This window comes from Rhodococcus sp. PSBB066 (genome assembly GCF_017068255.1).
GTDB classification, from domain to species: Bacteria; Actinomycetota; Actinomycetes; order Mycobacteriales; family Mycobacteriaceae; genus Rhodococcus; species Rhodococcus aetherivorans.
This window is the reverse complement of record NZ_CP070859.1, coordinates 509,906-567,576: the sequence shown is the minus strand read 5'-3', so window position 1 is coordinate 567,576 and position 57,671 is coordinate 509,906. Positions and strand designations below refer to the sequence as shown.

44 protein-coding genes, 4 tRNA genes and 3 rRNA genes (2 of these 51 running past the window's edge) are annotated in these 57,671 nt (G+C 69.2%); 26 read left to right on the top strand and 25 right to left on the bottom strand.

Annotated elements, in window-relative coordinates; genetic code table 11:
• The 3 genes in view from JYA75_RS02685 to rfbA are tightly spaced (at most 2 nt apart) and all read right to left on the bottom strand, a layout consistent with a single transcriptional unit that may run on beyond the window.
• Nucleotides 1–338: the 5' portion of a GtrA family protein gene (locus tag JYA75_RS02685; protein WP_006932750.1), read on the bottom strand. The gene continues 148 nt to the left of window position 1, outside the view; only the first 338 of its 486 coding nucleotides appear in the window; the start codon lies at nucleotides 336–338; its stop codon lies off the left edge, out of view.
• A complete protein-coding gene (gene rfbC / locus JYA75_RS02680) occupies nucleotides 335–922 on the bottom strand; it encodes a dTDP-4-dehydrorhamnose 3,5-epimerase (RefSeq protein ID WP_006932752.1) in 588 nt (195 codons plus the stop codon). Before rfbC ends, JYA75_RS02685 begins: the two co-directional genes overlap by 4 nt.
• 2 nt (nucleotides 923–924) lie before the next feature.
• Nucleotides 925–1,797, bottom strand: a complete 873-nt coding sequence (gene rfbA / locus JYA75_RS02675; protein WP_006932754.1) for a glucose-1-phosphate thymidylyltransferase RfbA — start codon at nucleotides 1,795–1,797, stop codon at nucleotides 925–927.
• A 64-nt stretch (nucleotides 1,798–1,861) separates the two neighbouring features.
• On the opposite strand from rfbA, the gene rfbB reads away from it, so the two are divergent.
• The gene (rfbB, locus tag JYA75_RS02670) at nucleotides 1,862–2,878 is read left to right on the top strand and encodes a dTDP-glucose 4,6-dehydratase (RefSeq protein WP_029547037.1); all 1,017 of its coding nucleotides are present in this window, start codon (nucleotides 1,862–1,864) and stop codon (nucleotides 2,876–2,878) included.
• Here the strand turns inward: rfbB and JYA75_RS02665 are convergent.
• On the bottom strand, nucleotides 2,836–3,804 hold the full coding sequence (locus JYA75_RS02665) for an NAD(P)-dependent oxidoreductase (protein WP_006932758.1): 969 nt from the start codon (nucleotides 3,802–3,804) through the stop codon (nucleotides 2,836–2,838). The two genes, rfbB and JYA75_RS02665, sit on opposite strands and share 43 nt — an antisense overlap.
• Before the next feature lie 2 nt (nucleotides 3,805–3,806).
• Entirely contained in the window at nucleotides 3,807–4,808 is a 1,002-nt protein-coding gene (locus JYA75_RS02660; protein WP_029547039.1) for a glycosyltransferase family 2 protein, read from the bottom strand.
• Between the two features lie 165 nt (nucleotides 4,809–4,973).
• Between JYA75_RS02660 and JYA75_RS02655 the strand changes: the two genes are divergently transcribed.
• On the top strand, nucleotides 4,974–5,813 hold the full coding sequence (locus tag JYA75_RS02655; RefSeq protein ID WP_065923189.1) for a glycosyltransferase family 2 protein: 840 nt from the start codon (nucleotides 4,974–4,976) through the stop codon (nucleotides 5,811–5,813).
• Here the strand turns inward: JYA75_RS02655 and JYA75_RS02650 are convergent.
• Entirely contained in the window at nucleotides 5,800–8,046 is a 2,247-nt protein-coding gene (locus JYA75_RS02650) for a hypothetical protein (RefSeq protein WP_080688413.1), read from the bottom strand. The genes JYA75_RS02655 and JYA75_RS02650 overlap by 14 nt on opposite strands.
• A 205-nt stretch (nucleotides 8,047–8,251) precedes the next feature.
• On the opposite strand from JYA75_RS02650, the gene JYA75_RS02645 reads away from it, so the two are divergent.
• The gene (locus tag JYA75_RS02645) at nucleotides 8,252–10,153 is read left to right on the top strand and encodes a glycosyltransferase (protein WP_185713457.1); all 1,902 of its coding nucleotides are present in this window, start codon (nucleotides 8,252–8,254) and stop codon (nucleotides 10,151–10,153) included.
• A 3-nt stretch (nucleotides 10,154–10,156) separates the two neighbouring features.
• Nucleotides 10,157–11,668: a glycosyltransferase family 39 protein gene (locus tag JYA75_RS02640; RefSeq protein WP_050034390.1), complete on the top strand. Its 1,512-nt coding sequence runs from the start codon at nucleotides 10,157–10,159 to the stop codon at nucleotides 11,666–11,668.
• Between the two features lie 4 nt (nucleotides 11,669–11,672).
• On the opposite strand, the gene JYA75_RS02635 is transcribed toward JYA75_RS02640, so the two are convergent.
• The 5 genes from JYA75_RS02635 to JYA75_RS02615 form a co-directional block, all read right to left on the bottom strand.
• On the bottom strand, nucleotides 11,673–12,527 hold the full coding sequence (locus JYA75_RS02635; protein WP_185713458.1) for a class I SAM-dependent methyltransferase: 855 nt from the start codon (nucleotides 12,525–12,527) through the stop codon (nucleotides 11,673–11,675).
• Nucleotides 12,528–12,671: 144 nt separating this feature from the next.
• Nucleotides 12,672–13,571 carry a glycosyltransferase family 2 protein gene (locus JYA75_RS02630; RefSeq protein WP_006932777.1) on the bottom strand — a complete coding sequence of 300 codons (900 nt, stop codon included), beginning with the start codon at nucleotides 13,569–13,571 and terminating at the stop codon, nucleotides 12,672–12,674.
• Nucleotides 13,568–14,392 (bottom strand): ABC transporter ATP-binding protein, encoded by an 825-nt coding sequence (locus JYA75_RS02625; RefSeq protein ID WP_029547044.1) that lies wholly within the window; start codon nucleotides 14,390–14,392, stop codon nucleotides 13,568–13,570. Before JYA75_RS02625 ends, JYA75_RS02630 begins: the two co-directional genes overlap by 4 nt.
• A 12-nt stretch (nucleotides 14,393–14,404) precedes the next feature.
• Nucleotides 14,405–15,280: an ABC transporter permease gene (locus JYA75_RS02620; RefSeq protein ID WP_006932781.1), complete on the bottom strand. Its 876-nt coding sequence runs from the start codon at nucleotides 15,278–15,280 to the stop codon at nucleotides 14,405–14,407.
• A gap of 38 nt (nucleotides 15,281–15,318) precedes the next feature.
• Nucleotides 15,319–15,906: a bacterial proteasome activator family protein gene (locus tag JYA75_RS02615; RefSeq protein WP_029547045.1), complete on the bottom strand. Its 588-nt coding sequence runs from the start codon at nucleotides 15,904–15,906 to the stop codon at nucleotides 15,319–15,321.
• A 155-nt stretch (nucleotides 15,907–16,061) separates the two neighbouring features.
• On the opposite strand from JYA75_RS02615, the gene JYA75_RS02610 reads away from it, so the two are divergent.
• Nucleotides 16,062–17,270, top strand: coding sequence for a cysteine desulfurase-like protein (locus JYA75_RS02610; RefSeq protein WP_185713459.1), 1,209 nt, complete (start codon nucleotides 16,062–16,064; stop codon nucleotides 17,268–17,270).
• Between the two features lie 14 nt (nucleotides 17,271–17,284).
• Here the strand turns inward: JYA75_RS02610 and JYA75_RS02605 are convergent, their stop codons facing one another.
• Nucleotides 17,285–18,271: an NAD(P)H-quinone oxidoreductase gene (locus tag JYA75_RS02605; RefSeq protein ID WP_006932790.1), complete on the bottom strand. Its 987-nt coding sequence runs from the start codon at nucleotides 18,269–18,271 to the stop codon at nucleotides 17,285–17,287.
• Between the two features lie 96 nt (nucleotides 18,272–18,367).
• Here JYA75_RS02605 and JYA75_RS02600 point away from each other — a divergent pair, with 96 nt between their 5' ends.
• From JYA75_RS02600 to JYA75_RS02585, 4 genes are all read left to right on the top strand, one after another.
• Nucleotides 18,368–18,856 carry a MarR family transcriptional regulator gene (locus JYA75_RS02600; protein WP_006932792.1) on the top strand — a complete coding sequence of 163 codons (489 nt, stop codon included), beginning with the start codon at nucleotides 18,368–18,370 and terminating at the stop codon, nucleotides 18,854–18,856.
• Between the two features lie 10 nt (nucleotides 18,857–18,866).
• Nucleotides 18,867–18,951: transfer RNA gene (locus tag JYA75_RS02595), tRNA-Ser, on the top strand.
• A gap of 140 nt (nucleotides 18,952–19,091) precedes the next feature.
• Nucleotides 19,092–20,441 (top strand): DUF1254 domain-containing protein, encoded by a 1,350-nt coding sequence (locus JYA75_RS02590; RefSeq protein WP_221776168.1) that lies wholly within the window; start codon nucleotides 19,092–19,094, stop codon nucleotides 20,439–20,441.
• A gap of 128 nt (nucleotides 20,442–20,569) precedes the next feature.
• Nucleotides 20,570–21,541, top strand: a complete 972-nt coding sequence (locus JYA75_RS02585; protein WP_185713460.1) for an alpha/beta hydrolase family protein — start codon at nucleotides 20,570–20,572, stop codon at nucleotides 21,539–21,541.
• Nucleotides 21,542–21,550: 9 nt separating this feature from the next.
• Here the strand turns inward: JYA75_RS02585 and JYA75_RS02580 are convergent, their stop codons facing one another.
• Nucleotides 21,551–23,236, bottom strand: a complete 1,686-nt coding sequence (locus JYA75_RS02580) for a bifunctional UDP-sugar hydrolase/5'-nucleotidase (RefSeq protein ID WP_185713461.1) — start codon at nucleotides 23,234–23,236, stop codon at nucleotides 21,551–21,553.
• Nucleotides 23,237–23,342: 106 nt separating this feature from the next.
• The gene (gene hisC / locus JYA75_RS02575) at nucleotides 23,343–24,428 is read right to left on the bottom strand and encodes a histidinol-phosphate transaminase (RefSeq protein ID WP_029547050.1); all 1,086 of its coding nucleotides are present in this window, start codon (nucleotides 24,426–24,428) and stop codon (nucleotides 23,343–23,345) included.
• A 63-nt stretch (nucleotides 24,429–24,491) separates the two neighbouring features.
• Here hisC and JYA75_RS02570 point away from each other — a divergent pair, with 63 nt between their 5' ends.
• The 3 genes from JYA75_RS02570 to JYA75_RS02560 all read left to right on the top strand — a co-directional run bounded on the left by JYA75_RS02570 (nucleotide 24,492) and on the right by JYA75_RS02560 (nucleotide 25,515).
• The gene (locus tag JYA75_RS02570) at nucleotides 24,492–25,199 is read left to right on the top strand and encodes a dienelactone hydrolase family protein (RefSeq protein ID WP_029547051.1); all 708 of its coding nucleotides are present in this window, start codon (nucleotides 24,492–24,494) and stop codon (nucleotides 25,197–25,199) included.
• A gap of 76 nt (nucleotides 25,200–25,275) precedes the next feature.
• Nucleotides 25,276–25,367 (top strand) — tRNA-Ser (locus tag JYA75_RS02565).
• A gap of 75 nt (nucleotides 25,368–25,442) precedes the next feature.
• Nucleotides 25,443–25,515, top strand: a tRNA-Arg gene (locus tag JYA75_RS02560).
• A gap of 79 nt (nucleotides 25,516–25,594) precedes the next feature.
• Here JYA75_RS02560 and JYA75_RS02555 read toward each other — a convergent pair.
• The 5 genes from JYA75_RS02555 to JYA75_RS02535 form a co-directional block, all read right to left on the bottom strand.
• Entirely contained in the window at nucleotides 25,595–26,947 is a 1,353-nt protein-coding gene (locus tag JYA75_RS02555) for an MBL fold metallo-hydrolase (RefSeq protein ID WP_044475696.1), read from the bottom strand.
• Nucleotides 26,948–27,034: 87 nt separating this feature from the next.
• Complete coding sequence (locus JYA75_RS02550; protein ID WP_050034394.1) at nucleotides 27,035–27,808, bottom strand: sulfite exporter TauE/SafE family protein; 774 nt, start codon at nucleotides 27,806–27,808, stop codon at nucleotides 27,035–27,037.
• An 18-nt stretch (nucleotides 27,809–27,826) separates the two neighbouring features.
• Nucleotides 27,827–28,252, bottom strand: a complete 426-nt coding sequence (locus tag JYA75_RS02545) for a very short patch repair endonuclease (protein ID WP_006932816.1) — start codon at nucleotides 28,250–28,252, stop codon at nucleotides 27,827–27,829.
• Nucleotides 28,253–28,269: 17 nt separating this feature from the next.
• Nucleotides 28,270–29,415 (bottom strand): DNA (cytosine-5-)-methyltransferase, encoded by a 1,146-nt coding sequence (dcm, locus tag JYA75_RS02540; RefSeq protein WP_043796739.1) that lies wholly within the window; start codon nucleotides 29,413–29,415, stop codon nucleotides 28,270–28,272.
• 97 nt (nucleotides 29,416–29,512) lie between these two features.
• Entirely contained in the window at nucleotides 29,513–29,788 is a 276-nt protein-coding gene (locus JYA75_RS02535) for a hypothetical protein (RefSeq protein ID WP_043796738.1), read from the bottom strand.
• A 700-nt stretch (nucleotides 29,789–30,488) separates the two neighbouring features.
• Between JYA75_RS02535 and JYA75_RS02530 the strand changes: the two genes are divergently transcribed.
• From JYA75_RS02530 to JYA75_RS02515, 4 genes are all read left to right on the top strand, one after another.
• Nucleotides 30,489–32,010: ribosomal RNA gene (locus tag JYA75_RS02530) — 16S ribosomal RNA — on the top strand.
• A gap of 296 nt (nucleotides 32,011–32,306) precedes the next feature.
• Nucleotides 32,307–35,444, top strand: a 23S ribosomal RNA gene (locus JYA75_RS02525).
• A gap of 149 nt (nucleotides 35,445–35,593) precedes the next feature.
• Nucleotides 35,594–35,710: ribosomal RNA gene (gene rrf / locus JYA75_RS02520) — 5S ribosomal RNA — on the top strand.
• The 16S, 23S and 5S rRNA genes sit together here, the layout of an rRNA operon.
• Before the next feature lie 217 nt (nucleotides 35,711–35,927).
• The gene (locus JYA75_RS02515; RefSeq protein ID WP_029547057.1) at nucleotides 35,928–36,536 is read left to right on the top strand and encodes a hypothetical protein; all 609 of its coding nucleotides are present in this window, start codon (nucleotides 35,928–35,930) and stop codon (nucleotides 36,534–36,536) included.
• An 81-nt stretch (nucleotides 36,537–36,617) separates the two neighbouring features.
• On the opposite strand, the gene JYA75_RS02510 is transcribed toward JYA75_RS02515, so the two are convergent.
• On the bottom strand, nucleotides 36,618–37,754 hold the full coding sequence (locus JYA75_RS02510) for a GIY-YIG nuclease family protein (protein WP_006944466.1): 1,137 nt from the start codon (nucleotides 37,752–37,754) through the stop codon (nucleotides 36,618–36,620).
• A gap of 217 nt (nucleotides 37,755–37,971) precedes the next feature.
• Here JYA75_RS02510 and JYA75_RS02505 point away from each other — a divergent pair, with 217 nt between their 5' ends.
• On the top strand, nucleotides 37,972–38,583 hold the full coding sequence (locus tag JYA75_RS02505) for a putative glycolipid-binding domain-containing protein (protein ID WP_072633992.1): 612 nt from the start codon (nucleotides 37,972–37,974) through the stop codon (nucleotides 38,581–38,583).
• 38 nt (nucleotides 38,584–38,621) lie between these two features.
• Here JYA75_RS02505 and JYA75_RS02500 read toward each other — a convergent pair whose 3' ends face one another.
• Nucleotides 38,622–39,971 (bottom strand): amidase, encoded by a 1,350-nt coding sequence (locus tag JYA75_RS02500; protein ID WP_203329670.1) that lies wholly within the window; start codon nucleotides 39,969–39,971, stop codon nucleotides 38,622–38,624.
• A complete protein-coding gene (locus JYA75_RS02495) occupies nucleotides 39,959–40,921 on the bottom strand; it encodes a prephenate dehydrogenase (RefSeq protein WP_044476377.1) in 963 nt (320 codons plus the stop codon). The genes JYA75_RS02500 and JYA75_RS02495 overlap by 13 nt, the downstream gene beginning before the upstream one ends.
• Before the next feature lie 48 nt (nucleotides 40,922–40,969).
• On the opposite strand from JYA75_RS02495, the gene JYA75_RS02490 reads away from it, so the two are divergent.
• The 3 genes from JYA75_RS02490 (at nucleotide 40,970) to JYA75_RS02480 (ending at nucleotide 42,119) form a co-directional block, all read left to right on the top strand.
• Nucleotides 40,970–41,509, top strand: coding sequence for a tRNA adenosine deaminase-associated protein (locus JYA75_RS02490; protein ID WP_029547061.1), 540 nt, complete (start codon nucleotides 40,970–40,972; stop codon nucleotides 41,507–41,509).
• Nucleotides 41,510–41,983: a nucleoside deaminase gene (locus JYA75_RS02485; protein ID WP_006944474.1), complete on the top strand. Its 474-nt coding sequence runs from the start codon at nucleotides 41,510–41,512 to the stop codon at nucleotides 41,981–41,983.
• 45 nt (nucleotides 41,984–42,028) lie between these two features.
• Nucleotides 42,029–42,119: transfer RNA gene (locus JYA75_RS02480), tRNA-Ser, on the top strand.
• 69 nt (nucleotides 42,120–42,188) lie between these two features.
• On the opposite strand, the gene JYA75_RS02475 is transcribed toward JYA75_RS02480, so the two are convergent.
• Nucleotides 42,189–43,139 carry a sterol desaturase family protein gene (locus tag JYA75_RS02475; RefSeq protein WP_029547063.1) on the bottom strand — a complete coding sequence of 317 codons (951 nt, stop codon included), beginning with the start codon at nucleotides 43,137–43,139 and terminating at the stop codon, nucleotides 42,189–42,191.
• Nucleotides 43,140–43,226: 87 nt separating this feature from the next.
• A complete protein-coding gene (locus JYA75_RS02470; protein WP_006944476.1) occupies nucleotides 43,227–43,802 on the bottom strand; it encodes a TetR/AcrR family transcriptional regulator in 576 nt (191 codons plus the stop codon).
• A gap of 95 nt (nucleotides 43,803–43,897) precedes the next feature.
• Between JYA75_RS02470 and JYA75_RS02465 the strand changes: the two genes are divergently transcribed.
• The 6 genes from JYA75_RS02465 (at nucleotide 43,898) to JYA75_RS02440 (ending at nucleotide 52,298) form a co-directional block, all read left to right on the top strand.
• Complete coding sequence (locus JYA75_RS02465) at nucleotides 43,898–44,884, top strand: ABC transporter permease (RefSeq protein ID WP_203329669.1); 987 nt, start codon at nucleotides 43,898–43,900, stop codon at nucleotides 44,882–44,884.
• Between the two features lie 141 nt (nucleotides 44,885–45,025).
• The gene (locus tag JYA75_RS02460) at nucleotides 45,026–45,487 is read left to right on the top strand and encodes an Rrf2 family transcriptional regulator (RefSeq protein WP_203329668.1); all 462 of its coding nucleotides are present in this window, start codon (nucleotides 45,026–45,028) and stop codon (nucleotides 45,485–45,487) included.
• A 78-nt stretch (nucleotides 45,488–45,565) separates the two neighbouring features.
• Complete coding sequence (locus JYA75_RS02455; protein ID WP_044476379.1) at nucleotides 45,566–46,180, top strand: TetR family transcriptional regulator; 615 nt, start codon at nucleotides 45,566–45,568, stop codon at nucleotides 46,178–46,180.
• Between the two features lie 37 nt (nucleotides 46,181–46,217).
• Nucleotides 46,218–48,560: an MMPL family transporter gene (locus JYA75_RS02450; RefSeq protein WP_203329667.1), complete on the top strand. Its 2,343-nt coding sequence runs from the start codon at nucleotides 46,218–46,220 to the stop codon at nucleotides 48,558–48,560.
• A gap of 82 nt (nucleotides 48,561–48,642) precedes the next feature.
• Nucleotides 48,643–50,370 carry an ABC transporter ATP-binding protein gene (locus JYA75_RS02445; RefSeq protein ID WP_029547068.1) on the top strand — a complete coding sequence of 576 codons (1,728 nt, stop codon included), beginning with the start codon at nucleotides 48,643–48,645 and terminating at the stop codon, nucleotides 50,368–50,370.
• Nucleotides 50,367–52,298, top strand: coding sequence for an ABC transporter ATP-binding protein (locus JYA75_RS02440; RefSeq protein WP_203329666.1), 1,932 nt, complete (start codon nucleotides 50,367–50,369; stop codon nucleotides 52,296–52,298). Before JYA75_RS02445 ends, JYA75_RS02440 begins: the two co-directional genes overlap by 4 nt.
• A 113-nt stretch (nucleotides 52,299–52,411) precedes the next feature.
• On the opposite strand, the gene JYA75_RS02435 is transcribed toward JYA75_RS02440, so the two are convergent.
• A protein-coding gene (locus tag JYA75_RS02435; protein ID WP_203329665.1) for a non-ribosomal peptide synthetase crosses the window boundary here: on the bottom strand, nucleotides 52,412–57,671 show its final stretch. The gene runs 8,498 nt beyond the window's last position; only the last 5,260 of its 13,758 coding nucleotides appear in the window; the start codon falls outside the window, past its right edge; its stop codon occupies nucleotides 52,412–52,414.

Sequence of the window (57,671 nt, the reverse complement as noted above, 5' to 3'; positions counted from 1 at the left end):
AACGCGCTCAGGTTGACGGTCACGAACCGCCACAGGTCACGCAGGAAGTGACCGCGCACGCGGAACACGAGGTAGCGGTAGGTGGAGAAGGCGCACAGCACATTGGAGGCGTAGCCCGCCACGATCGCGACGTGGTAGCCGAGGGTGTCGCCGACGGCGAGCTGCCACACGATGAACCAAGCGGTGCCCAGCGCGGTGTTGAAGGCCCCCACCAGCAGGAACGCCACGGCCTGGTTCTTGAACAGGCGCATGAGCGGGCCCGGCGCCCCCGACATCCCGCCGGGTGCGCCGGCGGGTTCGGTGACGGGATCGGGGGAGGGCACCGGCTGCGCGCTCACCCGAGGTACCGCGGCAGCGACCCGGCCGCGACGGCGTCGGCCAGCGAGGGGGCCGCCCGGTCCTTGTCGGACAGCTGGTGGTGCAGGGGCGCCCCGTCGCGGCCGGTGGTGGGCCAGTCGATGCCGATCTGCGGGTCGAGGGGGTCGATCTCGTGTTCGCGGTCGGGGTTGTAGCCGGTCGAGCACAGGTAGACGACGGTCGAGCCGTCGGCCAGGGAGCAGAAGGCGTGGCCGAGGCCCTCGGGGAGGAAGATCGCGCGGCGGTCGACGTCGTCGAGCAGCACCGCGTCCCACTGCCCGAAGGTGGGCGAGCCGACGCGCAGGTCGACGACGACGTCGAGCACCGCGCCGGCCGGGCAGGTGACGTACTTGGCCTGCCCGGGTGGGACGTCGGCGTAGTGGATGCCGCGCAGCACCCCGGCGGCGGAGACCGAGCAGTTGGCCTGGGCGAGGTCGAGGGCGCGTCCGGCGGCGTCGGTGAAGGTGGGCTGTTTGAACCACTCGTAGAAGACGCCGCGGTCGTCGCCGAACTGTCGGGGGGTGATCTCGTAGGCGCCGGGGATCTTCAGTTCGCGGTAGTGCACCGTCAGTGTCCTTCCCGGTCGAGCAGGTCGAGCAGGTAGCTGCCGTAGCCGGATTTGACCAGCGGCGCGGCCAGGGCGCGCAGGTCGTCGTCGGTGATGAAGCCGCGCCGCCACGCGACCTCCTCGGGGGCGCCGATCTTCAGGCCCTGGCGTTGTTCGATGGTACGGACGTAGTTGCCGGCGTCGAGCAGCGAGTCGAAGGTGCCGGTGTCGAGCCAGGCGGTGCCGCGCGGCAGGACCTCGACCTGGAGCCGGCCGGCCTCGAGGTAGGTGCGGTTGATGTCGGTGATCTCGTATTCGCCGCGGTCCGACGGGCGCAGGCCGCGGGCGATGGCGACGACATCGTTGTCGTAGAAGTACAACCCGGGCACCGCGAAGTTCGACTTCGGGGTGGCCGGCTTCTCCTCGAGCGAGAGCGCCCGGCCCTCGGAGTCGAACTCGATCACCCCGTAGGCCCTGGGATCGGAGACGCGGTAGGCGAACACCGCGCCGCCGTCGAGGTCGGCGAACCGGGTGAGCTGGGTGCCCAGGCGGGGGCCGTAGAAGATGTTGTCGCCGAGGACGAGGGCGACGCTGCCGGTGCCGATGTGCTCGGCGCCGAGCACGAACGCCTGGGCGAGCCCGTTCGGCTCCGGCTGGACCCGGTAGGTCAGGTTCACCCCGTAGCGCGACCCGTCGCCGAGCAGGCGCTGGAACTGTGGAGCATCCTCGGGCGTGGTGATGATCAGGATGTCGCGGATCCCGGCGAGCATGAGGGTCGAGAGCGGGTAGTAGATCATCGGCTTGTCGTAGACCGGTACGAGCTGCTTGCTCACTCCCAGGGTGATCGGGTGCAGGCGGGACCCGGTGCCGCCGGCGAGAATGATTCCGCGCATGACGGGCAGTCTCCCATCCGGGGTGGACGCGGACCAGCGAACGCACCGCCGGTAGGGTTGCCGCATGCGGCTGCTCGTCACCGGCGGTGCCGGTTTCATCGGTGCGAACTTCGTGCATCGGACCGTCGCCGACCGCCCCGAGGCGCGGGTGACCGTGCTCGACAAGCTCACCTACGCCGGCAACCTCGCCTCCCTCGACCCGGTCGCCGAGAAGATCCGCTTCGTCCGCGGCGACGTCGCCGACGCGGACCTGGTCGACGCGCTGGTGGCCGAGTCGGATCTGGTGGTGCACTTCGCCGCCGAGTCGCACAACGACAACTCCCTGGCCGATCCGTCGCCGTTCGTGCAGACCAACCTGATCGGCACGTTCACCCTGCTCGAGGCGGTGCGCCGGCATTCGGTGCGGTATCACCACATCTCCACCGACGAGGTGTACGGCGATCTCGAGCTCGACGATCCGGCCCGGTTCACCGAGGCCACCGCCTACAACCCGTCGAGCCCGTACTCGTCGACCAAGGCCGGCTCGGACCTGCTGGTGCGCGCGTGGGTGCGCTCGTTCGGGGTGGCCGCGACGATCTCGAACTGCTCGAACAACTACGGCCCCTATCAGCACGTGGAGAAGTTCATCCCGCGGCAGATCACCAACGTCCTCGACGGGATCCGGCCCAAGCTGTACGGCACCGGGGCGAACGTGCGGGACTGGATCCACGTCGACGACCACAACCGGGCGGTGTGGACGATCATCGACAAGGGCGAGATCGGCCAGACCTATCTGATCGGCGCGGACGGCGAGACGAACAACCGCACCGTCGTCGAGACCATCCTCGAGCTGTGCGGTAAGGACCGGGGCGACTTCGACTTCGTCACCGACCGCCCCGGCCACGACCTGCGCTACGCCATCGACGCCACCCGCCTGCGCACCGAGCTCGGCTGGACCCCCCGCTACCGGGACTTCCGCGAGGGCCTGGCCGCGACCATCGACTGGTACCGCACCCACGAGCACTGGTGGCGACCGCAGAAGGACGCCACCGAGCAGGCCTACGCCCGTTCCGGGGAGCGGACACTCGGCCGAGCCGAATGACCCATCGTGCGCCGGGTCGCTTCCAGCGTGGCGGCGATGCCGGCCGGGAGGGGCCGATGGCTGCGGCGGTCCAGCTCGGTCCACACGAGCGACCGTAACCGCAGGTCCCGCCCTTGCACCGACGCGAGCGGTGAGGACGCGAGCACGACGTTGGGGCGGCGGCGGAAGACGGTCCGGCACGCGCCGAGGATCGCGCCGATCGTCACCGACCGGCCGGACGCGAAGATCTTGGTGCTCACCCCGCCCGATTCGGCTTCCGCCCGCGCCAGGGCGTCGGCAACCATCTCCGCCGCGTCGGAGATGTAGAGGTAGTCCCGCAGGGTGTCCATCGAGACGTAGATCGAGACCGGTGCCCCGGTGAGATAGCCGCGGCACAGGTGGGAGATGAGACCCTGCGGCTTGGCGAGATTCTGCCCCGGCCCGTAGAGGTTCGCGAAGCGGCCGATCACCGCGGTGGCGCCCGTCGCCCCGGCGAAGTCGGTGACGACGGCCTCGGCGGCCAGCTTGGCGTGTCCGTAGAGACCGAGCGGGGCCGTGGGGCTGTGCTCGGAGTGGGGTGCGCCCGGCGCGGCCGCGTACACACCGCCTGCCGACGAGGCGTGGAACACCGTCCCGTGCTCGGCGCTGCCGCCGGCTGCGTGCGCCAGTCCGTCGAGCACGTCGCGCAGAAGAGCGTTCTCGGCCGCGAATGCTTCCGCCGTCGTGCCGTTCACCCCGGCGCCGGCGCACCACGCGACCCGCCACGGCCCACCACCGGTGGCGCGGACGAACCGGTCCGCGTCGGCCAGCAGCACGTTGCGGGCCTGCTCCGGCTCCTCCCAGGGCACCACGCTCGTCGCCACCGGGACGTCGCGGCGGTGCAGCTCCCGGGTCACCCACGAGCCGAGCAGTCCGCCACTTCCGACGACCCACGTCGGCGCCGGCACGGCTACCCGCTCCGGAACGATTCGAGGTCGGGATACCGCTGTGTGCGGGCCAGCGGACCGGAGCCGGGATCGCTGACGATCAGGTACGGCGGTTTGCCCATCGCCGTCTTCACCGCCACCCCCACGTACTCGGCGATGACTCCGAGGGAGAACAGGACGGCGCCGAATCCCAGCAGCAGAATGACCGTCGTCGAGGCCCAGCCCTGCACCGGGAAACGGTTGCCGAGGAACAAGTAGGACACCAGCACCCACACCGCCCACAGGATCCCGCCCACGGCCAGGACCACGCCCAGCAGGCTCACCATCCGCAGGCCCTTGGTTCCGCTCGACAGCACCATCCGCCAGAAATGCGACAGCAGAGTGCGCAGCCGGTAGCCGGACGCACGTCCCTGCTCCTCCCGCAGGGCGACCGGGCTCGTGCTCACCTTGCCTGCGATCCACCCCAGCGCGACGTCGAGGTAGACCTCGGAACCCGCGTAGGCGGCGAGGGAACGTCCCACCTCGCCCAGCACCAGACGGAAACTCTGGTAATCGGGGCTGTCGGGCACGGACAGCACCCGGGCCAGGAACCACTTGGATCCCTTGGAGGCCACGTTGCGCAGCAGGCCGTGCGGTGCCGCGTTCGTCGGTTTGGCGTATACGACGGTCGCGCCCTCGTCGAGCGCGGTGTCGAGCAGCCCGCCGATGGCGGCGGGATCGTGCTGACCGTCCTCGTCGAGGGTGACGATCCACTCGCCGCCACTCGACGCCATGCCCGCGAGCGTCGCCGGATGCTGGCCGAAGTTCCGGCTGAGCCACACCCCGGCGACGAAGGGGTACTTCGCGGCCAGCTCCCGGATGACGCGGGCCGAGTCGTCGGGGCCGTTGTCGTGGACGAGCAGGACCTCCTCGACCACCATGGGACGGCCACCGGGGGTCAGTGTCACCTCGGTCCACGGAACGATCTGCTCGAGCAGGTCACCCAGGGTGTGTTCGCCCTGATAGACCGGCACGACGACCGACACGCGGTGCGGCGTGCCCACCCCCGGCCGGTCGTCGCTGCTCACAAGTCGGGAGTGTATACGCCGGGTGGGGCTGTTTTCGGGTGCGGGCCGTGCCGATGTACGGTGGCGCCGTCAGTCGGCCCGCCACGAGCGCCGGGCGTGCGTTCGAGGACGGGATGAGCAGCAGTGACGAGGCCGAAACTGTCCGTGGTGATTCCGGCCTACAACAATGCGCCGTTCATCGAGGCGACGGTCGAGTCCGTGCTCGGGCAGGACTTCGAGGATTTCGAACTGATCATCGCCGACCACAGTTCGACCGACGGCACCGCCGACCTGCTCGGCAAGTACGCCCGCGACCGGCGCGTGACCCTGTTGTCGACTCCGACGGGCGGTGGTGCGCCCCGGAACTGGCAGCGCGTGACGGCCGAGGCCGCGGGCGAGTACGTCAAGCTGGTGTGCGGCGACGACCTGCTGTATCCGGGGGCCCTGTCGGCCCAGGTGGCGGCCCTGGACGCGCACCCGTCGGCGGTGGCGGTGGCGTCGCAGCGGGACATTCTCGACGCGCGAGGCGCGAAGATGATCGGCGGACGCGGTCTCCAGGGACTGTCGGGCCTGGTGCCGGGCGGGGAGGCGATCCGGCGCACCGTGCGGCTGGGCACGAACGTGTTCGGTGAGCCGATGTGCGTGATGATGCGCCGCGATGCCCTCGAGCGGGCCGGCGGATGGGACGGTCGTTTCCCCTACCTGATCGACATGGCCTCCTACACGAAGGTGCTGTTCCACGGCGACCTGTATGCCCTGCGGCAGGTCGTCGGCGGTTTCCGGGTCAGTGCCGGTCAGTGGAGCGTGGCCCTCGTCGCCGAGCAGGCCCGGCAGGCGAAGGCCTATCACCGGTGGGTGTCCGAACAACTGCCCGGCGGGCTCCGGGCGGCCGACGTGTGGCAGGGGAATCGCCGCGCCGAACTCGCCGCGCTTCAGCGGCGGGTGTTCTACACCGTGTTCCGGTCGCGTCTCAGCCCACGGTAGCCGCCGGTACGGGCGCCGCGGCCTCGTCCGGATTCTCCCGTCGCGCCTTCCGCCGGTCTCTGAGGTACAGCAGCTGCATCGCCGCGGCGCCCGCGATGCCGAGGCCCAGGCCGGCGAACCCGGCTCCCTGGCCCGGCGGTGTCCAGCGCACGACGAGCTCGCCGTCCTCGGTGCCGGCGGGGATGTCCACCGCGAGGAACATGCCGTCCACCGAGCGCGGTTCCAGGGGCCGGCCGTCCAGCGTGGCCGAGTAGCCGGGCCAGTTCAGGCGTCCGAAGACGACGCGTCCGCCGTCCACCGAGTTCACGCGGACCCGGCTCGTCGCGTAGTCCTCGGAGACCGGGGTGGCGGTGACCCCTTCCGTGAAGGAGATGCGTCCGTTCCGGCCGCTGATCGGTCCGGCGAGCCGTTCGAGGATCACCGCGTCCACGGCGTCCGCGGACCCGGGCGGCGACTGCACCCACCGCCAGCCGGGCGGCGCCGGCTCCGAGTCGGCGTCCGGGTACTGCCGGCGCTGCAGCACCACCCGATCCACGAGCATCAGGTCCACGTACGTCCGGTCGGTGCTCGATTCGGTGGCGAACGCGGCGCCGAACGCGTCGGCGCAGCTCGAGCCGTCGTGCCGCATGCACAGGTGGAAGGCGAACTCCTCGAAGCCGATGGGGGTGTAGGCGTTGACGTACGTCTCGTCGAGGGACTTGGCGAAATTGCCGAACACGAGGGAGCGGTAGACGCCCTGCGGATTCGCGGTCCACGGCAGCACCAGTTCGCGGTCGGCGAGCTGCAGCGTGGTGCCCGGCCGGTCCGGGAAGTTCTCCTTCGCGACCGACTGCCGAGCCGGCAGATCCCACGCGAGCGGGTGCGGTGTCGTCGACGCCACCTGGAAGTACACGACGGGCAGCGCCGAGAGCAGCAGGATCGCCGCCACCGCCCGCTCACCGGCGCGGAGCGCGACCCACAGGACGGCGGCCCCGACGAGGAGGACGGCGCCCGCCCACAGCAGGTGACGGTTCATGAACTCGGGGGACGAGGACCCGGAGCGCAGGGTCATCAGCAGCACGAGCGTGGCCGCCGCGCCCGCCCGCACCCGCATCCTGCGGAGCGTGCCGTGGCGGCTGATCAGCACGCACACCACCACGAGTGTCGCGAGAGCGAACATCGGCAGCAGCCGCGCCGGCCAGCGCAACGGCCCCATCACGCTGGGGCCGGCCGTCGCCATGAGCATGGCGACGAGGAAGATCAGCGCGCCGGCGAGGCTGCGCACGGACCGGTGCACGGTCTTCCAGTCCACGAAGGCGAGCGCCGGGACGGCGAACCAGGCGATGTAGGTGACGGGGAACGGCTGCACCTCCCCGAACCAGGCTTCGATGCCCGGCAGCGCGGAGGGGATGCCGGAGTTGAGGGTGTCCGACCAAGGTGCCGTGAGGAAGTTGTCGTTCTGGAAGCCCTGGTCGGAGCGCCAGGTGACGGAGCTGGACAGCGCCCCGGGCAGGTAGGTGATCAACCCGCCCGCGGCGGCGCAGCTCGCGACCACCGCCAGCCGCAGCGAGGGCCGCCACGAGTGCCGATGGATCCGTTCGCCGATCATGAGGCAGCCCGTGAGGATCCCGGCGACGAGCGCGGGAAAGACGTAGCCGACGCTGACGGCGAGGTACAGGAACACGAACGCCGGCAGGGGACCGGAGCGTCCGCGCAGGTAGCGGAGCGAACTGGCCCACGCCTGGGCCACCCACGCCGAGCCGGTGAGGGCCGTGACCCAGGTCGCCTGGTCGAAGAAGAGCGCGAACCCGGTGAACGGGACGGCGGCGCCGGCCACCGCCGCCCACGTCGCGCGAGCGCCGTACTCCAGGCAGATCCGGTACACGCCCAGCGCCAGGACGACGGAGAACGCCCACTTCACGCCGGTCGAGAGCAGCACCATATTGTCGACGGACGGCGCGATCAGGTTGACGAGCAGCTGCGGCGGATTCCAGAGGCCGCCCTGCCCCTCGACCGGGTAGTTCCCGGCCATCCACTGTTCCGGCACGAGGCTCGGAAGCTGTCCGGTCCGCAGGATCCGGCCGAGGAAGATCCAGTTCGGTACCGCACCCGATTCCGTGTCGTCGGTGTAGAACCATCGATCGTCGGCCGCCAGGATCACCAGGTAGGTGACCGTCACCATCGCTGCCACTGCGGCACCCCACGTCCGGCGCTGCCGCCGCGTCGTCACCGCGGGCACGACGGCGGAGGTCACATGTGCTCCAGAGGTCGGGGACGGGGCTGGCCGGAGGCCAGGGACGAGGCTGGCCAGAGGCCAAGGATAACGGGGGTGGGCCGGGCGACGACCGGCCGGGCGCGGGGGTGGATCCGCGGGGACGTCGGCCGGTCCCCGGTCCGTTGGTAGCCTGGGACGAGTTGTGTCCTGGGGGGCAGCAAGGTTCCGAAAGGTGTTTCGACGGATGGACAAGGCCGAATTCGCTGCGATCGAACCGACGGGAGGGGTCGGCACCGCAGCTGACGGTTCGTCCGTCACGGGGCGCCCCGCGACCCGTCCGACCGCTCAGCGTGCGCTGTTCGCGGGGCCGTCTCCGCTGGTCAGCGACGACATGTACGTCACCGTCAAGGGGACCGTCGACCGTGAGCGGACCAGGGTGCGTCTCGGCCGCCGGAGCCGTGTCGAAACGGACACCTACTTCGGCAGATTCCCCGCCAGCTACTGGCAGCGCTGGACCGCCGTCACCGAGGTCGAGTTCGTCGCCGAGGTCGACGGGGACGGCCGCATCGAACTGGTCGCCACCGATGCCCGGGGCCGGCGACGGATCGTCGCCACGACCGCCGTGTCGTCGAACGGCGCGCCCGCGACGGTGACGGTGTCCACCCCGATCGACCGGTTCGTCGACGGCGGTGCCCTGTTCGCACGGATCTCCACCGGCTCCGGCGAACTGGCCGTCGAGAACGCCCGGTGGACGGTGCCGGCACCGAAGTCCCTGCGGCCGGCCGCCGTCGTCATCTGCACCTTCAACCGCGCCGACGACTGCGCGGCGACGCTGGCCGCCATGGCGGACGACCCGATCGCGCTGGCCGACGTGCAGTCGGTGTACGTGATCGATCAGGGCACCGACCGGGTGGAGACCCGGCAGGAGTTCCAGCGCGTCGCCTCCGAACTCGGCGACAAGCTCGTCTACATCACGCAGCCCAACCTGGGCGGCGCCGGCGGATTCACCCGCGGCCTGTACGAGGTCGCCGGCTCCGCGCGGAACCCCGGAGCCAACATCGTGTTCATGGACGACGACGTCCTGTGCGAACCGGAGGCGGTGGTCCGGCTCAACATGTTCGCGAACTGCACCGTCGAGCCCGCGATCGTCGGCGCGCAGATGCTGTACCTGCTGCATCCCGACCGGGTCCACGTCGGGGCCGAGGTCGCAGACCTGCAGCGGCTCCAGGCCGGGCTGGAGGTGAAGAACGCGCTCGCGGACAAGAGCACGCTGAAGAAGCAGCAGGACATCCGGGTCGACGCCGGCTACAACGGGTGGTGGTCGTGCCTGATCCCGTCGGAGGTCGTGGAGAAGGTCGGTTATCCGCTGCCCCTGTTCTTCCAGTGGGACGACATCGAGTACGGCTACCGCTCGCGGGCGAACGGCGTCGCGACCGTCACGCTGCCCGGTGCCGCGGTGTGGCACGCGGATTTCGCGTGGAAGGACTGGGACGAGTGGCACCGCTACTTCAACCTCCGCAACGCCATGATCACCGCGGCCCTGCACACCGAACTCGACGGCAAGGCACTCGCCAAGCAGTTGCGGACCGACCTGTTCCGGTACCTCGTCTCGATGCAGTACGGGATGGCCTTCACCCTGATCAAGGCCGTCGAGGACTTCCTGCGGGGGCCCGAGTTCCTGCACGACGGCGGCATGGAGGCGGCGGCCGCCATCCGGCGCGAGCGCGCGGAATACGGTGAGACCATCCGCCACAACGCGAACAACGTGCCGGGCCTGCGTCCGGCCGACATGTTCATCACCCCGGCCGGCCCGTACCCGCGCAAGAGCCTCGAGTGGGCGGTACTGGCCAAGCGCACCCTCAACCAGTGGCGCGGTCGCCTCCCGGCGCATCCGGTCGCCATCCCGTCGTCGGATGCGCACTGGTGGCACGTGTCGCTGTTCTCGCACGCCGTGGTCACCGACGCGTCCCAGGAAGGGGTCCGCGTGCGCAAGCGGGACAAGGAGCGGGCCGTCGCGCTGCTCCGGCGCGGTGTGCGCGCGCTGCAGGCCTTGAAGAAGGAGACCCCCGCGGTGTCCTTGCGGTATCGCGAGGCCATGCCGCAGCTGACCAGCCGGGAGAACTGGGCCCGCCTGTACGGGAAGTAGCCGATGGCCGATCGGACCACGGCGTGCGCGCGGGATGCTGTCCTCATCGCACTGCTGGGTTCGATCGTCGCAGCGTTGGGCACCGGGCGGCCCTCCTTCTGGTACGACGAGCTGGCCACCCTCTCGGTGGCGCAGCGCTCCCGCGTCGACCTGGACCGGGTGCTCGGTAACGTCGACATCGTCCACGGCCTCTACTACGTGGCGATGCGGTACTGGTTCGCCGTCTTCGGGGCTTCGGAATTCTCGGCGCGGCTGCCGAGCGTCCTGGCCGTGGGCGCCGCGGCCGGGGGTGTGGTCGTGCTGGGCTGGAAACTCGCCGACCGGCGGCTGGGCGTGCTCGCGGGTGTCGTCTTCCTGCTGCTGCCGCGCGTGACGTGGGCTGCGGTCGAGGCCCGCAGCTATGCCCCGTCCGCGGCCGCCGCCGTATGGCTGACCGTGCTGCTGCTCGTGGCGTGCGAGTCGGGCCGGGTCCGATGGTGGCTGGCGTACGCCGCTGTGCTCGCACTGTCGGTGGTGCTGTTCCTGTACACGGTCGCGCTGATACCGGCCCATCTGATCACCGTGGCGTTGCGGGGTGACCTGCGGCGCCGCGGACTCGCGTGGCTGGGGGCGGTCGTGGCGGGGTCGGCGGCGGCGAGCCCGCTCGTGCTGGAGGCGTTCGCCCAGGCGGGGCAGACCACGTGGATTCCGCCGCTCGACCGGAACCTGCCGCGGATCGTGTGGGAGTACCAGTGGTTCGTGGGCGCCCCCTGGTTCGCGGCGGCATTCACGGTCCTGGTCGTCGTGGGGCTCGTCGCGTCTGTGCGGCGACGCATGCGGGCGCAGCGGCACGGTGTTCTCGCGGTGGCCGTGCCGTGGATCGTCGTGCCGATGGCGATGCTCGTGGCGTACTCGCTCGTCGCGTCCCCGGTCTACCTGGACCGGTATCTGACGTTCACGACGCCGGCGGTAGCCCTCATCGGTGCGGTCTCCGTCGCCGCCGTGGCCGTGCGGCCGTGGGTGACGGTCGGTGTCACCGGTGCGCTGGTGCTGCTGACCGTGCCGTCGTTCGTCGCGCAGCGCTCCCCGTGGTCCGACCCCAGCGGCATGGACTTCAGCACGGTCAACCGCGACGTCGCCGGCCGGCTGGCGCCGGGCGACTGTGTGCTGTTCGGCGGCGCCGCATGGAACCCGGCGTCGCAGCGGCTGGTGCAGACCGCGCGCCCGGACACGTTCGCGGGGACCCGCGACCTGGGGCTCGGACGGACCGCGGCCGCCGAGGGCTGGCTGTGGGACGAGAATCTCCCGTTCCAGGCTGTCGCGGGGCAGTTGCCCACGTGCGAGGTGGTGTGGTTCTTCGCGGACGCCGAGCGGACGACCGAGCAGCGGGTCTATCACACGTCGAATCAGTGGTGGACGCTTCCACCGCACCGGTTCGAGTCGACCCCGGAGTACGCCGGGCTCGTGCATGCCGGTTTCCGGATCGACGAGCGCCGGCAGTTCAACGTCAGCCAGGTGATCCGTTTCGTGCGGTGACGGTTCACCGCAGTTGCACGACGACCTGCTCGTTGTCGGCCGTGTAGGCGAGGTACTCGAACGCCGTACCGGTGCGCGCGACGAACTCGGTCCACGCCCGGTACTCGTGCCGCTGCCAGCCGGGATAGTTGAAGAACTCGTCGAACACCAGCACGGTGCCGGGCACCAGGCGGTCCTCGAGCAGGTCGAGCACCGTCGTCGTGGACGAGTAGAGGTCGGCGTCGAGGTGGACGAACGCGACGTCGCCGGGATGTGCGGCGAGGAAGCGGGGAAGGGTGTCGGCGAACAGGCCGGGCACCAGCTCGGCGCCGGGCACGTCGGGCGGGGTGTCCTGCGCGAACTCCCCGGCGGGGAACCCGCTGCGCCATGCCTCCGGCAGTCCGGTGAAGACGTCGAACCCGAACACCGGGTGGTCCGCGCCCAACGCGTCGGCGACGATCCGCAACGTGGTGCCCGACGCGACCCCGAACTCGAGGGCCAGGCCGGGCCGGGACACCCGGTCGAGCGCGAACCGCAGGGTGTCGTGCGGGGTGTCGAGGACCGCGGCGGTGGGCATGTTCGCGACCGCGAACGCCGCGGCGGTGTCGGTCGCGGCGCGGTCCATCGCATAGCGCAGGTCGCGGCGCTGCCGGTGCTCGAGATCGGCGACGCGGTCCCGGAGCAGGCCCACCTCCGAACGGGTCTGTGCGAGCTCGGCCAGTACCTGCCGCAGCTCCGCGGTGGTCGCGGTCAGCTCGGCGAGAATCCGGTCGTGGTGGTTCTCCTGCAGCTCGCGGGTGCGTCGCGCCGAGAGGTCGACGACTTCGGCGACGGCACGCTGCAGCTTGCCCCGGGTCGTCGCCCGCCAACGCCCCAGCATCGCGCCCTCCCGTGCCCGTCGAGACCTAGCCCCGAACCTAGACAGTGGGCCGATAGGGCGCAATCGCGCCCTCCCACCCGGCCGAATGTCACATTGCGCCGGTTCCATCGACGCAATGTGACATTCGGCCCGATAGTCGGTCCCTCACACAGGCCGCTCGAACCGTTCCTGCCGGCCCAGCTTGCGCAGCCGCACCCATTCGCGGAGCGCGGCAGGGTCCCGGCGGCTGACGAGGAAGTACCAGCCGAACCGCACCCATTCCTGTGGCAGCAACCGGCGCAGACCGGGCTGTGAGAGCAGGTAGCCGCGGTTGCGGTAGGTGAAGAACCGCTTCGTGTCGTTGTCCGGGTATTGGGTGTGCATCCGGCCGCCGAGGATCGGCTTGAACTCGTCGGCGCCGTTGGGGTGCAGATAGGCGGTGCGCAGGCAGGTGCCGAACGGCAGACCCGAGCGGACCAGGCGACGGTGCACCTCCACCTCGTCGCCGCGCACGAACAGCCGCAGGTCCGGCACGCCCACCGCGTCGATCGCGGCGGCGGTGAACAGGGCGCCGTTGAACAGCGACGCGATGCCCGGCAACAGATCGTCGCTCTCGACGTCGCCGAGTTCGCTGCGGTGACGACGCCACGCCACGCCCCGGCGCAACGGGAACGCGAGACGGTCGGGGTCGTCGATGTCGCACACCACCGGCGACACCTCCGCCAGGCCGTGCCGCTGCGCGCACTCGAGCAGTGTCGCGAGGACATCGGGGCCCTCCGGGCGGCCGTCGTCGTCGGCGAGCCACACCCGGTCCGCACCGAGCGACAGCGCGTACAGCATGCCCAGGGCGAAGCCGCCGGCGCCGCCGAGGTTGTGCTTGGACCCGAGGTAGCTGGTGGGCAGGGGGCACGATTCGACGAGGTCGCGCACGGCCTCCTCGTCGGCGTTGTCGACGACCACCAGGTGGTCGAGCGGCCGGGTCTGGGCGCTCAGGACCTTCAGCGACTGTGCCAGCTGCTCGCGCCGCCGGTGGGTGACCACCACCCCGACGATGCGTTCGCTCACGCCGAGCGCTCCTGCGGCAGCCCCTGCTCGCGTTCCAGCTCGGCGATGACGTGATGCACATGGTCGGCCGCGTCGTCGCCCTCGTAGGCGCGCACGACCTCCTCGATGCCGCCCTCCATGCGGATCTGCCCGTGGTCGATCCACAGCGCGCGCTCGCACAGTTGCGCGAGGAACTCGTTGGAGTGGCTGGCGAAGACGAGGATGCCGGAGCGTTCCACGAGCTTCTGCAGGCGCACCCGCGCCTTCTTCATGAAGTCGGCGTCGACCGCGCCGATGCCCTCGTCGAGCAGCAGGATCTCGGGGTCGATGCTGGTGACCACGCCCATCGCGACGCGGACCCGCATGCCGGTCGAATACGTGCGCAGCGGCATGTTCAGGTACTCGCCGAGCTCGGTGAACTCGGCGATCTCGTCCATCTTCGCGAGCATCTGCTTGCGGGTCTGACCGAGGAACAGCCCGCGGATGATGATGTTCTCGTAGCCGGAGATCTCCGGGTCCATGCCCACGCCGAGGTCGAACACCGGCGCGACGCGGCCCCGAATCCGGGCGCTGCCGCGCGTGGGCTCGTAGATCCCCGCCAGCAGCCGCAGCAGTGTGGACTTGCCGGCGCCGTTGTGACCGACGAGGCCGATGCGGTCGCCTTCCTTCAGCGACAGGGTGATGTCGCGCAGCGCCTCCACCACCACCACGTCGGAGTTGTTGCGGCCGATCGAACCGCCGGCCTTGCCGAGGAACGCCTTCTTCAGCGACCGGGTCTTCGCGTCGAAGATCGGGAAGTCGACGCACGCGCCGCGCGTCTCGATGCTCACATGTTCGGTCATGATGACGGCCCCTTAGACCCAGTAGGGCACGCGGGCCCGGTACTTACGCAGCGCCAGCAGCGCCAGTCCCCAGCCGGCCACGGTGATCGCCAGCACGATGTACCAGTGGTAGGCCTGCTGGTCCTGGCCGATCATCGGCGCCCGGATGATGTCGAGGTAGTGGAACAGCGGGTTGATCTCGGCCAGCTTGACGCGCTGGGCGGCCTGCCCGCCCTGCGCCTCGAGGCTCTGCGTCGTCCACATGATCGGGGTGAGCACGAACAGCAGCAGTGTGAGGCTGGACAGGATCGGGGCGATGTCGCGGTAGCGGGTGGCGAAGATGCCGAACAGGATCGCCACCCAGACGGCGTTGAGCACGATCAGGCCCAGCGCCGGGATCGCCGCGAGGGACGTCCAGGTCAGGTCTCGCCACACTCCGAAGGCGAAGATCATGATCACGTAGATCACGAGGTTGTGGGCGAAGAACAGCAACTGCCGCCACACGAGCCGGTAGATGTGCACGCTCAGCGCCGACGGCAACTGCTTGATCAGGCCCTCGTTGGCGATGAACACCTCCGAGCCCTCCAGGATGGAGGCGCTGATCATGTTCCAGACGATCAGTCCGACCGTCACGTACGGCAGGAACTCGTCGAGCGGAATGTCCAGCAGCGCGGCGTACAGGATGCCGATGGCGGTGGCCTGGACACCGGTGGCGATGGTGATCCAGAACGGACCGATGACCGAGCGCCGGTAGCGCTGCTTGATGTCCTGCCAGGCCAGGCTGAGCCACAGCTCGCGCTGGGCGAAGCCGTCGCGCAGATCCTTCAGGCCGCGCCGGAAGGTCTGCGAATCCGACACCACCGGAGAGTCCGCGGCGGTGGGCTCGGGATCGAGGGCAGAAGCTGACACGAGGTCCGAGCCTACCGGGGATCGTGGTCGGGCCGTCGCTACAGGTACTGACCGGTACCCGGGGCACCCGGTCCCGGGCCGTGCCGTTCGTCGGGGCGAGGTCCGCCCCCCAGCATGCCCGGCGGCAGCGCACCCTGACGCATCTGCTCGAGCTGCGCCCGCGCCGCCATCTGCTGCGCGAACAGTGCCGTCTGGATGCCGTGGAACAGGCCCTCGAGCCAACCGACGAGCTGAGCGTGCGCGATCCGCAGCTCCGCGTCGGACGGCACCTCGTCCTGACCGAAGGGCAACGCGAGCCGTTGGAGTTCCTCGCGCAGTTCCGGGGCGAGGCCCTCGCCGAGCTCCTGGATGGAGGACTGGTGGATCTCGCGCAGACGGGCACGGCTCGCATCGTCGAGCGGCGCGGCGCGGACCTCCTCGAGCAGCTGCTTGATCATGGTGCCGATCCGCATGACCTTCGCCGGCTGCTCGACCATGTCGGCGAGCGACTCGGCGTCATCCGGCTTCTCCTGGGGCTCGGCGGCGGACTCCCGCGGATCACCGGAGGCGGTACCGTCGCGCTGGACCGCGACGGGATTGCCGTCGGGTCCGATCACGAGGACGTGCTCATTCTCCGAATGCGTCATGGTTCCATCTTGTCCTCTCGCCGGTGCCGTTGCCGAGTCAGGTTCCCGATACGGGAGGTTTCACCCGACATTGCGCTCCGTACGTGCACCTTCGGAGGGCGTACGGGACCGACGTGGACGACACACGATTGACACCGGGATTTAGAGTGTCACGCATGGCTTACGACGTTGCCCGGATCCGGGGGTTGATTCCCTCGCTCGGCGACGGTTGGATCCATCTCGACCCACAGGCCGGAATGCAGATTCCCGACGCGGTCTCCCGCGCGGTGTCGACGGCATTCCGCAACGCCGCGGCGTCCCCGACGGGCCGGCACACCTCCAACCGTCGGAGCGTGTCGCTGCTGCAGGCGGCGCGCGTCGCCGTCGCCGATCTCGTCGGCGGTGACCCGGCGGGTGTGGTGCTCGGACCGGATCGGGCGGTCCTGCTGGCCTGGCTCGCGGAGTCGCTCAGTTCCCGGCTCGGGCTCGGCACCGGGCTCGTGCTGTCCCGGCTGGACGACGAGGCCAACGTGGCACCGTGGCTGCGCGTCGCGAGCCGCTACGGCGCCCAGGTCCGGTGGGCCGAGGTCGAGATCGAGACGTGCGAGCTGCCGAGCTGGCAGTTCGAGGAACTGATCACTCCCACCACCCGGCTCGTCGCGCTGACCGCCGCGTCGTCGCTCGTAGGTTCCGCGCCGGACGTGCGCGTCGCCGCCGACCGGCTCCACGAGGTCGGCGGGCTCATGGTGGTCGACGCAGCCGGGGCCGCGCCCTACGCGCACGTCGACATCCACGAACTCGGCGCCGACGTGCTCGCGGTCAACGCGTCCGCGTGGGGGGGACCGCAGGTCGGCGCCCTGGTGTTCCGCGACCCGGCGCAACTCGACCGGATCCCGGCGGTCTCCCTGGATCCGCACGCACGCGGCCCCGAGCGGCTCGAAGTCGGCGGCCATCAGTTCGCGATGCTCGCCGGGCTCGTCACGTCCGTCGACTTCCTCGCGGCCCTCGACGACGAGGCGACCGGCACGCGCCGCGAGCGTCTCGAAACGTCGATCAGTTCGCTGCAGGGCTACCAGGACCAGCTGTTCGAGCGGCTGATGCGCCTGCTCGACAACCTGCCCGACGTGATGGTGATCGGCCGTGCGTCGAGCCGCGTGCCGACGCTGAGCTTCACCGTCGCGGGGGTGCCCGCCGAGAAGGTCGCCGCGCATCTCGCCGACCGTCGCATCGCCACCGTCGCGGTCAGCCGCGGCACGAGCCGCCTGCTCGACTCGCTCGGCGTCAGCGACGAGGGCGGCGCGGTCACCATCGGCCTGGCCCCGTACACCACCCGCTACGAGCTCGACCAGCTGGTGCGCGAGCTGCGCAACCTCACCGCCTCCTGACCGGGCCGACCGGCCTAGTGCCGATCGATGCGCAGCACGACCTTGCCGACGGTGTCGGGGGAATCCAGCATCTCGTGGGCCCGCGCGGCCTCGGTGATCGGCACCTCTGCGTGTACGACGGGCCGGACCTGGGCCTCGGCGATCATCGGCCACACGTGCTCGCGAACCTGCGCGACGATCGTGCTCTTGCCGGAACGGCCGGTCTCCGGCCGCCCGCGCAGGCCCGTGGCGAGGACGTGCCCGCGCTTGGCGAGCAGCTTGCCGAGGTTGAGCTCGCCCTTCGCGCCGCCCTGCATGCCGATCACCACGAGCCGGCCGTCGGGGGAGAGCACGTCGACGTTGCGGGACAGGTAGGCCGCGCCCATGTTGTCGAGCACCACGTCGGCGCCGCCGAACCGGCCTCGGACCTCGGCGACGAAGTCCTGCGAGCGGTAGTCGATCGCGAGGTCGGCGCCGAGCTCACGGCAGTAGTCGAGCTTGCCGGCCGACGCGGTCACCGCGACCTTCGCGCCCAGCGCCTTGCCGACCTGGATGGCGTGGGTGCCGATGCCGCCCCCACCGCCGTGCACGAGCAGCACCTCACCGCGGCGCAGGCCCGCCGCCATCACCACGTTCGACCACACGGTGCACGCCACCTCGGGCAGTGACGCCGCCACCGCGAGATCCACGCCCTCCGGCACGGGCAGGACCTGTCCGGCGGGGACGACGACCTGCTCGGCGTAGCCGCCGCCGGTCAGCAGCGCGCACACCCGGTCGCCGATCGACCAGCCGCTCACGCCCTCACCGAGTTCGGCGATCACCCCCGAGCATTCGAGACCCAGGACGTCGCTCGACCCGGGCGGCGGCGGGTACAGGCCGCGGCGCTGCAGCAGATCGGCACGGTTGACGGCCGTCGCGGCCACGTCGATCAGGACCTGTCCGGGACCGGGGGTGGGGTCGGGCTGCTCGGCCCACTGCATGACCCCGGAGCCGCCGGGTTCGGTGATCGTGATTGCGCGCATGGGTTCGACGCTATCGCGACACGCCGACGCAGGGGCGACACGCAGCGAACTGACCGGCGAGTAACGCAGACGACGGCCTGCCTCTACACTGCCCGCGTGACAGCCGAACTGCATGCCGACCGTCCCGATCCGCGCTGGCTCGACACGGACGAGCAGCGGGCATGGCGGGCCTACATCGACGGCAATCACCGGCTCATGGATCGACTCAATCGCGACCTGCAGGAGGCGCACGGCCTGTCCCTGGCCGAGTACCGGATCCTGGTGCTGCTCTCCGAGGCTCCCGACGGGGCGCTGCGCATGAGCGACCTCGCCGACGGGGTGCTGTCGTCCCGCAGTCGCCTCACCCACCAGATCCGCCGCATGGAGGCCGCGTCGATGGTGGTGCGCAGTTCCTGCCTCGAGGACGGCCGCGGCGTCCTCGCCACCCTCACCGACGAAGGCCGCCGCCGGCTCACCGAGGCCGCGCCCACGCACGTCGCCGGGGTGCGCCGCAACCTCGTCGACCTGCTCACGAGGACACAGATCCGGACCCTCTCCGAGATCTTCACCAAGGTGGAGGCGGCCGTCGACGACAGGTGTGGTTAGGATTTGGCACGGAAGCGTGGCAGAGCGGCCGAATGCACTCGCCTTGAAAGCGAGCGTCGTGAGAGCGACCGGGGGTTCAAATCCCTCCGCTTCCGCCGGAAGGAGAGCCCGTCACCTGCGGCGTGTGTGCAGGTGACGGGCTTCGTCGTCGGACGCGCGCAGGTGGCACCGGAGCGCCCGGATCCGACGGCGAGTGTCGCTCCAGGAACGCGTTCTCGCCTCCTACACTGACGGAATGGCCGGCACAGCAGCTCGGGCGGCGGCAGCGCTCGCGGTGGGCCTGCTGACCGCCTGCGCGGCGCCGCATCCGGCAGCGGAACCGGAGCGGACGGCGGTCGACGTGGCCACCGACGGCTACGTCTACGGCTACGCGCCCGTGACGCTCGCGCGGACCCGGGCGAACATGCTCTGCCTGCTGCCGGTGAACCGGCTCCACCACCAGTCCGCGACGGCCGATCCCACCTCGCGCGTCGTCGTCGCCCCCAACGTCGACACGCTGTATTCGATTGCGTGGCTGGATCTTCGGGAAGGACCGGTGCTGCTCACGCACCCGGAGGCGGGGGATCGGTACTTCGACTTCCAATTTCTCGACATCTATACCGACGTCTTCGCCAACGTCGGCACCCGGGCGACGGGATCGGCCGCAGGCGCCCACGTCGTCGTCCCACCGGGATGGGACGGTCCGCTGCCGGCGGGAGCGGCCGTGATCGAGTCACCCACGTGGGACGCCTGGATGATCGGCCGGACTCTCGTCGAGGCGCAGACCGACCTCGAGGCCGCCCGGGCCGTGCAGCGGCAGTACTCGCTCACCGTGCTGACCGCCCCCGTCGCCGACGCGCCGCCACCGTTGCCGCCGACCGCGTGCGGAAGCAACCCCGACCCGCAGGCGCTCGCGGCGTCGGGGCCGCAGTTCTTCGACGAGTTGTCGGCGATCCTGGCCGCGAACCCACCACCGCCCGCCGACGGACCGTTGCTCGACGAACTCGCCGGCCTCGGGGTCGGGCCCGGCGCCCGGCCGAGTGCCGGGCCGGCGGACACCGTCGCCGCACTCGCCACCGGGGTGATCCGCGGCGAGCGACGCATCCGGGACCTCGTCGACTCGGGCGAGCAGTCCGGTGCGGTGTGGGGCTCGCTGGCGACCGCGGGCCGGTACGGCACCGACTACCTGCAGCGCGCGGTGGTCGCGACGATCGGGCTCGGCGCGAACGTGCCGGAGGAATCGACGTACCACGTGGCCCGCACCGCGGCGGACGGATCGGCGCTGCGGGGCGAGGCCGGTTACCTCCTGCGCTTCCCGCCCGAGGGGCCGCCGGTGGACGACCGCGGCTTCTGGTCCGTCACCGTGTACGGCCCCGACATGTTCCTCGTCGCCAACCCTGTCGACCGCTACGCCGTCGGCGACCGGACGCCCGGACTGGTCCGTGGTCCCGACGGTGCGCTCGACGTGTGGGTCTCGTCCCGGCCGCCGGTGTCGGGCGGCTCGAACTGGCTGCCGGCGCCGCCCGGGAAATTCGTGCTGATGTTCCGGTCGTACCTGCCGACGGACCGGGCGTGGACCCCGCCGGAACCGACCTCACAGCCGTAGCCGGCGACGCGGTGCCCCACCGTCACCAAGGGCGGCGATCCGCGTTGGTGACGAGCCCCACTTTCTTGACCCGCCCCGGTCCGTACTGTGGAATCGGATTTTCCGAAGTCGGGGGACGAAGGAAGTTGATGCTCAGAGCTGTGGTCGCGACGCTCGTCGCGGCGTTCGTTTTGCCACTGTCCGTGACGTCCGTCGTGTCCGCCGAGCCGGCGGCATCCGCGCGGGTGGATCGGGTGGAGTCCCTCACCGCTCGACGCTCGGCGGTGTTCGTGTCCTCGCCGTCGATGCAGCGGGTCGTCCAGGTGCAGGTCCTGCACCCCGCCGGGGACGGGCCGCGCCCGTCCCTCTACCTGCTCGACGGCGTCAGCGCCGGCGCCGAGTCGGACTACCGCGAGAGCACGTGGACGCAGCGCACGGACCTCGTCGACTTCGTCGCCGACAAGAACGTGAACGTGGTGCTGCCGATCGGCGGTACCGCCAGCTACTACACGGACTGGCTCGCGCCGGACCCCGTTCTGGGCGTGAACGCGTGGGAGACCTTCCTGACGAAGGAACTGCCGCCGCTGATCGACGCCCGCTTCGCGGGCAACGGAGTGAACGCCATCGGCGGACTGTCGATGGGCGCGACGGGGGCGGCGAGCCTGATCGCCCGGAATCCGGACCTGTACCGGGGCGTGGCCGCGCTGAGCGGTTGCCTGGACGCATCGAAGGCGTCCGCGCAGGACGCGGTGCGCGGGACCGTCGCCTACAAGGGCGGCAATCCGGACAACATGTGGGGTGCACCGGGGGATCCGGCGTGGGCGGCACACGACCCGTACGCCCTGGCAGAGCGGCTGCGCGGCAAGGAGATCTTCATCAGCACCGGCAACGGCCTGCCCGGCCCGTACGACGTCGGCCCCGACGCGGAGGCTCTCGACGTGGGCGGACCGCTCGAGGTCGGCGCCTTCGTGTGCACGATCGGCTTCGACCGGCGGCTGCGGGAGCTGAGAATCCCCGCCACCATCGTCTACCGCCCGTACGGCACGCATTCGTGGCCCTACTGGCAGGACGACCTGCGCACCGCCTGGCCGACGCTCGAACGCGCCCTCGGTCTCGGCTGAGCGGTTCCGTCAGGGCAGCGCGATGCGGTCGGTGGCCGGCGGCGGGACGGGCGCGTGCTGTGCCAGGTAGTCGTTCAGGGCGTCGAGCTCGGCACCCGCCCCCGTCGCCCGTCGCGCCTGTGTGAACCCGGTGAATCCGTCGCCGCCCTCGGCGAGGAACCCGTTGACGACCACCCGGTAGGCCGCGGCCGCATCGAGCGGCCGATCGGCGATCGTGACATCCCGGATCCGGCTGCCGGGCGCCGCGGCCCGGTCGAGGACGTAGCGCAGGGTGTGCGACGGCGCGAGGATCCGTTCGCGGCCCGCGCCGGTTCCGTCCTGCTGGAACTGCTGCTCGAGGATCCCGACCAGTTCCGCACCGGTGAGCTCGAGCACCTGCAGCCGGTTCCCGAACGGCTGGGCTGCGTAGGCGTCGCCGTAGGTGACGACCCCGTCACCGGAATGCAGCAGGTCGGCGCGCACTCCACCGGGATTCGTGAGCGCGAGCTGCGCCCCGGCGGGTTCGGCGGCCGCCAGCTGCGCGTCCGCGACGAGGTTGCCGAGGGCCGACTCGCCGCTGGGCGCGGTATCGCGGGTCAGGTCGGCGGCGATGCGGCCGACGACGCGTTCGGCGACGTCGCGCGACTCGTCGACGGCCCGGTCCACGAACTGCTGCGTGCGCGGGTCGGGGGCGATGTCGTGCGTCACGATCTGATTGAACGCGTGGGTGCGGTCGCGCAGCACGTCGCGGCTCTCCCGGTCGATCGTCAGGTCCGCGACCGAGATGATGCGCCCGTGCGAGGCGCCCTGCAGCACGGTCCGGGGACTGCCCGCCGGGTCGGGGTAGCTGCAGTTGAAACTGTCGTCGCCGTCCGCGGTGACGATGACATCCACCTTCGGCGACACCTGGGTGGCGAGGCTGCGCGCGGGCCCGGCGGTGGCGTCGCACGGGTCGGTCCCGGCGGGCGGCGTCAACGCGCCCTTGTAGAGTAGGACGATCGAGCGGATGCCGAGGGCATCGAGCGCGTCGGCGGTGCGGTCGACGGCCGTGATCTCGTCGGTGAACTGCAGGCCGGCGATGTCGTCGCCGCGCACCACCTGCGGCGTGTCGTGGGGGGCGATGCCGATGACGCCGACCGGCACACCGTCGACGTAGTCCACGGTGAACGGCAGGGCCGCGGGGCTGCCGTCGGCGTCGGCGACGTTCGCCGCGATCAGCGGGAAGGTGGCTCCGGCGTACTCCTCGTCGTACCGGCAGCCCTCCGGGTGGCAGCCGCCGTCGCGCAGGCGCTGCAACTCGGCGTAGCCGTTGTCGAACTCGTGGTTGCCGAGGGCGGCCGCGGTCACGTCGAGGCCGTTGAGCAGGTCGACGGTGGGTTCGTCGTGGAACATCGCCGACTCGATCGGGGACGAGCCCCAGGTGTCGCCGACGGAGTAGAGCACCGAGTTGTCCGCCTGCGAGCGCAGCTGCCGGACGTAGGCGGCGAGATATGCGGCGCCGCCCGCCGGAACGGATGCGCCGTCGGAGCGGACGACCTCGCTGCGGGGGCCCTGGGGCGGGAGGAGGCTGCCGTGCAGGTCGCGGAAGGCGATGAGCCGCAGCGGCAGGGCGTCCGGGGGGATCGCGGTCGCGGGGGCCACGGCGAGCGACGTCCACAGCGCGCCGGTCAGCAGGGCCGCGGACAGGGTCCACCGGCGTGCCACGCCTGAACCCATCCGCACACTCCAACTTCCGTAGCCGACCGGACGAGTGTGCCAACGGATGGTCACGCGATCGCCACCCGGCGATAACGGTTGGGTCTCGTAGGCGTTCCTGCGCAGGTCAGGGCTTCGAGATTTCCGCGATCTCGACGCCCTTGCCGGTCGCAAATGCGAGGAACGCGTCGTTCTCGTGCGGATCGCCGATGGTCACCCGCACCCCGTCGTCCGCGTACTGGCGCACCAGCACACCGGCCTCCGCGCACGCCTCGGAGAACGCCGCCGACCGGTCACCGAGCGGCAACCACACGAAGTTGGCGTAGCTCTCCGGCACGGGATAGCCGGCGTCCACGAGCGCCGTCCGCACCCGGTCGCGCTCGGCGAGCACGCTGTCGGTGCGCTCGAGCAGTTCGTCGGCCGCCGCCAGGGACGCGATGGCCGCCTGCTGTGCGAGCGAGCTGACGCTGAACGGGGTGTGCACCTTGTTCAGGACCTTGATCACCGACGGGTCGCCGACGAGATAGCCGACCCGCAGGCCGGCCAGGCCGTAGGCCTTCGAGAAGGTCCGCAGCACCACGACGTTCGGCCGGCCGGCGGCGAGCGCGATCCCGTCCGCCTGCTCCTCGCCGGGCTTCGGGCGGGCGTATTCGAAGTAGGCCTCGTCGAGCGCGACGAGCACCTGCGGCGGCACCGCGTCGAGGAACCGTTCCAGCTCCGCTCTGCCCAGCAGCGCCCCGGTCGGGTTGTTGGGGTTGCAGACGAACACCACCCGGGTGCGGTCGGTGATCGCGGCGAGCATCGCGTCGAGGTCGTGGCCGTGCTCCGGGGTGTTGGGCACCGGCACCGACTTCGCGCCGGCCACCGCCGTCACCACCGGGTACGCCTCGAACGACCGCCAGGAGAACACGACCTCGTCGCCGTCGTTGCAGGTCGAGAGCACCAGTTCCTGGCACAGGCTCACCGAGCCGTTGCCCACGGCGATGTTCTCCGGCTTCACCCCCAGCCGCCCGGCCAGCGCGCCGATGAGCACGGCCGCCATGTTGTCCGGATACCGGTGGACCGTGTACGCCGCCTCGGCGATCGCGTCGCGCACGCTGGGCAGGGGACCGACGGTGGTCTCGTTGCTGGCGAGCTTGATCGCGCCCGGGAAACTGCGGCCGGGCACATAGGACGGGATCGAGGTGAGGTCGGGGCGGGTCCGTGGGGTCACCAGCCGATTATGCGCCCGGCGATTGCGTGCACGGTCGTGGTGGGTCGTGTCATCGTGGACGGTATGTCGGGAATCCACACTGCCGCGGCCCGGTTGCCGGACGGGTCGGGGCAGGTACCGCTGACCGTGTTTCGGCCGGAGGGTGCCATCCGCGGTGGCATCGTCGTGCTGCACGAATCCCGTGTGTTTCCGCCGGCCCTGCTGGCGTTCATGGAGGTTCTGGCTGCCGAGGGCTGGCTGGTCGTGGCTCCGAATCTGTTCCACCGCGAGTTCACCGAGGACGACGAGGTGTTCGGGCAGAACCTGTTCGACGACGTCGATGCCGCGATGGACTGGCTGGTACGCAGTGGGGTCTACCCGGACGCGGTCGGCGTGATCGGGTTCGACGACGCCGGGACGGCGGCGCTCATCGTCGCCGCCAATCGGCGGGTGGGTGCCGCGGTCACCGTCGCGGCGCACGGCATCGTGCAGCCGTTGCGGCCCGACGTTCCCGCACTCGTCGAGGCCGTGCGCAACCTGCAGGCGCCGTGGCTCGGTCTGTACGGCGAGGACGACCCGACCACCCCGACCGGCGACGTCGAGCAGCTGCGCGAGGCTGCCGGACAGGCCGACGCACCGACCCTGGTCATCGGTTACCCCGGCCTGGCGCATCGCCCCGACGAGCCGCCGGTCGAGCACGACACCGCCGATCCGGACACCGACCCGGCCGAGGCGGCGATCATCGACGCACGGCGCCGGATCTTCGACTGGTTCGACGCGCACCTGCGCTGACCAGGCGTTTTGCGTTTGCCGTCCGAACGTGTGTAATCTTTCGTCCCGGCGGTTCGAGAGAATCGAAACCCCCCAGGGAGGCGTGCCAGAGCGGCCGAATGGGACTCACTGCTAATGAGTTGTCCCCTTTACGGGGGACCGGAGGTTCAAATCCTCTCGCCTCCGCCACGTCGGTGCAGCGTCGCCGGCGACAACTGAATATGAGAAACAACTGCATACCAGAAACAACTACATACACGCACTGCGCCCGTAGCTCAACGGATAGAGCATCTGACTACGGATCAGAAGGTTAGGGGTTCGAATCCCTTCGGGCGCACAACGAAGAGCCCCTCACCCATTGTGGTGAGGGGCTCTCGCGTCGTGGCGGCCCCCCGGCCCCGACGATGGGGCAGGACCTACGACGTGCCGATCAGACCGTGGTCGTACGCATTCTCGAAGTCGTCGTTGACGAGGACGACGGTGCGGTCGATCCGGTCGATCATGGACGCGGCGACGGATGCCCGGTAGCCGGAGGCGCAGTGCACCCACACCTCCCCGCGGGGTACCTCGTCGAGCCGCTCGGCGAGGTCGTGCAGCGGGATGTTGACCGCTCCGCGCACGTGGCCGTCCTCGTACTCGTCCTTCTGGCGCACGTCGAGGACCCGGACCTGCTCGCTGTCGATCTCCCGGGTCAGCTCCGCGAAGTCCGAGACGCGGTACGACCGAAGTTCGTGTCCGTTGACCAGGGTGTGGATCTCGCCGACGGCCGCTCCGGCGAGTTCGTCGACGCCGATGCGGACCAGTTCGCGCTTGGCGTCGGCGATCTGCTCGTCGCTCTCGCCGATGAGGGTCAGTGGCGCACCCCACTTGTAGAGCCACCCCAGGTAGGTGACGAAGGAGGTGGACAGCTCGAAGCCGAGTGTGCCGCCCAGGTGTCCCGCGGCGAAGGCGGTGCGCTCGCGCAGATCGACGACCCACTCACCGGCGTCGATGCGCCGGCGCAGCTCGGCCGGGTCGACCGGCTCCGGCGCAGACAGGTCGAGCGGCGACGGACCCGCCCTGTTGATCACGCCCATGTGGGCGTAGTACGCGGGGTAGGTATTGAGTCCGGCGATGAGCTCGTCGACGTAGGCCTGCTCGTCGCGGGTCAGCGCCGGGTTGACGTCGCGTTGCTGCCCGACGGTGGACGAATCGCCGCTGGTGGGGGTCGCCGAGCAGAAGCTGCCGAAGCCGTGGGTGGGATACACCGGAGTGTCGGCCGGCACTTCGTCGGCGATCCGTCGCACGGAGCGGAACTGTGCGTGGGTCAGTTCCTCGGTGTACTGCGGGCCGACGAGATCGGTGCGGCCGGTCGAGCCGTACAGCATCGACCCGCCGGTGAAGATCCCGTGCGTGCCGCCGGTCGCGTCGAGCAGCACATAGCTGACGTGGTGGTGGGTGTGCCCGGGGGTGTGCATCACCCGCAGCCGGATGGGACCGGCGTCGATCAGGTCGCCGTCGTGGACGGCACGTCGCTCGTAGTCCACGTCGTCGCCGGCTGGAACGATGTACTCGGCCTCGACGGCGCGGGACAGTTCCAGCCCACCGGTGACGTAGTCGTTGTGGATGTGGGTCTCGAGGACATGGGTGATGCGCGCTCCGCGGTCGTTGGCGAGCGCGAGCACTCGATCGATGTCCCGCTGTGGATCCACGACGACGGCGACGTCCGCCTCGGTGACGAGATAGCTGCGATCGCCGAGGCTCGAGGTTTCGATGATCGATACGTCCATGTCGATGCCTTCCCACGGTACTTCCACTATGCCCCCGGATACCCCGGGGCGTACGAAGAATGCGTGGAGTGCGGGAAGAGTTTCGGCTCAGCGCAGGAACAGTGTGTCCACCAGCACGTACGCGGCCACGACGAAGACGAGATAGGCGAACCACCGCCGCAGCCGTCCGGTTTCCATGCGCGTGCCGAGGTGACCGGCGACAAGCGACGCGACGACCGCGGCCCCGGCGAACGCCGCCGTGATCGACCAGTCGATGTCGGCGTCCCCGAGATGCGCGATCAGCCCGGCCGCCGAGTTGGCGACGATGACGACGAGGGAGGTCCCGACGGCGACGCCCATCTCCAATCCGAGGAGCATCACCAGCGCGGGGATGATCAGGAAGCCGCCGCCGACGCCGAACAGGCCGGTCAAGAAGCCCACCCCCAGGCCGGCCGGGATCGCCCTCGGCGCGCATCGCTTCCAGTCGATGCCGAAGTCGCCGGTCTTGCACGCGGTCCCGGCGTCGTCGCTCTCGCGCAGCATCCGGATCCCCGCGACCACCATCACGACGGCGAAGCCCACCAGCAGCACCGGTTGCGGCAGCAGCGTGCCCACAGCCGTGCCGGCGAACGTCGCGGGGATGCCGGCCGCGGCGAACACCGCGGCCAGCCGCCAGTCGACCTGCCCGGCCCGAGCCTTGGGGATCGCCCCGGACAGGGCTGCGGCCCCGACGACGATCAGCGAGATCGGGATGGCCTGGCGGAAGTCGAGTCCGAGGCCGTACACCAGGGCGGGGACCGCCAGGATGGATCCGCCGCCCCCGAGGAGGCCGAGCAGGACCCCGATGACCGCTCCGAGAACGAGCGCGATCGCCGGTTGCACCGCTTCCTCCTTCGCCGGTCAGGAATCGGCAGTACCCGGTCCCGCCGCGAACAATGCGGCCTGCACCCGATCCGCGGCCTCCGCGGGGTCCTCGTGCTCCCAGATCCGCACCGCCGTCCATCCGGCCGCGGCGAGCGCCGCGTCGGTGTCCCGGTCCCGGGCCACGTTCCCGGCGAGCTTGGCGGCCCACCACTCGGCGTTGTTCTTCGGATCGGTGGCGTGCTGCGGGCAACGATGCCAGAAGCACCCGTCGACATACACCGCAACGCGGCGGCGCGGGAACACCAGGTCGGCGCGACGACGGATCCCCGGCAGGGGAGCACGATCGACGAAGTAGCGCACCCCGCGACGATGCAACTCCCGGCGCAGGGCCACCTCGGGGACGGTGTCCCTGCGCCGCTGCCGGCTCATCCGGGCGCTGGTCTGCGGATCGGTGGAGGGCACGGCGGTCGGCTCCGTCCTCAGGCCGCGGCCTCGGGGAAGCCGCCCATGCGGTCCAGGTGGGATTCGACGTCGTCGAGGAAGCCGGGCACGAATCTCAGGTTCCCGGACCGGGCCCGCCGCAGGAAACCGGCGGTGGCCCGCGCCGACAGCAGGCGCGCGTCCTCCAGGAATCCGGCGAGATCCTCGTACGGTTCCTGCACCGGCCAGTGCGACTCGTGCACCCGGAAAGCCCGCCGCCGCGCGCCCCAGGCGGCACTCGGCCAGGGGTCGCCGGGCCGCAGCGGGGTCTCGTGGTCGGGTGAGTAATCGATCGGCCGCCCGAGCCGTCCACCGACCCACGCGGCCATGCGCACGCTCACTGCGTTGCCGACGAGTCGCCACCGATGCCCGGTCCGCACACCGGGCGCCTGGATGGCGGGTGCGGTCCAGTCGGGGTCGAAGCCCTGCAGCCGTTCGGCGTCGATCAGACCGGGAGTGACGATCTCGCCCGACGGCAGCCGCACTGCCGGCGGACTCGCGATGCCCACCGTGGAGCCGCCCTTGAGCGTGGGCACGGCGTTGACCGCCCAGCCGAGACCGCGCACGCCTTCGGTCCAGTAGAACCCGCACGGGTGGGTGCCGGGATCGCCTTCCGCGGGGGCGCCGGCGTCCTCGCCGAACAACACCGTCCGGGGGTCGTCGGTGCGCGAGGCGAGCATGAGCACCCGCTGCCGGCGCTGCGGGAGTCCGAACGCGCGGGCATCGACGACCCGGTACGCCCACGCGTACCCGAGATCCTCGAGCGCATCGGTGATGTGACGCATCGCGGCGCCGCGTCCGAGTTGCAGCATGAAGGGGACGTTCTCGATGAGCAGCCATCGCGGGCCCTGCTTGCGCCGCACCAACCGGAACACCTCGTCGACGAGGCCCGACCGGGAGCCGGTGATGCCGGCGGTCCTGCCGGCCTGCGACAGGTCCTGGCACGGAAAGCCCGCGGTGACGACCTCGGTTGCCTGGGGCAGGGAACGGAGGCGGGTGACGTCGGTGTGCAGAGGTACATCGGCGAAGCGGGCGCGGAGCACGGCCTGGGCTCCGGCGTCGATCTCGCAGAGCAGTTCGGTGCGCCAGCCGTGCTCGGCCAGGCCGAGCTCGAGTCCGCCGATACCGGCGAACAAACCCACCATGTTCCCGGTCGACGTCACGGCACCCTTTCTCGCTTTGCTCACGGAGCACGTTACTCGAGAATTCGGGCGGCCCGTGCCGCGACGCGAGATGCAATGATCACGTCCGCCGAAAGAGCGAGGCGTGTGCCTCGGGGGACGCGATCGACTCGAAGGCGGCCTTCATCCGGACCACGGCCTCGATCCGGCGGGCCACGCTCGGTGCGACGTCACCTGCACAGTCGCCGGCCTCGCGGTCGCCGATCCCGAGGAGGAGCTCGTCGAGCGCGGCGAGGTAGTCCTGGCAGGCCGCCGCGCACGTCGCTGCCGCGGGGGACCCCGAGCCGGGTCCGTCCGCCCGGCCCGGCGGGACGATCTCTGCGGGAAAGCCACTCATGGGTCTCCTATGCCTGACGTGATCGGGGACGCGCGCCGCGGAACGACAACGACGGTGCCACGCAGTGCGCACGCCGGCTACGGTCCGCGCGGGGACTGCCACGAGGCGGACGCCTCGGAAGGTGAGACGCAGTGGCACAGGGGATGGTTCCGTGTCGCGGAAACAGCCGTCCTCGCGGGCAAACACCCGTCCTGACCTGGCGATTTGGCGCGGGGTCGAATGATCACGTAACTTATTCCAGGTCAGAGCGACACGGACACCGACCCGGCCCGCAGGGGCCCGGGAAAACGAGGTTGGACGAAGGCGCCTGATTAACCCGATTGAAAACCTTCTGGTAGGGTTTCCAATCGCTCCTGAGATCGGATCGGCCGCGGATTTTGATTCCGAAAGCCCCCGATGTTAGGCTGGAACGGTTGCCCCGGAGTGAAGCACTGAAAAGTGCGGAGCGATGGTGTGCGCGTGTTCTTTGAGAACTCAACAGTGTGCCGATGAATGTCAGTGCCAAATATTTTGTTTGGTGCGATCAGATCAGACGCCGACCATGGTGTCAAGCCGATGAGGTGTCGTGAGATGATCGTTGCTGGCTGCCGCATTCTTCCGTCTGTGGTGGTCAGTGTTTTTTTGCTGGTTTGAGTTTTTTGCTGGTGATTTGGCTCGATGTCTATGACTGATCGGCCCTTCGGGGTTTGATTGTGAGTCTTCAACGGAGAGTTTGATCCTGGCTCAGGACGAACGCTGGCGGCGTGCTTAACACATGCAAGTCGAACGATGAAGCCCAGCTTGCTGGGTGGATTAGTGGCGAACGGGTGAGTAACACGTGGGTGATCTGCCCTGCACTTCGGGATAAGCCTGGGAAACTGGGTCTAATACCGGATAGGACCTCGGGATGCATGTTCCGGGGTGGAAAGGTTTTCCGGTGCAGGATGGGCCCGCGGCCTATCAGCTTGTTGGTGGGGTAACGGCCCACCAAGGCGACGACGGGTAGCCGGCCTGAGAGGGCGACCGGCCACACTGGGACTGAGACACGGCCCAGACTCCTACGGGAGGCAGCAGTGGGGAATATTGCACAATGGGCGCAAGCCTGATGCAGCGACGCCGCGTGAGGGATGACGGCCTTCGGGTTGTAAACCTCTTTCAGTACCGACGAAGCGCGAGTGACGGTAGGTACAGAAGAAGCACCGGCCAACTACGTGCCAGCAGCCGCGGTAATACGTAGGGTGCGAGCGTTGTCCGGAATTACTGGGCGTAAAGAGCTCGTAGGCGGTTTGTCGCGTCGTCTGTGAAAACCCGCAGCTCAACTGCGGGCTTGCAGGCGATACGGGCAGACTTGAGTACTGCAGGGGAGACTGGAATTCCTGGTGTAGCGGTGAAATGCGCAGATATCAGGAGGAACACCGGTGGCGAAGGCGGGTCTCTGGGCAGTAACTGACGCTGAGGAGCGAAAGCGTGGGTAGCGAACAGGATTAGATACCCTGGTAGTCCACGCCGTAAACGGTGGGCGCTAGGTGTGGGTTTCCTTCCACGGGATCCGTGCCGTAGCTAACGCATTAAGCGCCCCGCCTGGGGAGTACGGCCGCAAGGCTAAAACTCAAAGGAATTGACGGGGGCCCGCACAAGCGGCGGAGCATGTGGATTAATTCGATGCAACGCGAAGAACCTTACCTGGGTTTGACATACACCGGACCGCCCCAGAGATGGGGTTTCCCTTGTGGTCGGTGTACAGGTGGTGCATGGCTGTCGTCAGCTCGTGTCGTGAGATGTTGGGTTAAGTCCCGCAACGAGCGCAACCCTTGTCCTGTGTTGCCAGCAATTCGGTTGGGGACTCGCAGGAGACTGCCGGGGTCAACTCGGAGGAAGGTGGGGACGACGTCAAGTCATCATGCCCCTTATGTCCAGGGCTTCACACATGCTACAATGGCCGGTACAGAGGGCTGCGATACCGCGAGGTGGAGCGAATCCCTTAAAGCCGGTCTCAGTTCGGATCGGGGTCTGCAACTCGACCCCGTGAAGTCGGAGTCGCTAGTAATCGCAGATCAGCAACGCTGCGGTGAATACGTTCCCGGGCCTTGTACACACCGCCCGTCACGTCATGAAAGTCGGTAACACCCGAAGCCGGTGGCCTAACCCCTCGTGGGAGGGAGCCGTCGAAGGTGGGATCGGCGATTGGGACGAAGTCGTAACAAGGTAGCCGTACCGGAAGGTGCGGCTGGATCACCTCCTTTCTAAGGAGCATCTGCCCACACACCCCGAACAGTCGGGGCGCGTGTGCGGCCAGAGACCGTTTGTCCCCGCATGTGGGACACGGTGGCTCATGGGTGGAACGCTGACAGCTACTTCTCGTCCGGGTCCCGTTTCTGTGCGGGATCCGAGGAGTTATATCGGTGCACTGTTGGGTCCTGAGAGAACACGCGAGTGTTTTGTCAGCGACGATGCTCATCAAAGCTTCCGCCGGTCGGTGGGGTGAGTAGTGGGTGTTGTGTGTTGTTTGAGAACTGCACAGTGGACGCGAGCATCTTTGTTGTAAGTGTTTATGAGCGTACGGTGGATGCCTTGGCACCAGGAGCCGATGAAGGACGTGGGAGGCTGCGATATGCCTCGGGGAGCTGTCAACCGAGCTGTGATCCGAGGATTTCCGAATGGGGAAACCCAGCACGAGTGATGTCGTGTTACCCGCGCCTGAATATATAGGGCGTGTGGAGGGAACGTGGGGAAGTGAAACATCTCAGTACCCACAGGAAGAGAAAACAACATGTGATTCCGTGAGTAGTGGCGAGCGAAAACGGAAGAGGCTAAACCGGATACATGTGATACCCGGCAGGGGTTGTGTGTTCGGGGTTGTGGGGTTCGATGTGTCGGTGCTGCCGCGCCGGCCGACAGTGAGAAATCGCCTGTGTTAGTCGAAATGGTCTGGAACGGCCTGTCGTAGAGGGTGAGAATCCCGTAGACGAAAACGCGGTGACTGTCGATTCGAATACCCGAGTAGCAGCGGGCCCGTGAAATCTGCTGTGAATCCGTCGGGACCACCCGATAAGCCTGAATACTCCCTGGTGACCGATAGCGGACTAGTACCGTGAGGGAAAGGTGAAAAGTACCCCGGGAGGGGAGTGAAATAGTACCTGAAACCGTGCGCTTACAATCCGTCGGAGCCTTCGAGCAGTTTGGTCTGCTGGGGGTGACGGCGTGCCTTTTGAAGAATGAGCCTGCGAGTTAGTGGCATGTCGCGAGGTTAACCCGTGTGGGGTAGTCGTAGCGAAAGCGAGTCCGAACAGGGCGTCTGTAGTGGCATGTTCTAGACCCGAAGCGGAGTGATCTACCCATGGCCAGGGTGAAGCGACGGTAAGACGTCGTGGAGGCCCGAACCCACTTAGGTTGAAAACTGAGGGGATGAGCTGTGGGTAGGGGTGAAAGGCCAATCAAACTCCGTGATAGCTGGTTCTCCCCGAAATGCATTTAGGTGCAGCGTCGCGTGTTTCTCACCGGAGGTAGAGCTACTGGATGGTCTAGGGGGCCCACAAGCTTACCGAAATCAGCCAAACTCCGAATGCCGGTGAGTGAGAGCGCGGCAGTGAGACTGCGGGGGATAAGCTTCGTAGTCGAGAGGGAAACAGCCCAGATCGCCGGCTAAGGCCCCTAAGCGTGTACTAAGTGGAAAAGGATGTGGGATCGCTGAGACAACCAGGAGGTTGGCTTAGAAGCAGCCACCCTTGAAAGAGTGCGTAATAGCTCACTGGTCAAGTGGTTCTGCGCCGACAATGTAGCGGGGCTCAAGTACACCGCCGAAGCCGCGGCACTCGCACAACACCCCGGAGGGTCCACGGATCGTCCGGCAGTGGTGCGGGTGGGTAGGGGAGCGTCGTGCAGCCGGGGAAGCGCCGGAGTGATCCAGGTGTGGAGGCTGCGCGAGTGAGAATGCAGGCATGAGTAGCGAAAGACGAGTGAGAAACTCGTCCGCCGAATGACCAAGGGTTCCTGGGCCAGGTTAATCCGCCCAGGGTGAGTCGGGACCTAAGGCGAGGCCGACAGGCGTAGTCGATGGACAACGGGTTGATATTCCCGTACCCGTGTGAACGCGCCCCTGGTGAATCATCGGTACTAACCGTCCAAAGGGTGATCGAGTTCCTTCGGGAGCCGAGAGCCTGCTGCACGGGACCTTCGGTGGTAGTAGCCAAGCGATGGGGTGACGCAGGAAGGTAGTGGGGCCGGTCAGTGGTTGTACCGGTGTAAGCCCGTAGGGCGTGACACAGGCAAATCCGTGTCGCACACAGCCTGAGAGGTGATGCGTAGCCGAATGAGGCGAATTCCATGATCCTATGCTGCCGAGAAAAGCCTCTAGCGAGCTTTCACACGGCCCGTACCCCAAACCGACACAGGTGGTCAGGTAGAGAATACCGAGGCGATCGAGAGAACTGTGGTTAAGGAACTCGGCAAAATGCCCCCGTAACTTCGGGAGAAGGGGGACCAGTCCCGGTGACCGGACTTGCTCCGTGAGCCGGGGGTGGTCGCAGAGACCAGAGAGAAGCGACTGTTTACTAAAAACACAGGTCCGTGCGAAGTCGTAAGACGAGGTATACGGACTGACGCCTGCCCGGTGCTGGAAGGTTAAGAGGACCGGTCAGCGGAGTTCACTCCGCGAAGCTGAGAATTTAAGCCCCAGTAAACGGCGGTGGTAACTATAACCATCCTAAGGTAGCGAAATTCCTTGTCGGGTAAGTTCCGACCTGCACGAATGGCGTAACGACTTCTCTGCTGTCTCAACCACAGACTCGGCGAAATTGCACTACGAGTAAAGATGCTCGTTACGCGCGGCAGGACGAAAAGACCCCGGGACCTTCACTACAGCTTGGTATTGGTGTTCGGTTCGGTTTGTGTAGGATAGGTGGGAGACTGGGAAGCCCGCACGCCAGTGTGGGTGGAGTCGTTGTTGAAATACCACTCTGATCGTATTGGACCTCTAACCTCGGACCCTGATCGGGTTCAGGGACAGTGCCTGGTGGGTAGTTTAACTGGGGCGGTTGCCTCCCAAAATGTAACGGAGGCGCCCAAAGGTTCCCTCAGCCTGGTTGGCAATCAGGTGTCGAGTGCAAGTGCACAAGGGAGCTTGACTGTGAGACCGACAGGTCGAGCAGGGACGAAAGTCGGGACTAGTGATCCGGCACCGGCATGTGGAAGCGGTGTCGCTCAACGGATAAAAGGTACCCCGGGGATAACAGGCTGATCTTCCCCAAGAGTCCATATCGACGGGATGGTTTGGCACCTCGATGTCGGCTCGTCGCATCCTGGGGCTGGAGTAGGTCCCAAGGGTTGGGCTGTTCGCCCATTAAAGCGGCACGCGAGCTGGGTTTAGAACGTCGTGAGACAGTTCGGTCTCTATCCGCCGCGCGCGTTAGAAACTTGAGGAAGGCTGTCCCTAGTACGAGAGGACCGGGACGGACGAACCTCTGGTGTGCCAGTTGTCCCGCCAGGGGCACGGCTGGTTGGCTACGTTCGGAAGGGATAACCGCTGAAAGCATCTAAGCGGGAAGCCTGTTCCAAGATGAGGTTTCTCACCCCCTCGAGGGGGTAAGGCCCCCGGCAGACCACCGGGTTGATAGGCCGGAACTGGAAGTGCGGTAACGCATGCAGGTGACCGGTACTAATAGGCCGAGGACTTACCACAAAGAAGCTACGCGTCCACTGTGCGGTATCTGAAACAACACACTCACACTCGCTGCGCGAGGAGTCGGAGTAAACGCTGCCCCCCAAAGAATGGGTGGGCCTGCGGCCCCCGACCCACGCGAACAGCGTGCGTGGGTCGTTTCACAGAGTTACGGCGGCCATAGCGGAGGGGAAACGCCCGGTCCCATTCCGAACCCGGAAGCTAAGCCCTCCAGCGCCGATGGTACTGCACCCGACAGGGTGTGGGAGAGTAGGACACCGCCGAACACCCGTTACCGGAAGCCCCCCAACCTCGTTGGGGGGCTTCCGGCATTTCCGCATGTTCCGGTTCGGCTCCCTCTTGTCCGTGCTCCGGCACAGGCGAATCATTGAATCTACGGTGGTCGCGATTGCCGGCCGTCGGGTGACGCCGACGGTGGACGGCGACGGGTCGGCCACGGAAGCCGTTGGGTGCGGGCTTGTCCCGCACGTGGAGGCGATAGTGATGTTCATTCAGGTCTGGCAGGGGACGGTTCGCGACGAGCAGGGACTGAAGGCCTGCCTGCAGCGGTGGACGGACGAGCTGCGCCCGGGCGCAGTGGGCTATCTGGGTAGCACGTCGGGATTCAGCGACGACGGCACCTTCGTGTCGGTGGCGCGGTTCGAGTCGGAGGAGGCGGCCCGCCGCAACAGCGAACGTCCGGAGCAGGGCGCGTGGTGGGCCGAGGCCGAGCAGTGCTTCGACGGGGAGATCACCGTCCACGACTGCCGTGACGTCGAGGTGTGGATGGAAGGTGGCTCGGACACTGCAGGATTCGTACAGGTCATGGAGGGGCACTGCCCCGATCTCGGGCGGATGAAGAGTCTGCTCGCCGAGGGTCAGGACCGGGTGCATGAGCTGCGGCCCGAGATCATCGGCGGCACGCTCGCCACCTACGGTGACGACGGGTACGTCGAGACGGTGTACTTCTCGTCCGAGGAGGAGGCACGGGCCCACGAACGGATGGAGATTCCCGACGATCTGCGGCCGCTTCTGGAGGAGGAGATGCGCCTGCTCGGCGACGTGCACTACTACGACCTGCACGAGCCCATTCTCACCCCGAGCGGCAGGTGAGCCGGCTCAGCCGACAGTAGGGAAGCCCGGGCCGTGGTGGCACGGCCCGGACCGCCCCGCAGTGTCAACCGTTCCGCAGTGTCAGGGCCTCGGCCGGTGGGGCAGGGCCCGCGTGAGCCGCGGCGCCCAGCCGTGGGACGGCCAGCGCTTGAGTCCCAGCCGATCCGGCGTCAGACGGGTGTCGACGAAGAGCTTCTCGAGTTCGGGATCGGCGTCGCCGAGGAAGCGGTAGAGGATGGTGCCGCCGTTGTCCTCGGTGCGGGATGCCGCTTCCCAGCCGGTGGCCCGGTAGGCGCCGCGCACGATGTTGTCCGCCACCACCAGGATGGGCAGTCCGTCGACCCGGCGTGCCGCGGCTCCGGCCGGCCACGGACGGTCGGCGAGTCCTCGGACCTGTTCGGGGGAAGCCGATTTCGCATCCGTGATCCGCAGCACGACGCACGGGGTGGGCAGCTCGGGTGCGGCCTCCGCGGAGTACTGACGTATCAGCTCCTCGATGGGGTGGGCCACCCGGTCGGATTCCTCGGTCGCGCCGACGAGGTTGGTCAGCACGAGTTCGCCGTCGTGCGGTTCGAGCAGCCCCAGCACCGAGACCAGGGCCTGCGCGGTGAAGCCGGCGGCGTGGTCGGCGTCGACCGCCGGGGCCACCCGGTCGGCCACGACGTAGTGGCCCACGGAGTAGCCGGAGTCGTAGACGGCACGGATCCGGTGCACAGCCGCGTCGGCTTCGGGGGTGTGGGCGGGCGGGGCCTCGCCGCCGGCGGTGAGCTTGTGGTTTTCGCCGAGTGCCGTCCAGGTCAAGGCGAACAGGCGGTTTCCGCGGCCCTGTCCGACGTGCAGGACGGTGTGGTCGCGCGGATCGACGAGGGCGTACACATAGGCACCGAGCTGTTCGACGACCATCGCCGGCAGCGGGTCCGGGGTGGGGGTGCGGTCGTCGACGTCGGTGACGATCTCGCGCAGGACGGCGAGGCGCAAGGCGACCGGTACGGTGCCGGCGGAGCCGCCGAACAGTTCGCGGTTGGCGGCATCGACGGAGCCGAAGGCGCGTCCGGTGTGGCGGGCCAGGGCGGCGAGCGCACGAGTGAACTCGGCGAGGCGCTGACGAGGGTCCGCGGCGGTATCGGGCAGCTCGTTGCTGGTCAGGAACATCTGGATCTCGGGGGACTCCAGGAGGATCTGGGCGATGTTCTGAGGAACTGTCCACACGGTACGCATGAGGCGACTGTAGGCCAGTCTCTTGCGGGTAGCGGGTTGCGTGCTCAAACGCGCTGCACAACGCCGGTGGTCACCGCCCGGCAACCGCGTCTTGGTGCCGCGGACACGCGCCCGTGGTGTGACGATCGCCACGTTCGCCGTAGTCGTCGGCTACACGAAGGGCACGATTCACGGCACCCCTGCTCCCTGGGGGTGGCTCGTCGCTTAACGTAGACACGTGAGCATCCCAGTCCCCGATGCCGCGCGGTCTGCGGCGAGCCCAGCATCGAACTGGCCCGCGATTCTGACGTGGCGGGCGTACGACGTTCCTCGGATGGAGTCGGTGCGTGTCCAACTGAGCGGCAGTCGCATCAAGGCGGCGGGTCGCATCGTCGGCGCGCAGTGCGCGGAGCACCCCGCGTTCAGCGCGTCGTACGACCTCGTGACCGACGAGAACGGTGTGACGCGCCGGTTGTCGGTGCGCACGACCGTGGCCGCCGGCGAGAGGCACATGTCGATCAGCCGGTCCGAGGAGGGCATCTGGATGGTCGACAACGGCACCCAGCACCAGCGTTCGGCGTTCGGCGGGGCACTCGACGTCGATGTCATCCTCAGCCCGTTCTTCAATGCGCTGCCGATCCGCCGCTACGGGCTGCAGTCCGGCGCGGACGAACTCGAGGTTCCGGTCGTCTACGTGAACCTGCTCGACCTCGGCATCGAGGAGGCCACCCTCGTCTACAGCAGCGCGGCCGACGGCATCCACGTCCTGTCCCCGGTCTCCAGTTCATCGGTGACGGTGGACGGCGACGGTTTCGTCGTGGACTACCCCGGTCTGGCGGGGCGGATCTAGGCCGGGCTGTTTCAGGAGAGGGCGTTGCCCTCGCAGTTTCAGGAGAGGGCGCTGCCCTCCACTGCCATCGCCAGTGCGAGGGCCGTGGACTCTCCGGGGTGACTGCCGTGCCCGCCGGTCCCGGTGGTCAATCCGATCACCTGTACGCCGATGGGAAAGTCCCCGCCGCCCGGCGCGGGAACCGACACCGCAGGTACGCCGAGCACGCTGAACGGGATGCACATCTGCAATAGCGGCCCCCGGAGCGCGGCGGGGTCGCTGTCGAGTGCGGCCGATCGCAGCGGGGTGGTGACGGTGATCAGGGCGTCGAGCCCGTCGTCGCGGCGTAGCCGGCGCAGGACGTCGCGGCGCAGCCGGGCGGCCGTTCGCACGGCCCGCACGTAGTCCGTCGCCGGACGGTCCCGCTGAGCCGCGAGCAGCGCCGCGGTGGCCGGCTGGTAGAGGTCCGGGTCGTTCTCGAACCAGCGCTGATGGGTTTCGTACGCCTCCGAGCCGGTGACGACGGGATACACGGCGAGCAGGTCGTCGGTCTCCGGCAGCGTCACGTCCCGTACCTCCGCACCGAGGTGGGCGAGCGTGCGGCAGGCGTCGTCGAGCGCGGACTCGAATGCGGCGTCGGGCACGTCCCAGAGGCCGCCGCGCAGCCGCCCGACCCGCAGACCCGAGACGGGCGTGCGCAGGTGTGCGATCCCGGGCAGCGCACCCCACGCCAGTCCGGCGTCGAGGACGTCGCGGGCGAGCAGGCCCACGTGGTCGAAGGTGGTGGACAGGGGGAACACCCCGTCGACCGGCAACGCGCCGCGGGTGGGCTTGAGGCCGACGACGCCGCACAGTGCCGCCGGGGTCCGCACACTGCATCCGGTGTCGGTGCCCAGCGCCAGCGGCACGATGCCCTTGGCGACGAGCGCCGCCGACCCCGAGGACGAGCCGCCGGTGATCCGGGTGGGATCGTGCGGGTGCCGGGCCGGTCCGGACGCGTTGACCAGGCCACTCGGCCCGTACGCGAACTCGTGCAGGTGCGTCTTGGCCACCACGACGGCGCCGGCCTCGCGGAGCCGCTCGACGATCCTGGCGTCCCGTGCGGCCGGCGGTGCGTCGGCGAGGACGCTGCTGCCGCACCGCGTCGGCATCCCGGCGACGTCGATGTTGTCCTTGACGGCGACGGCGACACCGTGCAGCGGGCCGATCCAGTTGCCGGCCGCGAGTTCGGCGTCGGCGCGAGCGGCGGACTCGAGGGCGGCGGCGTCGTTGCGAGCGGCCACGAGGTTCGACCACGGTGTGCCGTCGAGGGCGTCGAGGTCGGCCAGAACCTGCCGGACGTGGCCGGTGGCGGTCAGTTCGCCTTTCGCGAGTGCCGCCGTGGTGTCGCGCAGTGTCACCGCGTCCACACCTCGCCGCGGCGGCCGGCCTCGCGCAGCCGGGCGATCCAGTCGGCATCGCCGGGGACGATGCCGGTGACGGGCCGCCGTGCGCGCTGCTCGAATCGTCGCCGGGCGGCGTGACCGGCGGCGGTCAGCTCGGCGGTGCTGCCGTCGGCGAGTCGCTCGCGGGCGAGGCGCAGCACCTCGAGGGTCTCGTCGAGGGTCGTGAGCAGCGCCGTGGCGTTGCCCTCGCACATCGCGTCGACCAGCGCGGGTGCCGTCCCGGCGACGCGGGTGCCGTCGCGGAACGAGCCGGCGGCCAGGCCCAGCGCCAGGTCGCCTCCGGCGGCCCCGGACAGCGCCAGTGCCTCGGCGAGCAGGTGCGGCAGGTGCGAGACGCGGGCGACCGCGGCGTCGTGCTCACCCGATTCGGCGGGCACGACGACGGAACCGCAGTCGAGGGCGAGATCGGCGACCTGCGTCCACACCACGGGGTCGGTGCCGTCGTCCACGGTGACCACCCACACCGCGTCGCGGAACAGTTCCGCGAATCCCGCCGACCAGCCGGACTCGGCGGTGCCGGCCATGGGATGGCCGCCGACGAAGCGGGCGGACAGCCCGTGGGCGGCGACAGCGGCGGCGACCTGCGACTTGACGCTGACCACGTCGGTCAGCGCGGCGTGCGGGGCGTGCTCGGCGACGGCGGCGAGCACCGCGTCCACCGCGGGCACGGGCACGGCGACGACGACGAGGGCGTCGGATTCCGCGGCGCGCCGCAGCGTGGCCGGCAGGTCGGTGGAGGCGTCGAATCCGTCGGCCCGCGCGGCCTCGACGGGCTCCGCCGACCGGTTGTATCCCCAGGCCTCGCGACCCGCGGCGACGGCCGCACGCAGCAACGATCCGCCGATCAGGCCGAGGCCGAGCACACACACGGGCGGGGTGGACGCGGAGGTGGGCACCCGAACAGGTTGGCACATCGCCCGCTGGACTTCATTCACGGGACTGCGCCGACTACCGTTGCGCCCATGGCTGCGCAGCGTGCGGGGAACAAGAGCCCTTCCGTGAGTTCGACTGAGGACCTCGACGGGTTCGGGGTCGCCGTGACGCGGGAGGACGGTCGCTGGAAGTGCAAGGCACTGTCGGCGGCGGTGTTGACGAGCCTCGAGGTGGCCGACCGGGAGCTGCGCGAGCTGCGCAGCACCGGCGCGATCTTCGGGTTGCTCAACGTGGACGACGAGTTCTTCGTCATCGTCCGGCCCGCCCCGTCGGGCACGCGTCTGCTGCTGTCCGACGCGACCATGGCCATCGACTACGACATCGCCGCCGACGTGCTCGACGCGTTGAACATCGAAATCCCGGATATCGACCCCGACGAGCTCGACGACATCGAGCCGTGGGAGGAGGGCGATCTGGGGATTCTCGCGGACTTGGGATTGCCGGAGCCGGTGCTGGCGGTGATCGCCGCCGAGTCCGATCTGTATCCGGACGAGCAGATCGAGGAGATCGCCCAGCGGCTGGGATTCGACGACGTCCTCGCCACGACGCTGGACAAGCTGCGCCCCTAGATGGGCCTGCGCGACGACGAGGCGATGATCCGGGCCGCGCTGGAGGCGGCCGCCGCGGCGCCGGCCGGCGACGTGCCGGTGGGTGCGGTGCTGTTCGATGCGGACGGGACCGAGCTGGCCCGTGCGGCGAATTCGCGGGAGGCCACGGGCGATCCGACGGCTCATGCGGAGGTGCTGGCGCTGCGCGCAGCGGCGAAGGTGCACGGCGACGGCTGGCGGCTCGAGGGCACGACGCTGGCCGTGACGCTGGAGCCGTGCACGATGTGTGCGGGCGCGCTGGTGCTGGCCAGGGTGCACCGCGTGGTATTCGGGGCATGGGAGCCGAAGACGGGTGCGGTCGGGTCGCTGTGGGACGTGGTGCGTGATCGTCGGCTCACCCACCGCCCACAGGTGCGCGGCGGCGTGCTCGAGGACGAATGCGCGGCGGTGCTCGAGGACTTCTTCCGGGCCCAGCGTCTCGCCGAACGCCGGTGACCTGCGGATTTCAACTCCGGGACCGAATCCGGTAAAGTCGTGGGCGGTGGCGTGTCCGAGCGGCCTAAGGAGCACGCCTCGAAAGCGTGTGACGGGTAACCCCCGTCCGAGGGTTCAAATCCCTCCGCCACCGCCAAGAACGGCCCCGATCCGGTTGACCGGATCGGGGCCGTTTTCGTTCGTCGAATGCGCAGTTCCGGTCGCTTCACCCGGCGTGTCGTGACGACAACTGCGCACTCGCGACGGTGGTCGGTCGCTGCGGCGCCCAGCCGGGCGGGCCGAACGCGTAGCCGAGCTTGTCGCGCCACCTCGTGGCGGCCCGCCAGTCGCGGGCGATGGCCTGGTACTCGTGCGTCTGCAGCCGCCAGATGTTGTAGGTGCCGACGGGCTTGGTGAGTCCGTACGTGGGGCGGTGGGTCTCGCGGCGGAAGGTACCGAACAGGCGGTCCCACAGGATCAGGATGCCGCCGTAGTTGCGGTCGAGGTATTCGGGGTCGCACCCGTGGTGCACACGATGGTGTGACGGGGTGTTGAACACGAACTCGACGGGCCGGGGCAGCGTGCCCACCCGCTCGGTGTGCACGAAGAACTGGTACACGAGCGAGACGGAGAATCCGACGAACACCATCCACGGCGGGATGCCGAGGAAGGGCAGCGGCAGCCACATGAGGATCTCGCCGCTGTTGTTCCATTTCTGGCGCAGGGCCGTGGCGAAGTTGAAGTACTCGCTCGAGTGGTGTGCCTGGTGGGTGGCCCACACGAGCCGCACCCGGTGCGCTGTCCGGTGGTACCAGTAGTAGAGCAGGTCGATGCCGAGGATCAGGATCGCCCACGTGTACCAGGCGTCCGCCGGCAGGTGCCACGGTGCGAGGTACACCCAGATCGCCGAGTAGCCGACGAGGGCCAGCACCTTCCAGGCGGCGCTGGTGCCGATGGAGACCAATCCCATGGAGATGCTCGTGCGCGCGTCGATGGCCTCGTAGCCGCCGCGCGGCGGACGGGTGTGCCCGTCGTCGCCGGGTTCGACGTGCTCGAGCGTGCGGGCGGCGGCCCATTCGAGGGCGAGGAAGAGCAGGAACGCCGGGATGGCCAACGCGACGGGGTCGTGCAGGGGCTCGAGCAGCGACGCCCAGGACGCCGTCAGGGTCTCCCACATTCGGTCCTCCGGGAGTGATGTGAACAGGCGTCCAATCTACCGGAATGTGGTGACGGTCACTACGGCGGGCGAGGGGCCGCCGGGCGGTCACTGCGGGAGCGGCCGCCCGTCCGGACGCAGGCCGGCGAGGTAGATCGCGATCATCCGGGGCACGAGGGCGGGCACGACGTCGTCGACGAACCGCACGTGGGGGCGGGTCAGCCGGGCCACCGCCATGATCACCTCGATCGGCTGGACGTCGTCGCGGACGAGGCCGGCCTGCTGTGCGGCGTGGACGAGCTCGGTGACGCGCGCCTTGGTGCCCTCCCGGATCTCGAGGACGTCGTCGGGCAGTTCCCGGTAGCTCTCGACGATGAGAGCCGGGATCAGGGCGCCGAGCCGCAGCCGGACGGCGGTGTCGACGAATTCGGCCCAGGCACGTTCGGGGTCCGACGTCATCGCGGCGAGGGCGCGATCCGCCGCCGCGCCCGCCTCGTCGAGGGTGCGACGGGCCACGGCGTGCGCGAGATCGTCGCGGGTGGGGAAGTTGCGGTAGAGGGTGGCGATGCCGACGCCGGCGCGCTCGGCGATGGCATCGAGGGGTGCGTCGTGCCCGCGTTCGGCGAGCACGTCGCGGGCCGCGAGGATCAGGGCCTCGCGGCGGCGGGCGGCATCGGCGCGCATGGGATCTCCTGTGTTCGGCGGGTTGACACCCCACTCCTACCGGAGGAATATACTCCACATAAACGGAGAACAATCCTCCACTTCAAGGAGCCGTCATGGTTGCCCCGGACACCTCCACGGCGCGGCACGCCCCGCCGGACGCGGTACGCGTCGCCGGCGTCGTGCTCGCGCTCACCGCCGTCATCGCCCTGATGCTGTTCGCATTCGCCGCGCCCGCCGTGAACAGCGGCCCGCACGCGCTGAAGATCGGCATCGCCGGGCCGGACCAGGCCGTCGCCCGGATCGAGGCCGGCCTCTCCGGTGCCCGGCCCGGTGCGTTCGCGCCGCAGCGGTACGCCGACGCGGAGGCGCTGCGCAGCGCCATCGAGCACCGCGAGGTCGTCGGTGGCCTCGCCGTCGGGCCGGACGGGCCCGCGATGTATGTCGCCGGGGCCGGCGGCGCCCCCGTCGCTCAGGTTCTCACCGCCACGGCCACCGGCCTGTCGGAGGCCGTCGGCCGACCCGTTCCCGTGCGCGATGTCGTGCCGCTGCCGGCCGACGACCCGGCGGGGGCCGGCCTGAACTCGCTGGCCCTGCCGCTGGTCCTGGGCGGTCTGGTGCCCGCGATCGCCCTCGTCCGGCTGTTCCCCCGGCGGGTCGGCCTGCGCGTGTTCGGCGCGGTCGGCTTCGCGGTGCTCGCGGGGCTGACCCTCACTGCCGTCCTGCAATTCGGGTTCGGCAGCCTGACCGGGAACTACTGGGCCACCGCCGGAGCGCTCACGCTGGGCCTGGCCGCCGTCTCGCTGCCACTGCTCGGCCTCGAGTCGCTCTTCGGGCTGCCCGGTTTCGGTGCCGGGGCGGTCCTGATGATGTTCGTCGGCAACCCGCTGTCGGGCTTCGCGACCACCGCAGCGTGGCTGCCGCAGGGGTGGGGCACCTTCGGTCAGCTGCTGCCACCCGGCGCCGCCGGCACGCTGGTCCGCTCGGTGGCCTTCTTCGACGGGCACGGCGGCGGGACGGCGGTGCTGGTGCTGAGCGCATGGGTTGTCGCCGGCCTCGCATTGTGCGCGGCGTCGGCACGTCGTCGCACCGTCGTCGCATGACCGCAGTCGCACCGTCGTCGCATGACCGCAGTTGCACCGTCGTCGCATGACCGCGGCCGCGTCGCGCGCTTTCCCTCCGGTTTGGTAGGAATCGTGTGTCCGTCGGCGCCCGGCGGCCAGGCGCGAACCGAGGAGTGCGACGTGCATATCACCGCCCGGGTGGACTATGCCGTGCGCACCCTGCTCGAACTCGCGGCGGCCGGCGAGGCGCCCGCCAAGGCGGAGGGCCTGGCCCGGGCGCAGCGCATCCCGCACAAGTTCCTCGAGGCGGTCCTCGGGGATCTGCGCCGCGGCGGACTGGTGCACAGCCGTCGCGGCCCCGAAGGGGGGTACTGGCTGGCCCGCCCGGCCGACGAGATCTCCATCGCGGACATCATCCGCACAGTGGAAGGCCCGCTCGCGTCGGTGCGCGGCGAGCGGCCCGAGGATGTGGTCTACACCGGCCCGGCCGAATGCCTGCGCGACGTATGGATCGCGGTGCGGGTGAATCTGCGGGCCGTCCTCGAGGAGGTCACCCTCGCCGACGTCGTCGCGGACGATCTTCCGCGGTTCGTGGCCGACCTGACCGCCGATCCGGGCGCCTGGGAGCGCCGGCGCACGTGAGCGCTGCCACAACGCCCGGGGTGGTGTGGGCAAACGCATATTCTTGCAGTTCTCTGCAAATTTGCAGGGCTCTGCAAGATGCGTACCGTGGAAGACGTGACCAATCCGCCCGGACTGCGTGACCGCAAGAAGGCCGCCACGCGGGCAGCGCTCGTTGCCGCCGCGGCCGACCTTGCCCGCGCCAAGGGCATCGACGGCGTCACCGCCGACGCCATCGCCGCGAAGGCGGGCGTGTCCACCCGCACCTTCCACAACTACTTCGCGAGCAAGGAGGAGGCCGTCCTCGCGCATCTCGAGGGGTTGGTGCACTCCTGGGTCGGGCGCCTGCACTCACGGCCCGCCGGGGAACCCGTATGGGACTCCATGGAAGCCGTCGCCCGGCAGATCGTTTCGGAGCCGGACGGCGACTTCGTCGAGCTGTGTTCGACCATGGAACTCGTCGATCAGAGCCCGGCACTGCTGGCGCGCCGCGTCGAGATGGAAGTGCGCGCCTCGCAACTGCTCGTCGAGGCCATCGCCGAGCGCACCGGCACCGATCCCCGGGTCGACCTGTACCCGAGCCTGGTCCGCTACGCCGCGGTCTCGGCCATGAAGTCGGCAGTCGAACTGTGGCTCGCCGGCACTTCGGGGGCGGCTTCCCCCGAGGAACTCGTCCGTGCCGCCTTCGGGCAGCTGCGGCAAGGCCTTTCCTAAGACACCTGCACGACACATCCGGAAGACGAGGTTCCCCGTGGCGACCTATCTCTATCGGATCGGCAAGTTCGCCTATCGGCGAAAAGGCACGGTCCTCTCCCTCTGGCTGGCGATCCTCGTCCTCTTCGGCGTGGGTGCGGCCACCCTGTCCGGGCCGACGACGGACTCGTTCTCCATCCCCGGCACTCCCGCGCAGCAGACGCAGGACCTGCTCGCCGAACGGTTCCCGAACGCCGCGGACCCGATGAACGCGCTCAGCGCGCGCTACGTGTTCGCCGCCCCCGACGGCGGGACCCTCGACGAACCACAGAACCTCGCGGCGATGAACGAGGTGCTGGCGGCGATCCGCGGGATCGACAAGGTGACCGCCGCCGCCAAGATCGACCCGGCCGTCGCCACCCCCGAGCAGCAGGCCGCCGTCCTCGTCGACCCCGTCACCGCGAACGCCGGTCTCGTCGAACAGATGAAGACCGCCGCGGAGCAACAGGGCAAGCCGGAGGAGACCGCGCTCGCCGACGCGGCCGCGCTGTCGCCACTGAGCCCGGACCGCACCGTCGGATTCGTCACCGTCCCGTTCGAGGGCGGCTTCGGCGACGTCGACGACACGATGCGCGAGCAGATCGCCGCGGCCGCGGAGATCGGCCGGGACGCGGGCCTGAACGTCCAGGTCAGCGGCACCGCCGCCGCGGAGGCCGAGATGCCCGGCGGCGTCACCGAACTCATCGGCATCGGCATCGCCGCCGTCGTCCTCGCCATCACCTTCGGCTCGCTCGTCGCCGCGGGCCTGCCCCTGATCACCGCCATCATCGGCATCGCCATCGGCAGCCTCGGCATCACCATCGCCACCGGTTTCGCCGACCTGAGCTCGATGACCCCGACGCTGGCGATCATGATCGGTCTCGCCGTCGCGATCGACTACTCGCTGTTCATCGTCTCCCGGTTCCGGCACGAGATCACCGTCACCGCCGACCGTGCCGAGGCGGCCGGACGTGCCGTGGGCACCGCCGGCTCCGCCGTCGTGTTCGCCGGCCTGACCGTGATCATCGCCCTGATGGCCCTCAGCGTGGTGGGGATCCCGTTCCTGTCCGCCATGGGCTACGCGGCCGCATTCACGGTGTTCATCGCCGTGCTCATCGCGATCACCCTGCTGCCGGCGATCCTCGGCCTGTTCGGCCGCAAGGCGTTCGCCGGCCGCATCCCGGGCCTGAAGGACCACGACCCGGAGGCCGACACCGACAGGCCGAGCGCCGCCCAGCGCTACATCCGCTGGGCCACCGGCAAGCCGCTGATCCCGCTCGTCGCCGGCGTGCTGCTGCTCGGCATCCTCGCGCTGCCCGGCGCGAACCTGCAGCTCGCCCTGCCCACCGAGGCCACCGGCGACCCGAAGACCAGCGCCCGTCAGGCCTACGACCTCGTGAACGAGGCGTTCGGTCCCGGCCGCAACGGCCCGCTGCTCGTCGTCGCCGACGCCCGCGAGGCCACCGTCGCGCCGCAGCAGGCGTTCGGGGAGGTCGTGCAGCGCCTGTACGAGCAGGACGAGGTGGTCAACGCCCAGATCGTGGCCGTCAACCAGGCCGGTGACACCGCGCAGATCATGGTCACCCCCCGGTCGGGCCCCAGCGAGCCGGCGACGATGGACCTCGTGTCGAGCATCCGCGACCAGGAGGCCCAGCTGCACGACGAGATCGGCGTCTCCTACGGCATCACCGGACAGACCGCCCTCGAAGGCGACGTGTCCGAGACCCTGCAGAGCGCGCTCGTCCCGTACCTCGCGGTGGTCGTCGGACTCGCGTTCATCCTGCTGATGCTCGTGTTCCGGTCGATCCTGGTGCCGCTGACCGCGACCCTCGGATTCCTGCTCAGCGTCCTGGCGACGTTCGGCGCGACCGTCGCGGTCTTCCAGGAGGGCTGGGGCGGGCTGGTCTCCAACCCGCAGCCGATCGTCAGCTTCATGCCGATCTTCCTCATCGGCGTGGTGTTCGGCCTGGCGATGGACTACCAGGTCTTCCTGGTGACCCGCATGCGGGAGGAGTTCGTCCACGGCGCGTCCGCGAAGGAGGCCGTGCGGATCGGATTCGCCCACGGTGCCCGGGTGGTCACCGCGGCGGCGGTCATCATGATCTCGGTGTTCGCCGCCTTCATCGCCGAGCCGAACTCGTTCATCAAGTCGATCGGCTTCGCGCTCGCCGCCGCCGTGTTCTTCGACGCGTTCGTCGTGCGCATGGTGATCATCCCCGCGGTGATGGCGCTGCTCGGCGACAAGGCCTGGTGGCTGCCGACGTGGCTGGACCGCATCCTGCCGAACGTGGACGTCGAGGGCGAGAAGCTCCGCCGTGAGCTGACCGTCCCCGAGCCCAGCCGCGAGCCGGCGCACACATGACCGGACCCGGGCGCCTTTTCCGTTCCCTCGCGGGCGGAAAAGGTGCCGGGAACCGGGCCGCTGCACCGGTAGCGTGGTGATCATGCTGGTCCGGTTGCTCCCGCGGTTCCTGCGCCCTCACCGGGGGGCGCTGATCGCGGTGGTGCTGCTGCAGATGGTGGCCACCGGCACCATGCTGATCCTGCCGGCGCTCAACGCCGACCTGATCGACTACGGCGTCGCCCGCGGCGACATCGGGTACATCCTCACCACCGGCGCGGTGATGCTGGCGATCAGCTCGGTGCAGATCGGCTGCTCGATCGGTTCGGTGTACTTCGCGGCGCGCACCGCCATGGCCGTCGGCCGCGACGTGCGGCTCGCCGTGCTCCGGCGCGTCGGCGGATTCTCCGCCCGCGAGTTCGGCCGGTTCGGCGCGCCGTCGCTCATCACCCGCAACACCAACGACGTGCAGCAGGTGCAGATGCTCGTGCTGATGAGCTGCACCATCGTGGTGATGGCCCCGATCATGGGTATCGGTGGCATCGTCATGGCGCTGCGCGAGGACGCCGGCACGTCGCTGGTGCTCGTCGCTGCCGTTCCCGTCCTCGCGGTCACCATGTTCGTCCTGATCGCGAGGATGGTGCCCGCCTTCCGGGTGATGCAGGTGCGCATCGACGCCGTCAACCGGGTACTGCGCGAACAGATCACCGGCATCCGCGTGGTGCGGGCGTTCGTGCGCGAGCGCACCGAACGGGACCGGTTCGAGGTCGCCAACGTGGAACTGACCGACACGGCCCTGCACGTCGGCCGCATCAACGCCCTGCTGTTCCCGCTCGTGATGCTCATCGCCAACGCCACGAGCGTGGCCGTGCTGTGGTTCGGCGGCCACCGGATCGACACCGGTGACATGCAGGTCGGATCCCTCACCGCGCTGCTGAGCTACATCATGCAGATCCTGATGGCGGTGATGATGACATCGTTCGTGGCGATGATGGCGCCGCGCGCGGCGGTGTGTGCCGAGCGGATCCTCGACGTGCTCGACACCGAATCGTCGCTGCCGGCGCCGGCTCGGCCCGTCCGCACCCTCGCCACCCCCGTGACCCTCGAGCTGCGGGGGGCGGCCTTCGCGTATCCCGGCGCCGACGCGCCCGTCCTGCGCGACGTGACGTTCCGGGCCGAGCCCGGCAGCACGACCGCCGTGATCGGCGGTACCGGCTCCGGCAAGACGACCCTGCTGCGGCTGATCCCGCGGCTGATCGACGTCACCGCCGGCTCGGTCCTGGTGGGCGGCACCGATGTGCGTGACCTGGACCCGCAGGTGCTGCGCGCGGCGATCGGTCTCGTGCCGCAGCGGGCCTACCTGTTCTCCGGCACCGTCGCCGACAATCTGCGGTACGGCCGCGCCGACGCGACCGACGACGAGCTCTGGCACGCCCTCGAGGTCGCACAGGCCGCGGACTTCGTCCGGGCGATGCCGGAGGGGCTGAACACCCTCGTCGCCCAGGGCGGCACCACGGTCTCGGGCGGGCAGCGCCAGCGCCTGGCCATCGCCAGGGCTCTGGTCCGCCGGCCGTCGATCTACCTGTTCGACGATGCGTTCTCGGCCCTGGACCAGGCCACCGACGCGCGGCTGCGGGAGGCACTGTTCCCGGAGACCCGCGATGCGTGCGTCGTGGTCGTCGCGCAACGGGTGTCCACGGTGCTCGACGCCGACCGCATCGTCGTCCTCGACGGCGGGGCCGTCGTCGGCTCGGGCACGCATCTGGAACTGCTCGCGAGCTGCCCGACCTACGCCGAGATCGTCGAGTCGCAGCGCATGGTGACCGCATGACCGAGCGCAAGGAGGCGGGGCCGCGGCTCGGGGGTGTGGACCCGGGCGCGCCGGAGAACCGGGCACGGCAGAAGTGGCCGGCCACCAAACGGCTCGTCGGCCTGTTGCGGCCGCACCGGTGGGCCGCGGCCGTGGTGCTCGTCCTGGCCGTGCTCGGGGTGGTGGCGTCCTCGGTGGCGCCCCGCATTCTCGGCCACGCCACCGACCTGATCTTCAGCGGGGTGATCGGCCGTCAGCTGCCCGCCGGGCTGTCGAAGGAACAGGCGGTCGAGGCGCTGCGGGCGCAGGGACGCGACCAGTTCGCGGAGATGGTGTCGGCCATGTCGCTCGTGCCGGGCGCGGGCATCGACTTCGCCGCCCTCGGCCGCACCCTCGTGTTCGTGCTCGCGCTGTACCTGCTGTCGTCGGGCCTGATCTGGCTGGCGGCGTACGGGCTCAACGAGATCGTGCAGCGCGTCATCCGCGATCTGCGATCCCGGGTGGAACGCAAGGTGCACGCGCTGCCGTTGCGCTATTTCGACTCCCATTCCCGCGGTGATCTGCTCAGCCGCGTCACCAACGACATCGACAACATCTCGCAGGGCTTGCAGCAGTCGATCAGCCAGCTGGTGCTGTCGGTGCTCACCCTGCTCGGGCTCGTCGTGATGATGGTGTGGATCTCGCCGCTGCTCGCGCTCGTCGCGATCCTCATGGTGCCGGCGTCGGTGGTGGTGACCGCGGTGGTGGCGAAGCGGTCCAAACGGCACTTCGTGACCCAGTGGAAGGCCACCGGCAACCTCAACGGCCAGATCGAGGAGGCCTTCACCGGCCACGAACTCGTCACCGCCTTCGGCCGGACCGCCGAGGTCGAGCGTCGCTTCACCGAGACCAACGACGAATTGTTCCGGGCCGGGTTCCGCGCCCAGTTCGTCTCCGGTCTGGTGATGCCGCTGGTGATGTTCATGAGCAACCTCAGCTACGTCGCGATCGCCGTGCTCGGCGGGCTGCGGGTCGCGTCGGGCACCGTCAGCCTCGGCGAGGTGCAGGCCCTGATCCAGTACTCGCGGCAGCTCGGCCAGCCGCTCGGCCAGATCGGCGCGATGGTCAACCTGCTGCAGTCCGCGGCGGCGTCCGCCGAGCGGGTGTTCGAGATCCTCGACGAACCCGAACAGGAGCCCGACTCACCTGCCCCCGTCACCCCGTGGGGGCGGCACGGCCTGGTCGAATTCGAGGACGTCTCGTTCTCGTACCTGCCGGAGCGACCGCTGATCGAGCATCTCGACCTGCGCGTCGAGCCGGGGCAGATGGTCGCGATCGTCGGGCCCACCGGCGCGGGCAAGACCACCCTGGTGAACCTGATCCTGCGCTTCTACGAACTGGATTCGGGACGAATCCTCGTCGACGGCGTGGACATCACGACCATGAGCCGCGACGAGCTGCGCTCGCGTATCGGGATGGTGCTGCAGGACACCTGGCTCTTCGGGGGCACCATCCGCGACAACATCGCCTACGGCAGGCCGGACGCCATCGAGGACCAGATCCTCGAGGCCGCCCGCATCAGCTACGTCGACCGGTTCGTGCGTTCCCTGCCCGACGGCTACGACACCGTGATCGACGAGGACGCCGGCAACATCAGCGCGGGGGAGCGGCAGCTGATCACCACGGCCCGCGCCTTCCTCGCGCAGCCGTCCATCCTGATCCTCGACGAGGCCACCAGCTCGGTCGACACCCGCACCGAGCTGCTCGTGCAGCACGCGACGGCGGTGCTGCGCCGGGACCGCACCAGTTTCGTGATCGCGCACCGGCTGTCGACCATCCGCGACGCGGACCGGATCGTGGTGATGGAGCACGGGCGCATCGTGGAACAGGGCACGCACGACGAGCTCCTCGAGGCCGGCGGCGCCTACTTCCGGTTGTACGACGCGCAGTTCCGCGCCCTCGTGGAATGACCGGGCGAGTACGGGCCGTCCGCGCTGCGACACCGTCCGCGCTGCGACACCGTCCGCGCTGCGACACCGTCCGCGCTGCGACACCGTCCGCGCTGCGACACAGTATCGACCCGTCACCGGGGAGATCGGTGGCGCTCATCGATTCGACCGAGATGGTCCGCCAGAATCGGGCCGATGACCGAGGTCGCTTCGGGATTCATCATATGCAGGTGATCACCCGCGACGACGTGCTCGACGATCGAGCCCGTCACGGTCTTCCGCCACAGCCCCGGTGATGTCTCGCCCGAGTCGTCCAACGAGTTCGCGGCAGCGAAGAACAGCATGTCGCCGTCGAATACCTCCAGCCCGAGTTCCGGTCCGGTGCGGTGCACCTCGGCGTACGCCCCCAGTATGCGCTCGAGATCGCTTGGTGTGAGACCTGTTTCGTGCCCGAGCATACGGTTCACCTGAGTGAGCGCGGTGTCGAACGAAATGTCCGTAGGCTCGGCGCTGTCGGCGTCGATACCCAAGCTGACGAGAACCTCCGCGAGAGTCAGCTCTTTTCGAGCGCGCTCGATCGGGTAGTAGTCGAGCATCACGAGATCGACGGCCTCTCCCGCGCTTCGCAGTTGGACCGCCATGTGGTGCGCGATCAGGCCGCCCTGCGACCAGCCGAGCAGATGGTAGGGGCCGTGCGGTCGCACCGCCCGCAGCTCCTCGACGTAGCGATGGGCGAGGGCGTGGTGGGACGCATAGGCCGGCCCGCCGGAGAGGAGGGGGAGCTGAAGGCCGTACACGGCACGGTCGGGAAGGTACCGCAACAGTCCGGCGTACACCCAGGAGATGCCGATCGCGGGGTGCACGCAGAACAGTGGAGTACGGCTGCCCCCCGCCCGGAGCGGGATCAGCACTTCGAGCGCCTCGATCGTCGACGGCGTGCCCCCACCGGGACGGGTATCCAGGCGATGTGCCAGGCCTGCCGGTGTGGGTGCGAGGAAGATCAGCGGTAACGGGACGTCCCCGGAGAGTGTCGATTTCAGGATGGCGGCGACACGAACGGCGCTGAGAGAGTTTCCTCCGAGGTCGAAGAAGTTGTCGTCGATCCCGACGCGTTCCAGGTCGAGCCCAGACGCGAAGGCCTCCGCAACGATGCGCTCGGTGTCGGTGCGCGGGGACCGATACTCCGACCGGCTGAACTCCGGGGCCGGTAGCGCCGCCCGATCCACTTTCCCGGTGGGTGTCACCGGCATCGCCGGGAGCACTGTCAATGCCACCGGCACCATGTACGACGGCAGCACGGCTGCCAGGGAACGGAGGATCTCCGCCGGGTCGGCCGGTGCGTGTGCGGGCACGATGTAGGCGACCAATTGCTCGCCCCGCCCACCGTCGCGGACCACGGCCACGGCCTGGGCAACCGCGGGGTGCCGCACCAGCGCCGCCTCTACCTCTTCCAGTTCGATGCGCAATCCCCGCACCTTCACCTGGAAGTCGGAACGCCCCACATATTCCGGTTCGAGTCGCCCGGTCGTGTCCGTCCACCGCACCAGGTCACCGGTGCGGTACATCCGTCGTCCCGGCGCTCCGAACGGGTCGGCCACGAATCGGGTTGCCGTCGTTCCCGGTTGCCGGTGGTATCCGCGGGCCAGTCCCGGACCCGCCACGTACAGTTCCCCGCTCACCCCGACCGGCACCGGCTGTATCCGCCGATCCGTCACCACCTCGGCGAATCCGGGCATCGGTACGCCGAGCGTGATCGGTTCGTCCGCCGCCAATGGGTCGCGGACATTCGACATCACCGTCGTCTCTGTGGGTCCGTACCCGTTGACCATGCGTCTGCCGGTCGCCCATCGCTCGACGAGCCACGGTGGACACGTCTCACCGCCGACGCACACGAATGCGAGTTCGTCCAGCCCCGACGGATCGATGGTGGCCAGCACGGTGGGGGTGATGTACAGATGCGTGATCCGCGCGGTACGCAGAAGTGCCTTCATCTCGGCGCCTCCGTACACCGTGGGTGGCGCCACCACCAGCTGTCCGCCGGCCGCGACGGCCGTGAGGTACTCCAGCAGCGATGCGTCGAAACTGGGTGAGATTGCGTGCAGAACCCGGGATTCGGAGTCGGCGACACCCGCACACCACTGCGCCGGAGTTGTCAGCCCCCGGTGGGTCACCGTCACTCCCTTGGGTGTGCCCGTCGAGCCCGACGTGAAGATCACGTACGCGGTGTTGTCCGGCCGTACCGGCGCGAGCCGGTCGGTATCGGTGACGGGAGACGCAGGAAATCCGGACAGATCGAGGGCGTCCGTGCGTATCACAGGCACTGTTCCCGGCAGCTCGATCCCTTCCGAGGCCAGCACGCACATCGGCTGTGCAGTTTCGAGGACGTGTGCGATACGTTCAGCTGGGTGATCAGGGTCGATCGGCACGTACACGCCTCCGGCTTCGAGGATTGCGAGCGTCGCCACCAGCTGGTCGACGGATCGACGCATCGCCACGATCACGGGCGCCTCGGGACGGACGCCCCGGGAGATCAACCATCGCGCCAGCCGGCTGATCCGGGCTCCGAAGTCTGCATAGGTCAGTTGTTCTCCGTTCCCGACGACTGCGATCGCGTCCCGATGGCGGGCTACCTGTCCTGCGAGCATCTCGGTCCACGTCGCCTCGGATACCGGGACCGCCGGGGAACTCCCGACCGGAGCCAGACGCCGACGTTCGGCTTCGTCGAGCAGGTTCAACCGACCGAGCGTCGTCTCGGGTTCGTCGACGACGGCGTCGAGCACTCGGACGACCCGCCTCAGGGTCTGCTCGGCACTTCCGCGGTCGTACAGGTCGGGTCGGTAGCTGATACGCAGGTGCAGCAGGGGGTCGGTGTGTGCGATCAGTGCAACGGGGTAGTGACCGGAGTCGCGGGCGGTCACATGAGTCACTCGCATGCCGGCGACATCGGTGGCCCGACTCAACGCGGCCCGGTCGACGGGATACGACTCGAACACCGTCAGCGTGTCGAAGACGGCGGCCGGCCCGGCTGCCCGTTGGATGTCCGCCAGCCCGACGTGGTGACTGTCGAGCAACTCGGTCTGTTCGGCGCGGACCCGTTCGAGCAACTCCGTGAGGGTCCTGTTCGGATCGACGCTGATGCGTACCGGCACGGTATTGATGAACAGCCCGACCATCTCCTCGATGCCGGGCACCGTCGCCTGTCGGCCGGAGACGGTGCTGCCGAACACGACGTCGCGAAGCGAGGTGAGCGTGGCCAGCACAATCCCCCACGCGACCTGCACGAGGGTGTTGAGCGTCAGGGAATGCGTGCGTGCGAATGCCTCGAGCTGTCGTGTCCGGTCCTCGCCGAGCGTCCGGGACGTTTCCTCGGAGACGGCACCCACCGGCTCACCTCGCCGGCCCGGGACGACCAGAGTCGGGCCGTCGACTCCCCTCAGATAGCGGGACCATGCCGAACATGCGGCGTCGGAATCCTGGCGGCCGAGCCAGATCAGATAGTCCCGGTAGGCGTGGGGTGGGGGCAGGACCGATGTGTCACCCGCACCGGCGTAGAGGACGAGCAGTTCCTTCAGTAGCAGCGGCGCAGACCACCCGTCGAGCAGGAGGTGGTGATTGGTGAACAGCAGCCGGAAGTCGTCGGGTCCCATCCGGATCAGGGTCAGTCGCAGCAGTGGCGCGACGGCGGTGTCGAAGCGCGCGAGCCGGTCCTCGCTCAGGATCCGGTCCAGCTCGGTGTCGCGGACGGCGACGTCGACGGCCGTCAGATCGATCTCGCGGAGCGGGAGTTCGATCCCGCGCTGGACGACCTGGACCGGGTTGCCCTCGTCGAGTACGAAGGCGACCCGCAGGTTCGGGTGTCGGACCACGACGGCCGCAGCCGCATCCCGCAGGCGCCGCGGGTCGATCCGCCCCTGCAGATGCAGGGTGAGCTGCACCGTGTAGGCGTCGACGGAGTCCGCCTGGATGGCATGGAACAGCAGGCCGCTCTGCAGGGGAGTCAACGGCCAGACGTCCTCGAGCCCCGGACAGCGGTGCTCGAGATCGTCGATCGCGCGCTGGGACAGCGGCACCAAGGACAGATCCGACGGTGTGTGGCCGCCGGCGCCGGGCACCGTGGTGTCGAGGGCCAGCGCGATCAGGGCCTGCCGCCACCGTTGTGCCAGATCGGTTACCTCGTCCGTCGCGAGCACGCCGGTCGGGAACGTGAACGATGTGCGCAGCATCGGCCCGGTGTCCGTGTCGACGACGACGGCGTTGACCGCCACCGCGGCGGCCGCCGGCTGAGCCGGATCTGTGCCGGGCCCGAGATCGATGTCGGCGATCGGTATCCATCCGGCCTCTCGGGCGCTTCCCGACGAGGTGGTCGCGACCCGGCCGAGATAGTTGAAGGCGATCTGCGGTTCGGGACGGGACTCGAGCGTCGTGCGGTACTCGTCGTCGATCCAGCGCAGCATGCCGTACCCGATGCCGTGGTCGGGAACGGCGAGGAGTTGTTCCTTGACCGCTTTGACCGCATCGATACCTCTTCCGGTGCCCGTCGCGAACACCTCGGACGAATCGATTCCGGACAGATCGAGCCGCACCGGGAACATGGTGGTGAACCACCCGACCGTCCGGGACAGGTCGGCGCCGGGTACCACCTGTTCTTCCCGACCGTGGCCTTCGAGCCCGACCAGGACCCGATCGGTGTCCTGTCCGCGAGCGCGGCACCACGTGATCACCGCTGCGCCGAGGGCTGTGAGGAGGCCGTCGTTCACGCCGCCGTGGACGGCGGCCGGCAGTGCGGTGAGGAGGATCTCGGTGGTGACGGTCGGCACGTCGACGGTGATCGTGTCGAGGGTGGCACCGACATCCTTCGCAGTGTCGAGGAACCGCGAGCCCAGGGGAGGCTCCTCGACCGAGAGCATGTCCTGCCACAGATCCAGTTCTGCGCGCCGGTTTTCGCTGCGGGATTCCTCGCGCAGCCCGTGGGCCCATCGGCGCATCGAGGTGTGCTCGGCTTCGAGTTCGGGCTCGAGTCCTGCGACGGTCCTTCCCCACGCGGTGGCGAGGTCCGGCACCAGGATGCGCCACGACACGCCGTCGATCACCAGGTGATGGGCCACCAGCAGCAACCTGCCGATCGGTCCCGCATCGAACCACACCGCTTGCAGCACGATCCCGGACGTGAGGTCGAGCCGCCCGGTCGCGGCATCGAGTGCCGCCCCGACGGTGGAGGTGAAGTCCGGGCCGGTGACCGAGTCGACCGGTATCCGAAGGAACAGCTTGTCCGCGTGTACCGTTCCGGCCGGACGTGTTTCGAGGCCCCATCCGGATGCGGACTCCGAGGGGAGGTGCAGTCGTGCGCGCAGCATGTCGTGCGCATCCACGACCGCCTGCAGAGCGGCCGTCAGA

What these genes read in the sequence shown, in the direction of transcription:
- rfbA (WP_006932754.1), bottom strand. Translation starts at nt 1,797, where the DNA reads ATGCGCGGAATCATTCTCGCCGGCGGCACCGGGTCCCGCCTGCACCCG.
- rfbB (WP_029547037.1), top strand. Translation starts at nt 1,862, where the DNA reads ATGCGGCTGCTCGTCACCGGCGGTGCCGGTTTCATCGGTGCGAACTTC.
- JYA75_RS02645 (WP_185713457.1), top strand. Translation starts at nt 8,252, where the DNA reads ATGGACAAGGCCGAATTCGCTGCGATCGAACCGACGGGAGGGGTCGGC.
- JYA75_RS02640 (WP_050034390.1), top strand. Translation starts at nt 10,157, where the DNA reads ATGGCCGATCGGACCACGGCGTGCGCGCGGGATGCTGTCCTCATCGCA.
- JYA75_RS02635 (WP_185713458.1), bottom strand. Translation starts at nt 12,527, where the DNA reads ATGCTGGGGCGTTGGCGGGCGACGACCCGGGGCAAGCTGCAGCGTGCC.
- JYA75_RS02625 (WP_029547044.1), bottom strand. Translation starts at nt 14,392, where the DNA reads ATGACCGAACATGTGAGCATCGAGACGCGCGGCGCGTGCGTCGACTTC.
- JYA75_RS02615 (WP_029547045.1), bottom strand. Translation starts at nt 15,906, where the DNA reads ATGACGCATTCGGAGAATGAGCACGTCCTCGTGATCGGACCCGACGGC.
- JYA75_RS02610 (WP_185713459.1), top strand. Translation starts at nt 16,062, where the DNA reads ATGGCTTACGACGTTGCCCGGATCCGGGGGTTGATTCCCTCGCTCGGC.
- JYA75_RS02605 (WP_006932790.1), bottom strand. Translation starts at nt 18,271, where the DNA reads ATGCGCGCAATCACGATCACCGAACCCGGCGGCTCCGGGGTCATGCAG.
- JYA75_RS02590 (WP_221776168.1), top strand. Translation starts at nt 19,092, where the DNA reads ATGGCCGGCACAGCAGCTCGGGCGGCGGCAGCGCTCGCGGTGGGCCTG.
- JYA75_RS02585 (WP_185713460.1), top strand. Translation starts at nt 20,570, where the DNA reads ATGCTCAGAGCTGTGGTCGCGACGCTCGTCGCGGCGTTCGTTTTGCCA.
- JYA75_RS02580 (WP_185713461.1), bottom strand. Translation starts at nt 23,236, where the DNA reads ATGGGTTCAGGCGTGGCACGCCGGTGGACCCTGTCCGCGGCCCTGCTG.
- JYA75_RS02570 (WP_029547051.1), top strand. Translation starts at nt 24,492, where the DNA reads ATGTCGGGAATCCACACTGCCGCGGCCCGGTTGCCGGACGGGTCGGGG.
- JYA75_RS02555 (WP_044475696.1), bottom strand. Translation starts at nt 26,947, where the DNA reads ATGGACGTATCGATCATCGAAACCTCGAGCCTCGGCGATCGCAGCTAT.
- dcm (WP_043796739.1), bottom strand. Translation starts at nt 29,415, where the DNA reads ATGGTGGGTTTGTTCGCCGGTATCGGCGGACTCGAGCTCGGCCTGGCC.
- JYA75_RS02535 (WP_043796738.1), bottom strand. Translation starts at nt 29,788, where the DNA reads ATGAGTGGCTTTCCCGCAGAGATCGTCCCGCCGGGCCGGGCGGACGGA.
- JYA75_RS02515 (WP_029547057.1), top strand. Translation starts at nt 35,928, where the DNA reads ATGTTCATTCAGGTCTGGCAGGGGACGGTTCGCGACGAGCAGGGACTG.
- JYA75_RS02510 (WP_006944466.1), bottom strand. Translation starts at nt 37,754, where the DNA reads ATGCGTACCGTGTGGACAGTTCCTCAGAACATCGCCCAGATCCTCCTG.
- JYA75_RS02495 (WP_044476377.1), bottom strand. Translation starts at nt 40,921, where the DNA reads ATGTGCCAACCTGTTCGGGTGCCCACCTCCGCGTCCACCCCGCCCGTG.
- JYA75_RS02490 (WP_029547061.1), top strand. Translation starts at nt 40,970, where the DNA reads ATGGCTGCGCAGCGTGCGGGGAACAAGAGCCCTTCCGTGAGTTCGACT.
- JYA75_RS02485 (WP_006944474.1), top strand. Translation starts at nt 41,510, where the DNA reads ATGGGCCTGCGCGACGACGAGGCGATGATCCGGGCCGCGCTGGAGGCG.
- JYA75_RS02475 (WP_029547063.1), bottom strand. Translation starts at nt 43,139, where the DNA reads ATGTGGGAGACCCTGACGGCGTCCTGGGCGTCGCTGCTCGAGCCCCTG.
- JYA75_RS02470 (WP_006944476.1), bottom strand. Translation starts at nt 43,802, where the DNA reads ATGCGCGCCGATGCCGCCCGCCGCCGCGAGGCCCTGATCCTCGCGGCC.
- JYA75_RS02465 (WP_203329669.1), top strand. Translation starts at nt 43,898, where the DNA reads ATGGTTGCCCCGGACACCTCCACGGCGCGGCACGCCCCGCCGGACGCG.
- JYA75_RS02455 (WP_044476379.1), top strand. Translation starts at nt 45,566, where the DNA reads ATGCGTACCGTGGAAGACGTGACCAATCCGCCCGGACTGCGTGACCGC.
- JYA75_RS02445 (WP_029547068.1), top strand. Translation starts at nt 48,643, where the DNA reads ATGCTGGTCCGGTTGCTCCCGCGGTTCCTGCGCCCTCACCGGGGGGCG.
- JYA75_RS02440 (WP_203329666.1), top strand. Translation starts at nt 50,367, where the DNA reads ATGACCGAGCGCAAGGAGGCGGGGCCGCGGCTCGGGGGTGTGGACCCG.